Origin of the sequence: Pseudomonas sp. A-B-19, from assembly GCF_019947515.1 — a bacterium.
Lineage (GTDB): Bacteria > Pseudomonadota > Gammaproteobacteria > Pseudomonadales > Pseudomonadaceae > Aquipseudomonas.
Genome location: NZ_JAGYGN010000033.1, coordinates 1 through 56,955, shown reverse-complemented (window position 1 = coordinate 56,955; position 56,955 = coordinate 1). Strand labels below are relative to the sequence as shown.

52 protein-coding genes (1 of these 52 only partly in view) are annotated in these 56,955 nt (G+C 59.7%); 27 read left to right on the top strand and 25 right to left on the bottom strand.

Translation table 11 applies throughout. The annotated features are described in order from the left end of the window. A protein-coding gene (locus KGA81_RS26290) for a 6,7-dimethyl-8-ribityllumazine synthase (protein ID WP_223549917.1) crosses the window boundary here: on the top strand, positions 1-464 show its 3' portion. It extends 49 nt beyond the left edge of the window; 464 of the gene's 513 nt are visible here — the last part of the coding sequence; its start codon lies off the left edge, out of view; its stop codon occupies positions 462-464. A gap of 166 nt (positions 465-630) precedes the next feature. Here the strand turns inward: KGA81_RS26290 and astE are convergent, their stop codons facing one another. The 7 genes from astE to KGA81_RS26255 all read right to left on the bottom strand — a co-directional run bounded on the left by astE (position 631) and on the right by KGA81_RS26255 (position 8,571). Continuing rightward, positions 631-1,641, bottom strand: a complete 1,011-nt coding sequence (gene astE / locus KGA81_RS26285; RefSeq protein WP_223549915.1) for a succinylglutamate desuccinylase — start codon at positions 1,639-1,641, stop codon at positions 631-633. Between the two features lie 12 nt (positions 1,642-1,653). Then, positions 1,654-1,941 (bottom strand): topoisomerase II, encoded by a 288-nt coding sequence (locus KGA81_RS26280; RefSeq protein ID WP_108215213.1) that lies wholly within the window; start codon positions 1,939-1,941, stop codon positions 1,654-1,656. Between the two features lie 61 nt (positions 1,942-2,002). After that, the gene (astB, locus tag KGA81_RS26275) at positions 2,003-3,349 is read right to left on the bottom strand and encodes an N-succinylarginine dihydrolase (protein ID WP_223549913.1); all 1,347 of its coding nucleotides are present in this window, start codon (positions 3,347-3,349) and stop codon (positions 2,003-2,005) included. A gap of 164 nt (positions 3,350-3,513) precedes the next feature. Then, the gene (gene astD, locus KGA81_RS26270) at positions 3,514-4,983 is read right to left on the bottom strand and encodes a succinylglutamate-semialdehyde dehydrogenase (protein WP_223549930.1); all 1,470 of its coding nucleotides are present in this window, start codon (positions 4,981-4,983) and stop codon (positions 3,514-3,516) included. After that, complete coding sequence (astA, locus tag KGA81_RS26265; protein WP_204933322.1) at positions 4,980-6,005, bottom strand: arginine N-succinyltransferase; 1,026 nt, start codon at positions 6,003-6,005, stop codon at positions 4,980-4,982. The genes astD and astA overlap by 4 nt, the downstream gene beginning before the upstream one ends. A gap of 82 nt (positions 6,006-6,087) precedes the next feature. Then, positions 6,088-7,107 carry an arginine/ornithine succinyltransferase subunit alpha gene (gene aruF / locus KGA81_RS26260; RefSeq protein ID WP_223549911.1) on the bottom strand — a complete coding sequence of 340 codons (1,020 nt, stop codon included), beginning with the start codon at positions 7,105-7,107 and terminating at the stop codon, positions 6,088-6,090. 243 nt (positions 7,108-7,350) lie between these two features. Then, positions 7,351-8,571: an aspartate aminotransferase family protein gene (locus tag KGA81_RS26255; RefSeq protein WP_115947316.1), complete on the bottom strand. Its 1,221-nt coding sequence runs from the start codon at positions 8,569-8,571 to the stop codon at positions 7,351-7,353. A 306-nt stretch (positions 8,572-8,877) separates the two neighbouring features. Here KGA81_RS26255 and KGA81_RS26250 point away from each other — a divergent pair, with 306 nt between their 5' ends. Next, positions 8,878-13,911, top strand: a complete 5,034-nt coding sequence (locus tag KGA81_RS26250; protein WP_223549908.1) for a dermonecrotic toxin domain-containing protein — start codon at positions 8,878-8,880, stop codon at positions 13,909-13,911. 72 nt (positions 13,912-13,983) lie between these two features. Here KGA81_RS26250 and argR read toward each other — a convergent pair whose 3' ends face one another. The 6 genes from argR to acs form a co-directional block, all read right to left on the bottom strand. After that, a complete protein-coding gene (gene argR, locus KGA81_RS26245; protein WP_218427261.1) occupies positions 13,984-14,964 on the bottom strand; it encodes a transcriptional regulator ArgR in 981 nt (326 codons plus the stop codon). Between the two features lie 247 nt (positions 14,965-15,211). Next, complete coding sequence (locus KGA81_RS26240; protein ID WP_223549906.1) at positions 15,212-15,976, bottom strand: ABC transporter ATP-binding protein; 765 nt, start codon at positions 15,974-15,976, stop codon at positions 15,212-15,214. Positions 15,977-16,012: 36 nt separating this feature from the next. Continuing rightward, positions 16,013-16,711, bottom strand: a complete 699-nt coding sequence (locus KGA81_RS26235) for an ABC transporter permease (RefSeq protein WP_223549904.1) — start codon at positions 16,709-16,711, stop codon at positions 16,013-16,015. After that, complete coding sequence (locus KGA81_RS26230; protein ID WP_015096506.1) at positions 16,708-17,397, bottom strand: ABC transporter permease; 690 nt, start codon at positions 17,395-17,397, stop codon at positions 16,708-16,710. Before KGA81_RS26230 ends, KGA81_RS26235 begins: the two co-directional genes overlap by 4 nt. A gap of 91 nt (positions 17,398-17,488) precedes the next feature. Then, positions 17,489-18,268 (bottom strand): ABC transporter substrate-binding protein, encoded by a 780-nt coding sequence (locus KGA81_RS26225; protein WP_223549902.1) that lies wholly within the window; start codon positions 18,266-18,268, stop codon positions 17,489-17,491. A gap of 699 nt (positions 18,269-18,967) precedes the next feature. Beyond that, complete coding sequence (acs, locus tag KGA81_RS26220) at positions 18,968-20,923, bottom strand: acetate--CoA ligase (protein WP_223549900.1); 1,956 nt, start codon at positions 20,921-20,923, stop codon at positions 18,968-18,970. Positions 20,924-21,434: 511 nt separating this feature from the next. Between acs and KGA81_RS26215 the strand changes: the two genes are divergently transcribed. The 8 genes from KGA81_RS26215 (at position 21,435) to KGA81_RS26180 (ending at position 28,764) form a co-directional block, all read left to right on the top strand. Continuing rightward, the gene (locus KGA81_RS26215; RefSeq protein ID WP_223549898.1) at positions 21,435-21,698 is read left to right on the top strand and encodes a DUF2790 domain-containing protein; all 264 of its coding nucleotides are present in this window, start codon (positions 21,435-21,437) and stop codon (positions 21,696-21,698) included. A 189-nt stretch (positions 21,699-21,887) separates the two neighbouring features. After that, positions 21,888-22,163: a hypothetical protein gene (locus KGA81_RS26210; protein WP_108215200.1), complete on the top strand. Its 276-nt coding sequence runs from the start codon at positions 21,888-21,890 to the stop codon at positions 22,161-22,163. Positions 22,164-22,687: 524 nt separating this feature from the next. Beyond that, positions 22,688-23,935: a ribonucleotide-diphosphate reductase subunit beta gene (locus tag KGA81_RS26205; RefSeq protein WP_223549897.1), complete on the top strand. Its 1,248-nt coding sequence runs from the start codon at positions 22,688-22,690 to the stop codon at positions 23,933-23,935. Between the two features lie 360 nt (positions 23,936-24,295). After that, entirely contained in the window at positions 24,296-24,877 is a 582-nt protein-coding gene (locus KGA81_RS26200) for a Bro-N domain-containing protein (protein ID WP_263293468.1), read from the top strand. Positions 24,878-24,993: 116 nt separating this feature from the next. Next, on the top strand, positions 24,994-25,707 hold the full coding sequence (locus KGA81_RS26195) for an HNH endonuclease (protein ID WP_223549896.1): 714 nt from the start codon (positions 24,994-24,996) through the stop codon (positions 25,705-25,707). Positions 25,708-26,309: 602 nt separating this feature from the next. Beyond that, complete coding sequence (locus tag KGA81_RS26190) at positions 26,310-26,975, top strand: hypothetical protein (RefSeq protein ID WP_223549893.1); 666 nt, start codon at positions 26,310-26,312, stop codon at positions 26,973-26,975. Next, entirely contained in the window at positions 26,972-28,384 is a 1,413-nt protein-coding gene (locus KGA81_RS26185; RefSeq protein ID WP_223549891.1) for a PAAR domain-containing protein, read from the top strand. Before KGA81_RS26190 ends, KGA81_RS26185 begins: the two co-directional genes overlap by 4 nt. Next, positions 28,381-28,764: a hypothetical protein gene (locus KGA81_RS26180; RefSeq protein WP_223549889.1), complete on the top strand. Its 384-nt coding sequence runs from the start codon at positions 28,381-28,383 to the stop codon at positions 28,762-28,764. Before KGA81_RS26185 ends, KGA81_RS26180 begins: the two co-directional genes overlap by 4 nt. Positions 28,765-29,136: 372 nt before the next feature. Here KGA81_RS26180 and KGA81_RS26175 read toward each other — a convergent pair whose 3' ends face one another. The 3 genes from KGA81_RS26175 to KGA81_RS26165 all read right to left on the bottom strand — a co-directional run bounded on the left by KGA81_RS26175 (position 29,137) and on the right by KGA81_RS26165 (position 34,783). Further along, positions 29,137-29,382 (bottom strand): type II toxin-antitoxin system Phd/YefM family antitoxin, encoded by a 246-nt coding sequence (locus KGA81_RS26175; protein WP_223549887.1) that lies wholly within the window; start codon positions 29,380-29,382, stop codon positions 29,137-29,139. A gap of 62 nt (positions 29,383-29,444) precedes the next feature. Next, a complete protein-coding gene (locus KGA81_RS26170; protein WP_223549884.1) occupies positions 29,445-32,948 on the bottom strand; it encodes an alkaline phosphatase family protein in 3,504 nt (1,167 codons plus the stop codon). A 44-nt stretch (positions 32,949-32,992) separates the two neighbouring features. Beyond that, entirely contained in the window at positions 32,993-34,783 is a 1,791-nt protein-coding gene (locus KGA81_RS26165; protein ID WP_223549881.1) for a SulP family inorganic anion transporter, read from the bottom strand. A gap of 118 nt (positions 34,784-34,901) precedes the next feature. Here KGA81_RS26165 and KGA81_RS26160 point away from each other — a divergent pair, with 118 nt between their 5' ends. From KGA81_RS26160 to KGA81_RS26145, 4 genes are all read left to right on the top strand, one after another. Next, entirely contained in the window at positions 34,902-35,867 is a 966-nt protein-coding gene (locus KGA81_RS26160) for a hypothetical protein (RefSeq protein ID WP_223549879.1), read from the top strand. Between the two features lie 120 nt (positions 35,868-35,987). Further along, positions 35,988-36,305 carry a hypothetical protein gene (locus KGA81_RS26155; RefSeq protein ID WP_108215182.1) on the top strand — a complete coding sequence of 106 codons (318 nt, stop codon included), beginning with the start codon at positions 35,988-35,990 and terminating at the stop codon, positions 36,303-36,305. Between the two features lie 46 nt (positions 36,306-36,351). Then, on the top strand, positions 36,352-36,714 hold the full coding sequence (locus KGA81_RS26150) for a type II toxin-antitoxin system RelE/ParE family toxin (RefSeq protein WP_263293467.1): 363 nt from the start codon (positions 36,352-36,354) through the stop codon (positions 36,712-36,714). Beyond that, the gene (locus KGA81_RS26145; protein WP_223549877.1) at positions 36,707-37,027 is read left to right on the top strand and encodes a helix-turn-helix domain-containing protein; all 321 of its coding nucleotides are present in this window, start codon (positions 36,707-36,709) and stop codon (positions 37,025-37,027) included. The genes KGA81_RS26150 and KGA81_RS26145 overlap by 8 nt, the downstream gene beginning before the upstream one ends. Positions 37,028-37,050: 23 nt before the next feature. On the opposite strand, the gene KGA81_RS26140 is transcribed toward KGA81_RS26145, so the two are convergent. Continuing rightward, positions 37,051-38,106, bottom strand: a complete 1,056-nt coding sequence (locus KGA81_RS26140; protein ID WP_223549875.1) for an MBL fold metallo-hydrolase — start codon at positions 38,104-38,106, stop codon at positions 37,051-37,053. A 215-nt stretch (positions 38,107-38,321) separates the two neighbouring features. Here KGA81_RS26140 and KGA81_RS26135 point away from each other — a divergent pair, with 215 nt between their 5' ends. Continuing rightward, positions 38,322-38,933, top strand: a complete 612-nt coding sequence (locus tag KGA81_RS26135; protein WP_223549873.1) for a TetR/AcrR family transcriptional regulator — start codon at positions 38,322-38,324, stop codon at positions 38,931-38,933. Between the two features lie 124 nt (positions 38,934-39,057). Next, on the top strand, positions 39,058-39,588 hold the full coding sequence (locus tag KGA81_RS26130; protein WP_223549871.1) for a DUF1003 domain-containing protein: 531 nt from the start codon (positions 39,058-39,060) through the stop codon (positions 39,586-39,588). Positions 39,589-39,594: 6 nt separating this feature from the next. Here KGA81_RS26130 and KGA81_RS26125 read toward each other — a convergent pair whose 3' ends face one another. Next, positions 39,595-40,536: a LysR family transcriptional regulator gene (locus tag KGA81_RS26125; RefSeq protein WP_223549869.1), complete on the bottom strand. Its 942-nt coding sequence runs from the start codon at positions 40,534-40,536 to the stop codon at positions 39,595-39,597. Between the two features lie 15 nt (positions 40,537-40,551). On the opposite strand from KGA81_RS26125, the gene KGA81_RS26120 reads away from it, so the two are divergent. Next, positions 40,552-41,259 carry a CTP synthase gene (locus tag KGA81_RS26120; RefSeq protein ID WP_223549867.1) on the top strand — a complete coding sequence of 236 codons (708 nt, stop codon included), beginning with the start codon at positions 40,552-40,554 and terminating at the stop codon, positions 41,257-41,259. Continuing rightward, positions 41,256-41,579 (top strand): antibiotic biosynthesis monooxygenase family protein, encoded by a 324-nt coding sequence (locus tag KGA81_RS26115; protein WP_223549865.1) that lies wholly within the window; start codon positions 41,256-41,258, stop codon positions 41,577-41,579. Before KGA81_RS26120 ends, KGA81_RS26115 begins: the two co-directional genes overlap by 4 nt. Positions 41,580-41,721: 142 nt before the next feature. On the opposite strand, the gene KGA81_RS26110 is transcribed toward KGA81_RS26115, so the two are convergent. Then, positions 41,722-42,048, bottom strand: coding sequence for a DUF2025 family protein (locus tag KGA81_RS26110; RefSeq protein ID WP_223549863.1), 327 nt, complete (start codon positions 42,046-42,048; stop codon positions 41,722-41,724). A 210-nt stretch (positions 42,049-42,258) separates the two neighbouring features. Between KGA81_RS26110 and KGA81_RS26105 the strand changes: the two genes are divergently transcribed. Beyond that, complete coding sequence (locus KGA81_RS26105) at positions 42,259-43,389, top strand: glycerophosphodiester phosphodiesterase (protein WP_223549861.1); 1,131 nt, start codon at positions 42,259-42,261, stop codon at positions 43,387-43,389. Between the two features lie 246 nt (positions 43,390-43,635). After that, the gene (locus tag KGA81_RS26100; RefSeq protein WP_223549859.1) at positions 43,636-43,941 is read left to right on the top strand and encodes a PepSY domain-containing protein; all 306 of its coding nucleotides are present in this window, start codon (positions 43,636-43,638) and stop codon (positions 43,939-43,941) included. Between the two features lie 60 nt (positions 43,942-44,001). On the opposite strand, the gene KGA81_RS26095 is transcribed toward KGA81_RS26100, so the two are convergent. Next, the gene (locus KGA81_RS26095; RefSeq protein WP_223549857.1) at positions 44,002-45,627 is read right to left on the bottom strand and encodes a methyl-accepting chemotaxis protein; all 1,626 of its coding nucleotides are present in this window, start codon (positions 45,625-45,627) and stop codon (positions 44,002-44,004) included. A 271-nt stretch (positions 45,628-45,898) separates the two neighbouring features. Between KGA81_RS26095 and KGA81_RS26090 the strand changes: the two genes are divergently transcribed. From KGA81_RS26090 to KGA81_RS26075, 4 genes are all read left to right on the top strand, one after another. Beyond that, positions 45,899-46,921 (top strand): transporter, encoded by a 1,023-nt coding sequence (locus KGA81_RS26090; RefSeq protein ID WP_223549855.1) that lies wholly within the window; start codon positions 45,899-45,901, stop codon positions 46,919-46,921. Positions 46,922-47,169: 248 nt separating this feature from the next. After that, on the top strand, positions 47,170-48,783 hold the full coding sequence (locus KGA81_RS26085; RefSeq protein ID WP_223549853.1) for an inorganic phosphate transporter: 1,614 nt from the start codon (positions 47,170-47,172) through the stop codon (positions 48,781-48,783). Between the two features lie 186 nt (positions 48,784-48,969). Beyond that, on the top strand, positions 48,970-49,836 hold the full coding sequence (locus KGA81_RS26080; protein WP_223549851.1) for a hypothetical protein: 867 nt from the start codon (positions 48,970-48,972) through the stop codon (positions 49,834-49,836). Beyond that, the gene (locus KGA81_RS26075) at positions 49,833-50,555 is read left to right on the top strand and encodes a TylF/MycF/NovP-related O-methyltransferase (RefSeq protein WP_223549849.1); all 723 of its coding nucleotides are present in this window, start codon (positions 49,833-49,835) and stop codon (positions 50,553-50,555) included. Before KGA81_RS26080 ends, KGA81_RS26075 begins: the two co-directional genes overlap by 4 nt. A 146-nt stretch (positions 50,556-50,701) precedes the next feature. On the opposite strand, the gene KGA81_RS26070 is transcribed toward KGA81_RS26075, so the two are convergent. Further along, entirely contained in the window at positions 50,702-51,598 is an 897-nt protein-coding gene (locus tag KGA81_RS26070; RefSeq protein ID WP_223549847.1) for a LysR family transcriptional regulator, read from the bottom strand. A 123-nt stretch (positions 51,599-51,721) separates the two neighbouring features. Between KGA81_RS26070 and KGA81_RS26065 the strand changes: the two genes are divergently transcribed. Further along, the gene (locus KGA81_RS26065; protein WP_223549845.1) at positions 51,722-52,480 is read left to right on the top strand and encodes an SDR family NAD(P)-dependent oxidoreductase; all 759 of its coding nucleotides are present in this window, start codon (positions 51,722-51,724) and stop codon (positions 52,478-52,480) included. A 119-nt stretch (positions 52,481-52,599) separates the two neighbouring features. Here the strand turns inward: KGA81_RS26065 and KGA81_RS26060 are convergent, their stop codons facing one another. Further along, positions 52,600-53,040 carry a multidrug/biocide efflux PACE transporter gene (locus KGA81_RS26060; protein ID WP_223549842.1) on the bottom strand — a complete coding sequence of 147 codons (441 nt, stop codon included), beginning with the start codon at positions 53,038-53,040 and terminating at the stop codon, positions 52,600-52,602. 89 nt (positions 53,041-53,129) lie between these two features. Here KGA81_RS26060 and KGA81_RS26055 point away from each other — a divergent pair, with 89 nt between their 5' ends. Then, positions 53,130-53,984 carry a LysR family transcriptional regulator gene (locus KGA81_RS26055; RefSeq protein WP_223549840.1) on the top strand — a complete coding sequence of 285 codons (855 nt, stop codon included), beginning with the start codon at positions 53,130-53,132 and terminating at the stop codon, positions 53,982-53,984. A 107-nt stretch (positions 53,985-54,091) separates the two neighbouring features. Here KGA81_RS26055 and KGA81_RS26050 read toward each other — a convergent pair whose 3' ends face one another. The 3 genes from KGA81_RS26050 to KGA81_RS26040 all read right to left on the bottom strand — a co-directional run bounded on the left by KGA81_RS26050 (position 54,092) and on the right by KGA81_RS26040 (position 56,171). Then, positions 54,092-55,327 carry an RNA polymerase sigma factor gene (locus KGA81_RS26050; RefSeq protein ID WP_223549838.1) on the bottom strand — a complete coding sequence of 412 codons (1,236 nt, stop codon included), beginning with the start codon at positions 55,325-55,327 and terminating at the stop codon, positions 54,092-54,094. 1 nt (position 55,328) lies between these two features. After that, positions 55,329-55,673, bottom strand: coding sequence for a YciI family protein (locus tag KGA81_RS26045; protein WP_223549836.1), 345 nt, complete (start codon positions 55,671-55,673; stop codon positions 55,329-55,331). A 72-nt stretch (positions 55,674-55,745) separates the two neighbouring features. Beyond that, positions 55,746-56,171 (bottom strand): YybH family protein, encoded by a 426-nt coding sequence (locus KGA81_RS26040; RefSeq protein WP_223549834.1) that lies wholly within the window; start codon positions 56,169-56,171, stop codon positions 55,746-55,748. A 141-nt stretch (positions 56,172-56,312) separates the two neighbouring features. Here KGA81_RS26040 and KGA81_RS26035 point away from each other — a divergent pair, with 141 nt between their 5' ends. Continuing rightward, a complete protein-coding gene (locus KGA81_RS26035) occupies positions 56,313-56,798 on the top strand; it encodes a GNAT family N-acetyltransferase (RefSeq protein ID WP_223549832.1) in 486 nt (161 codons plus the stop codon). The last annotated feature ends 157 nt before the right edge of the window (positions 56,799-56,955 follow it).

The window sequence follows — 56,955 nt, the reverse complement described above, 5'->3', positions numbered from 1 at the left end:
GCGTTGCGTTCATCCAGGCCTGCTGGCACAAGGAAATTGTCGACCAGAGCCGCAAAGGCTTCGTCGCCGAAATGATTGCCCAGGGTTATCAGGAATCCGACATCGATTTCTTCGAAGTCGGCGGTGCCTTTGAAATGCCTCTGCACGCCAAGTTGCTGGCCAAGACCGGCCGTTATGCCGGCATCGTCGCGGCAGCCCTGGTGGTGGACGGCGGGATCTACCGTCACGAGTTCGTCGCCCAGTCAGTGGTCAGCGGCCTGATGCAGGTTCAGCTGGAAACCGAAGTGCCGGTGTTCTCGGTGTCCCTGACCCCGCACCACTTCCATGCCGGCGAAGAACTGCATCACAAGTTCTTTTTCGATCACTTCGTGCATAAAGGCCAGGAAGCGGCGAAGACCTGTGCGGATACGTTGATGAAGATCCGTAGCCTGCGTCGCACCGAGCCGCGCGCGGTAGCCGTGTAATCACCAAACTCGTGATTTGGGTGAAATCTTTGGTTTCACCCAAATCAACTGTGGGAGCGAGCTTGCTCGCGATGGCGGTAGTTCAGTCAACATAGATATCGACTGGTCGTCCGCCATCGCGAGCAAGCTCGCTCCCACAGGGTTCTATGTCATGCCTGAGATTGGTTCAGGCCAGGTTTTCGTCGGTGGTCGGCACGACCAGGATGCCGGCACGCAACCCGTTCTTCACCTTGGGGTTCGGGAAGATGATCCGGGCGCCCTCCTCCTCGATGACCCAGCGGGTGTTGGCGATGTCTTCCGCCAGCAGATAACCCACTTCCAGCTCCGAAAAGTTCTCGATGTCCGCCGGCAGGTTCAGGCGGAAGCTGTCGCTGTGCTTGATGATTTCCCGTGCCACGCTGTACAGCTGCAAACCGTCCAGTGCCTTTTCAGTCACTTCCGGCTCGGTACCTTCGATGATCTGCTTGAGGCGCGCCTCCAGCAGCGAGACATTGACCCCGGCGTTCTGCCCGAATGGCCGCGCCTTGCCGAGCTCCAGGGTGAAAGCCTCGGCACCGAGCTTGTCGTAGGTGTAGGCGCTGAACACGATGGACGGCTTGTTCTGCAGCAACACCGCTTCCATGCCGGCGGCGCGCAGGCGTGCCAGTTCCTGACGCGAATGCTGGCGGTCTTCTTTCCAGGGGTACAGGGCGAACTGCTCGATTTTCGAGCCACGAATGGCCGTGTGCAGGTCGTAATGCAGGCGCTGACGACCAGGCAGGCTGAAGAAACTCGCCGCCAACCGCTCCAGCTCACAAGCACGCAAGGCTTCGGAGCCACTGCTTTGTTCATGACGGCCATTGAACAGCCGATTGACATCCTGCTCGACGAAACGCTCGCCCTTGCGAATCGCCTCGGGGTTGCCGAACAGGAACAGAATACGTGCCCGCGGCTTCAAGTCGCCGCGGGCAATTTCGTGCAACAGGCGATCGAGCAACTCGATCGGCGCTGTTTCATTGCCGTGGATCCCCGCCGACAGCAGCAGGTCCAGGCCATTGTCTCGCGCCTCGGGTGGCCGGACTTCCAGCGCACCTTCGCTCAACCAGCGCATGCGCACGCCTTCGACAGTCAGTTGAGTCTTCTCCGCCGGTTCGCGGCCGGCGAGGGTCAGTTCAAGCAGTTTGCCGAGGGCGAGCATAGAGCGGTTTCCTTAGTGATCGTGGTTGCAGTCCGGGCCGTGAACATGTTCCTCGTCGGTGAGGTCGGCAGGTTCCATCTCCAGTTGCAGACTTACCAGATTAGTCGCCAATGGGCGCAGCAGCAGGTTGGCGTATTCGGCATCGCCTTCTTCGACGTCCACGCCGATCAGCAACTGGCCGCGGCCGTCCTGCTGGATCCACAGCTCTTTGCCTTGCCACATGACCGCGACGCGGGTGCAGGAAGTCTCCAGTTGCGTGCCGTCGGTGTCTTCAAGGATCAGCTGCAGGGTATCGCTCATGTCTTTACGCTCTCGTTTGAGATGAAGCAGCGCACTGCCATGGGGGACAGCGCGCCGTCGATCAATTGATCTGGAATGGATAAACCGCGCCCAGTTTAAGGATTTGCGTCAGTTCATCCAGTGCCGTCCGGCACTCAAGCAGCAATTGCGGGTCCGCCAGATCGTTTTCGGTCATGCGGTCGCGGTAGTGCTTCTCGACCCATTCGGTCAGTGTGCCGTACAACGGCGCCGTCATGATAACCCCTTGATTGACCGCCGCCAGCTCGGTTTCGTTGAGTGCGACGCGCAACCGCAGGCAAGCCGGACCACCGCCGTTCTGCATGCTCTGCTTGAGATCGAAGACTTTCACTTCGCGGATCAGGCCGCCAGAGCTGGTCAAACCCTGCAAGTATTGCCAGACACGCTCGTTGCCACGGCATTCTTCCGGCACGATCAACAGCATGGAGCCGTCAGGACGCGTCAGCAGTTGGCTATTGAACAGGTAGGAACGAACCGCGTCTTCCACACTGACCGCGGAACGCGGAACACAGACTGACTGAAATTTCCCACCGACTTTGGCGAGTTTGCTCTGCAATTCAGCGAGCATTTTCTCGGTCTCGAGGAACGCGTCCTCGTGATAGAACAGCACTTCGCCGTTACCGACTGCGATCACGTCGTTGTGGAACACGCCCTGGTCGATCACCGACGGGTTCTGCTGGGCGTAGACCACGCCGTCATCGCTCAAGCCGTGCAAACGGGCAACGGCCTGGGACGCTTCGAGGGTCTGGCGCGCCGGGTACTTCTGCGGTGCCGGGTAGCGGGTGTCGAAAGCGCTACGGCCGAACACGAAGAACTCGACACCGGCTTCGCCGTATTCACGGCAGAAACGCGTGTGGTTGGCCGCGCCTTCGTCACCGAATTGCGCTACGGCCGGCAAGGCGGCGTGGTGGGCGAAGTGTTTCTGGTCAGCGAACATCGCCCCCAGCACGCGGCTGGTGGTCGGGTGTTCGATGCTGCGGTGGTATTTGCAGTTGAGGTTGGCGGCGGTGAAATGCACGCGACCGTCAGCGGTGTCGGCACTCGGGCTGACCGTGGCGGCGTTGGCCACCCACATGCTCGAGGCCGAGCAACTGGCCACCAGCAGCGGCATCGCCTCTTTGGCGGCACGCTCGATCACCTGCGCGTCGGTGCCGCCAAAGCCCAGGCGACGCAGTGCGGCCACATCCGGGCGCTCTTGCGGTGCCAGTACGCCTTGCTGGAAACCCATTTCCATCAGCGCTTTCATTTTTGCCAGGCCTTGCAGCGCCGCTTCCTTGGGGTTGGAAGACTGCTGGCTGTTGCTCTGGGACGCGACGTTGCCGTAGGACAGACCGCCGTAGTTATGGGTCGGCCCCACTAGACCGTCAAAATTGACTTCATAGGATTTCATCGGCGAGGCTCCACGAGAATCTGTTGTTATAGGCTTCTAGTAACAATTGAGTAAGACCGAGTCGCGGCCTTCGCGGGCAAGCCCGCTCCTACAGGGTTTGTGTCGTACACCAAATGTGTATCCACCATCGAACCTGTGGGAGCGGGCTTGCCCGCGATTGGGCGTTACGCCATTTTCACGCCAGGCGTCAGGGCCGCAGGCATGGTCAGGCTCGGCGTTTCCAGCGAGGCCACCGGGTACGCGCAGTAATCCGCCGCGTAATAGGCGCTGGCGCGATGGTTGCCCGAGGCACCGACGCCGCCGAACGGCGCGCTGCTCGCGGCACCGGTCAGTTGCTTGTTCCAGTTGACGATACCGGCACGGCTTTCCAGCCAGAATTGCTGGTAACGCGCTTCGGAATCCGACAGCAGACCGGCGGCCAGACCGTAGGCGGTGTCGTTGGCTTCAGCGATCGCCGCTGCAAAATCAGCGTAGCGGATCACTTGCAGCAACGGGCCGAACAGCTCTTCGTCAGGACGATCGGCGACAGCGGTCACATCCAGAATGCCCGGGGTCAGCAAGGCCGATCGGGCCTGAGGCTGAGTCATTTCCAGCAGGGCCACTGCGCCGTTGGCCAGCAGATGTTCTTGCGCATCCATCAACGCTTTTGCAGCGCCAAGGGAAACCACCGAGCCCATGAACGGCGCCGGTTGCTGATCGAAGGCACCGACTGAAAGAGTCGAGCTGACCGCCACCAGGCGCGCCAGCAGCGAGTCGCCCCACGCGCCTTGTGGCACCAGCAAACGGCGGGCACAGGTGCAGCGCTGGCCGGCGGAGATGAACGCCGACTGAATAATGGTGTACACCGCGGCATCGAGATCGGCGACCTGATCGACCACCAGCGGGTTGTTACCGCCCATTTCCAGCGCCAGGATCTTGTCCGGACGACCGGCGAATTGCTGGTGCAGGTGATTGCCGGTGCGGCTGGAACCGGTGAAGAACAGGCCATCGATGCCCGGGTTCGCCGCCAGGGCGATGCCGGTTTCACGAGCGCCTTGCAGCAAATTCAATACGCCGGCCGGCAGACCGGCCTCGATCCAGCACTTGACCGTCAACTCGGCGACTTTCGGTGTCAGCTCGCTAGGTTTGAACAGCACGCTGTTACCGGCCAGCAGTGCCGGCACGATATGGCCGTTCGGCAGGTGCCCCGGGAAGTTGTAAGGACCGAACACCGCCACCACACCGTGGGGTTTGTGGCGCAGCACCGCGGTGGCGTCGCCCAGCGGGCCGCTCTTCTCGCCGGTACGTTCGCGGTAGCTCTGCACCGAGATGGCAATCTTGTTGACCATGCTGGTGACTTCGGTCGCCGCTTCCCACAGGGGTTTGCCGGTTTCTTCGCCGATGGTATGGGCCAGTTCGTCAGCATGATTCTTCAGCGCGGCGGCAAAGGCTTCCAGCACCGAAATACGTTCGTCCAGGGTACGCCGCGCCCAGCCCGGGAACGCCTGACGCGCCGCTTGCACAGCCGACTCGACCTGAGCGGCGGTGGCACCGCCGCCGGACCACAGCACCTGCTGGGTCACCGGGTTCAGCGACTCGAAGGCTTCGCCCTCACCTGCCAGCCATTCACCTGCGATGTAAAGCGACTTCATTATTTCGACTCCCGAGCTGCGGACAACGCCACGGCGCGCACTTGATCGCCAGCGTTGAGTTGAAGACGTTTGGCGGTCTGCGAATCGACCACCAGGGTGCCAGCGGCCAGACGTGCCGGCGCAGCGGTGATGCGGCAGTCTTCGCGCTTGCGGTTGTGAATGATGAATGGCGTGGCGTCGTCACCCGGCGTGCCGACGGCCAGCACCAGTGCCTGGCTGTCACGCACCGCGCGGATCTTGCCGGTCTCGCACTCGATGGCAGGACCTGCGTCGAAAATGTCGACGTAGCCCTGGTAGCTGAAACCTTCGCTCTTGAGCATGGCCAGCGCCGGCTCGGTGTCCGGGTGCACCTGACCGATGACGCTGCGCGCCTCCGGCGACAGGAAGCAGGTGTACAGCGGGAATTTCGGCATCAGTTCGGCGATGAACGCCTTGTTGCCCACGCCGGTCAGGTAGTCGGCCTGGCTGAACTCCATCTTGAAGAAGTGTCGGCCCAGGCTTTCCCAGAACGGCGAACGCCCGGCTTCGTCGGAAACACCGCGCATTTCGGCAATGATCTTGTTGCCGAACAGTTGCGGGAACTCGGCGATGAACAGCATCCGCGCCTTGGACAGCATGCGACCGTTGAGGCCGCTGCGGTAATCGGCGTGCAGGAACAGCGAGCACAGCTCGGAGTTGCCGGTCAGGTCGTTGGCCAGGAACAGCGTCGGGATTTCGCGATAGATGTTCAGCTCCTGGGACGCGCTGACCGTCAGACCGACCCGGAAGTTGTACCAGGGCTCACGCAGGCCGACGGCGCCGGCGATGGCGGAAATGCCCACCACGCGACCGTCATCATCTTCGAGCACGAACAGATAGTCCGCATCGCCCCGCCCGGCTTCGCCGCGAAAGGTCTTCTCGGCCCAGCCGACCCGATGGGCCAGCCGCTCTTCGTTGGCCGGCAAGGTGGTCAGGCCGGTGCCGGTGCTGCGGGCCAGGTCGATCAGAGCGGGTAAATCGCTGCTGCGTACGGGACGAACGATCATGCTATCTCCTCAAACGGGCCGCTTGCGCCACCCGTGAAACTTCGCTGCTTTCCAGGCAATGCCTTAGGGATTAAAGCAGGCGTTAAACCGCCACCAGGCGCACGCTGGCACCCTCGCCGACGCCCAGGGCTTCGGCCGCTTCCAGGTCCAGGGTCACCGGTTTACCCGGCGCGTAGTCAAGCTCGAGCATGACCGCGCGGTAGTCCTGCAACTGGGCATTGGCCACCAGATACTGGCGACCGACGCCTTTGACCGGCTCGCCGATCTTCACCGGCACCACACGGCTCTGGGCGATCGAACGGATCCCCGAGACACGGGCATGCAGCGTCGGGCCGCCGTCGAAGATATCGATGTAGTGATCGGTCTCGAAGCCTTCGCGCATCAGGATGTCGAAGGTGATCTGCGCCCGCGGATGTACCTGGCCCATGGCTTCTTGCGCGGAGTCCGGCAGCAGGGGCACGTAGATCGGGTAATGCGGCATCAGTTCGGCGAGGAACGTCCGGCTCTTGAGGCCGCACAGACGCTCGGCTTCAGCGTAGTTGAGGTCGAAAAAGTTGCGACCGATGGCGTCCCAGAATGGCGAGTCGCCGTTTTCATCGCTGTAACCGACGATCTCGGTCACCACCGAATCGGCAAAACGCTCCGGGTGGCTGGCGACGAACAGCAGACGGCCACGGGAATTGAGCTCCGCCCAGGGCGAACCCACCAGCTCCGGCTTCACGTAGAAACTGGTCAGCAAACTGTTGCCGGTCAGGTCGTGGCACTGCGAGAGCACGTGGATCTTGTTGTGAATCTTCAGCTCGCGGGAAGCGTGCACGAAGGTTTCGTTGCGAAAGCTGTAGAACGGCTCGGAGTAACCGGCCGACGCCACGATGGCCGAGCAACCGACCAGCTTGCCGGTAGTGGTGTCTTCGAGGACGAAGAAATAGCTTTCCTCACCGTTGAAGCTCACTTCGGCGGCGAACGAGGCTTCGCTTGCCGCGATCTTGTCGCTCAGGCGTTCAACGTCATCCGGCAAGGAAGTGACACCAATCGGGCTGTCCGCAGCCAGACGCTGTACCTCGCCCAGATCAGCCATTTGCGCGGGGCGCATCACCAGCATGGTGTCACTCCTTAATCAAGAAACAGGTCGACCCGAATGGCCGACAGGAAAAAAAATACCGGGATTGCAAGGCATCCTGCCCCTGTAGGAGCTGGCTTGCCAGCGAAGGCGGCCGGTTGATCGCCGCAAGGCTTTCGGGCCTCTTCGCTGGCAAGCCAGCTCCTACAATGGGTTAACACTTCAAGCGGGGCCGGCATAAAAAATTCGGTTCGACGCCTGAAAGGTCAGGCGTCGAAGGGTCTATCAGGCTTGCGTCAGTTTTGCTGCAGCACGCTCGAAGCGGTCCAGGCCGGCATCGATATCGGCGTCTTCCACCACCAGGCTCGGGGCGAAACGCACCACGTCCGGGCCGGCTTGCAGAACCATCAGGCCTTCTTGCTCAGCGGCGTTGAAAATGTCCTTGGCCTTGCCTTTCCAGGCATCGCTCAGCACACAACCGATCAACAGGCCCATGCCGCGGACCTTGGTGAACAGCCCGTATTTCTCGCCGATCTGCTCGAGGCGCGCCTTGAATTTGTCGTGCTTGGCGTTGACGCCGGCCAGCACTTCAGGGGTGTTGATCACGTCGATCACGGCTTCCGCGACAGCGCACGCCAGCGGGTTGCCGCCGTAAGTGGTGCCGTGGGTGCCGACGACCAGGTGCTTGGCCAGGTCTTCGGTGGTCAGCATCGCCGCGATCGGGAAACCACCGCCCAGGCTCTTGGCGCTGGTCAGGATGTCCGGGATCACGCCGTAATGCTGGTAGGCGAACAGATGGCCGGTACGGCCCATGCCGGTTTGCACTTCGTCGAAAATCAGCAGCGCGTTGTGCGCGGTGCAGAGCTCGCGAGCACCTTGCAGGTATTCCAGTTCAGCCGGGATCACACCGCTTTCGCCCTGGATCGGCTCCAGCACCACGGCGCAAGTCTTGTCGGAAATGGCGGCTTTGAGCGCAGCCAGATCGTTGTACGGCACGTGGGTGATGCCGGTGATTTTCGGGCCGAAACCGTCGGAGTACTTCGACTGGCCACCGACGTTCACGGTGAACAGGGTGCGGCCGTGGAAGCTGTTGAGCGCGGCGATGATTTCGTACTTCTCGCTACCGAAACGGTCGAAGCCGACGCGACGGGCCAGCTTGAAAGCGGCCTCGTTGGCTTCGGCGCCGGAGTTGCAGAAGAAGGCGCGGTCGGCAAACGTGGCGTCGACCAGCTTATGGGCCAGGCGCAGGGCCGGCTCATTGGTGAACACGTTGGACACGTGCCACAGTTTGTTCGCCTGCTCGGTCAAGGCACCGACCAGCGCCGGATGCGCGTGGCCCAATACGTTAACGGCGATCCCGCCGGCGAAGTCGATCAGCTCGCGACCGGACTGGTCCCAGACGCGGGAACCGGCGCCACGCACAGGAATGAATGCGGCAGGCGCATAGTTGGGAACCATTACCTGATCGAAATCGGCGCGTTTTACCGCAGCGTGCTCAACGGACATCGGAGTCTCCTGAAAAGGAACACTCGCCTGAAACTGGCGAGCGATGAGGGGATTGTAAGGACAGTTTTCAGCCCGGCCTTGCCGCCAAGCGACAACTTCTTATAGCGCCAACCCCGGATTTTCCCGGGTTTACGGCAATGCGACATATAGGGTCGCAAAGGCGCAGTTTAAACTGCCCGGCGGGGTTAGAGGCAGGGTTGTCGGGATTTGATTTCGAGTACTCGCTCACCCCCTAAATATGTACCGCATCCTGATCGTGACTTGCTGATTTCCTTGGCACTCTCTAAACGCTCAAGGACAAGCACAATGCAAACGCCTGAAGGACAACTACCAACAGTCACCACCAACCCGACGCATTCGGAACACCCCGCTACCCACTACCAATACCTCAAGAACGCAGCTCCCGAATGGCTTGGCAAGGCATCGCCTGCCAGGCGCCAGGCGCTCAAGAGCACTCAGCCACGGCTCCTTGACCGACTCAAGGCAGCGTCGAACGGGCAGCATGCAGAACTGAAGGCTCTCAACGCCGCACACTGGACTGCGCAAAATGATGTCGATCAGGCGCTGGCACGCCTGCAAGACGCGAGCAGATTTGCCGAGCCTTTGCTCGCAAATGCCCTGAAAGCCCGGTTCGGACTGGAACTGGACGTCAGAAAAACCTTCTTGCGCCTGTACATACCCGCGACGATCCCCTGGTTCCCGATCAAGTCCGGAGCCGCACGCACCTGGACGGTTTCGCTGCTGGACGCGGCTTTGCACAACTTCGAAGACAAGGAAACCGAAGACGGCGCCTACGAACCTGACTCGACCTTCATTACCGAACCCTCCCCGTCCGGGCAATTCGACACCCTGCCATCCATCAAACGCACTATCACCATCCCGGCGTTTACCAAGCTGTGCCGGGAGCTGGATATTGGCGGCCAGTACAAAACCTACCTCGAAGAGAACCTGGGCGTGTCCAACCCGGTCGTCGCGGCCGTACTGAGACCCAAGATCGACGAGAGCCAGAAAGCCGCGCTCAAAGCCGCGCTGCAATTTGCACGGATGAATGGAGATATCCAGGAGGACTATTTTCGCCTGATTCAGGGCCTGCTCGATGGCCTGCTGGGCATGAGACTGGATGGTGAAGCCTTGCGGTGTCACGACTTGACGATGATGTCCGCCAAACTGACCGGCATCGTTCTGTTTGCCCCGAACCTGGAACGCCCTCGCGTACCCGTACGGGTCGTGGCCTACATCCCCGATGACCCCGAGCACCCGATCAAGGAATACCGATCGAGCGGCGAATTCATGCAAAAAATGACTCGGCAATTGCGCGACGCCGAGTATCAGAATTTTTTCAGCCGGTTCGTTTCCCACGAAGACCGAGGATATTTCTTTGGCAACCTCGCTAATCGCCTCACGAGCGTGACATGGCATCAACACGAAAAGGGTGACCCGCGGCCTTCATGGCGCGAAACGCCGCTTGATCGACCCGATCTGCAATTCGCGGTGACGCCGATCGACCGCGACCTGTGGACCCATCTTTATCAGGAAAAACTGAACAAGATCCTCAACGACGCACGGGGCATTGCTGTCTCAACCGCAGCAGCCGACCAGAAAGCTCGCTGGGAACTGTGGGACTCCTTCGTAAACATCACGTCAACGATTCTTGAGATTGCGGCGTTCGTCGCCCTGCCATTCGTGCCATTTCTGGGGGAGATGATGCTGGCCTACATGGCCTGGCAACTGCTCGATGAAACGTTCGAAGGCATCATCGATTGGGCGCAAGACCTGACCAGCGAAGCGTTCGAGCACCTCATGGGAGTAGTCGAAGCACTGGTTCAGCTGGGAGCCTTTGCAGCCGGTGGCACCCTCTACGCCGGTGAGTTTCGTCGAGCGCTGCCCAGTGAGATCGTGAAATTCATCGATCAATTCAAACCTGTTCAGGCCTCCAACGGTAAAACCCTGTACTGGAAACCCGACCTGACAGCCTATGAGCAGAAAATCACACTACCAAAAGGCTCGAAGCCTAACCATCTGGGCATACATGAGCACCAAGGCAAGCGCATCGTACCGATCGAGGGTAAACACTACGCAGTGCAGAAAGCCCCCGTCACAGACGCCTATTACCTTCAACATCCCGACAGGCCCGATGCTTATAGATCCCCGCTGAATCACAATGGCTCAGGTGCCTGGAAAACCGAACTCGATCGCCCCCTGCACTGGGACAAAACCAGGTTAGTGCGCCGCCTCGGGCACAGGGTGGATGCATTCAGTGATCTTGAACTCGATCAGATACTGAGCGTCAGCGACGTTCATGAAAACGTTCTACGCAAGATGCATGTCCAAAACGAACCCGCACCGCCACTCCTGGCGGATACCCTCGAACGATTCCGAATCGAAAAGGACATTCAGAGCCTTATCGATCAGCTAAAGAGCGACGATCCCGAGGTGTATCGCAAAGCCGACCCTCAATCCCAACTGCAACTGCTGACGAGCTACGGTCTGTGGCCAAAAACCAAAGCACTGCGCTTTCTGAACGCCGAAGGGAAGACTGTCTGGGAGTTCTCCGAAAAAGCGCACCTGCCCGTCGTACAGATGCACGAGGCACAATTGAACAATGGCGACCTTCTTAAAACCGTACTGGAAACCCTTGATCAAGATGAGATCAAGACGATATTCGGTGAAGGCTTCGGCGATCCATCGATCAATATCGACACTCGCGCCAACGACCTGAGAAAGAAGCTCGCACAAACCGCCGAAGATAATCGCGCCTCGCTTTTCGAGTCGCGCTACAGAGGGGCGGAGCTTACCCAGGATCCCCACATCCAAAAGCTCATGGCGGCCGAGAAGGGGTTGCCCAGCAGCGTCGCCCGGCAATTGCTCAGTCAAGCCAGCGGCAATGAGCTTCGAGAGATCGACAATGGGCTTGTGCCAACGCGCCTGAAGGAGCTCGCACACCAGGCCAGCCAAGAGGTACGAGTCACACGGGCGTATGAAGGGCTTTATCTGGACTCCTCAGACACCATGGACACCGACAGACTGGCACTGCATTCACTCGAAAAATTGCCCGGCTGGTCAACGGATGTGCGAATGGAGGTTCATGACCGCACCTTTGGCGGCCCGATGCTCGACAGCATCGGTAATCCACAGGCTCCAATCCGCAGAGTGCTGACCCTGAACACCGATGGCCAATACCAACCCTATGACGACGAGGGCCTGCAGTTATACGGCGTTACCGATCTCTATACCGCCATTCTGCAAGCCTTGCCGGACACCCAACGAAACATGCTGGATATTCATATCGGCCAAAAAGGCAAACTGAGACAGGCAGTCCGCGATAAGCCCCTGGAGCGAAACGAGCTTCGAACAGCGCTTTCACTGCAGCCTATCCAGGAACCGGTCGTCGAAACCCTGCGCCTGTTGGGCAGCAACGGTTATCCCCGCGTTGATGGTGAAGCTCCACGCACACTGCAAGAGAGAGCACGAGAGGTCTATCCGAGGCTTTCAGCTGACGAGATCCAGGCCCTGATTCAAAGACTGCAGAGTCATCCCGAAGGCCCGCGCGCGGAACTTTCCCGCCTGCGCAACGAATACTCTCAGCTGGAGAATGATCTTCATATCTGGGCCAATAACCCCCCACGCGTTCACCCTGAAACCCATGCAGTTCTCAGCCCGCAGGAAAAGACCGCTGAGATACAAAACCGTAGATTGTTCCGGGAGGAAATACTGCGCTGCTGGCGCAAGGAAACCGACTTATTTGATGCACTACAAGGAGCAGAATACGGCTACACGCTTAAATTTTCCGAACCGATACTCGGTGAATTCCCCGCCCTGAGCGCTGACTTCAGCCATATCTCCATGCTGTCCCTCGAAGGCAGCAACGCGGCGCGCGCGACCGACCCTTTCCTTGAGCGCTTCCCGGGATTACGTCGCCTGGAAATGCGCAATTTCGTCCTGAGAAGCGTGCCCCAGGCGATCAGCTCAATGCCGGTACTTGATGAGCTGGTATTGAGTGATTGCGGCATTGCCCTCACCCCCGACAGTCAAGCAACACTTTCATCGCTGCACAGGCTTTCAATACTGGATCTGTACAACAATCCACTAGGCCAGGCACCCAATATAGAAGCAATGCCCGAGCTGACTTATATAGACCTTTCCAATACCGGAATTTCCAGCGTTCCCGCTGGCCTGACGAATCATCCGCGACTCAGGACAGCCATCTTCAACGATAATCAGATAAGCGAACTGCCCGCCTCTGTCTTTGATCTTCCGGCCAACATCGGCGATGGGTTCGACTTCGGAAAAAACCCACTGTCCTCGACCACCCGAGAACGGATAAAAACTTACTACGGTCAAACCGGACTGGACCTTGGGGTATTTGCCGAACAGGCCGATATCGATCGGACAAGAGCCCTGTATCCAAGCCTGGATAATGAAGAAGCGAGTGATTTCATCTATCGCCTGCCTGGAACGCTGGTTGAAGGCCGACTTGAACTGACGCGCAAGGAAGCCGAGCTCACCGACCTGGTCAGCGACCTCACCGTATGGGCTACCGACGTTCCCGACGTCCACCCCACCACAGGCGCCCCACTCAATGCCAACGAGATGTTCGCCGAGCACGTCAAAAGAGAGGAGTTCAAGCAAAACCTGGAACGGTGCTGGCGCCAGATACCGACACCAAGTGTCGTGGTGAGCGAGTATGGGTTCGAGTCAAATCTGGCAATCATGGGAGACCTGCCGGTACTGACGGCCGACTTCAGCCATGTGCCCGAACTGCACCTGACGAGCGCTGGGAACATCGCCCCAAGAGCCAGCCAGTTTCTGGAATACTTTCCGAACCTGGAAGGCCTTAGCGTGCAGGGCTATCAGCTGGACAACATCCCCCAGGCCGTATTCCGGATGGGGAGGTTGACCGCGTTAAGCCTGCCTGAGTGCCGTATCACCCTGACTCAGGAAACCCTGAACGCACTGGCAGGCATGGAGCGCCTTGACTACCTGAATCTCAGGGGCAATCCGTTAGGTCTCACGCCCGACCTTAGCAACATGACGGATATATCCTCATTGAACCTGAGTCATACAGGCATCACTGAGATTCCAAGGGGGTTGCTCACGATTGAAAGCTGGACGGACGTCGACCTGTCCCACAACGCCATTACCGAGATGCCCGCCGAGATTATGGAGGTCGATGTCGGTATCAGCGCCAGCTTCAACTTCAGCGACAATCCATTCACAGAAGAAAGTCTGCAACGCATCACCGCTCATTTCCGCGAAACGGGTAGCGATCTTGGTATTGACGAGATAGCCGACAGGCCGGCCCCGGAGATTGAACCGCCAGATACCGACCCTGAAGACTAAGCGCAAGGCATAGGGTTAGAGCCATGGGGAACCACAACTCTCCCATGGCTCCCCTCACCTGCCCCGTGAAACCTAACCGCGCTCTGAAGGCACCGACGACAATTCGAACGGGCTGCTGCTGCGTCGCTGGTTGCGATCTTCCCGCGGCGTGGCGCCGAAGAAGTTGCGATAGGCGCTGGAGAAATGCGGCCCCGAGGAGAAACCGCAGGACAGGCCGATCTGGATGATCGACTTGCTGGTTTGCATCAACATCTGCCGGGCCTTGTTCAGGCGCAGTTCCAGGTAGTACTGGCTCGGCACACGGTTGAGGTATTGTTTGAAGATGCGCTCCAGCTGCCGACGGGACACGCACACGTGCTGGGCGATTTCGTCGGTGGTCAGCGGTTCTTCGATGTTGGCTTCCATGAGCAACACGGCTTGCGTGAGCTTCGGATGGCTGGAACCGAGGCGGTTCTGCAATGGAATACGCTGGCGTTCGCCGCCCTCGCGGATGCGCTCGACCACCAGCTCTTCGGATACCGCACCGGCCAGTTCCGCACCGTGGTCACGGGCCAGCACTGCCAGCAACAAATCGAGCACCGACAGGCCGCCGCACGCGGTCAGGCGATCGCGATCCCAGTCGAACAGGTGACTGGTGGCGATGACTTTCGGGAAGCGCTCGGCGAAATCGTCCTGCCAGCGCCAATGCACGGCCGCGCGATAACCGTCGAGCAAGCCCAGTTGCGCCAACGGATAAACACCGGCCGACAGACCGCCGATCACACAGCCGGCACGCACCAGTTGTTTAAGCGCACTGCTGAGCGCCGGCGCCAGTGCGGTCGGTGGCTCGTCAGCGAGCAGGAACAGCTTCTGGAAGTTTTCGAGCTTGCCGGTCCACGCTTCACCCGGCAACTGCCATTCGCCTTCGGTCGGCGGTTCGGCCTGCAGGAATGACAGTTCGTAGACCACGTCCGGATGCACACGCTGGGCAACACGCAAGGCCTCCTCAGCCAGCGTAAGCGTCAGTGCTTTAGTGCTGGGCCAAATCAGGAAACCAATTCGATGGGCAGTCATGGGCGAGCGATCCGAAGCGAAGAACAGTGATGAAGGCATGGGCCAATGCTAGCCCGTAAACGAACGCAAATCTTAAAACCAGCCCCAATCCCTTGTAGGAGCTGGCTTGCCAGCGAATGCGGTGTGTCTGTGCCAGAGAAGCAATCTGGCCCTGCGCGTTCGCTGGCAAGCCAGCTCCTACAAGTGATCGGGGCCAGCCTCAAGGCTGCGAAGCATGCACTATCCCTGTGCACAACGGCAGTCCTGATTACTTCAAGCTGCCGGACAGGAATTGCTGCAGACGCTCCGATTGCGGGTTCACCAGTACTTCGCGCGGGTTGCCGCTTTCTTCGACCACACCTTTGTGCAGGAACACCAACTGGTTCGACACTTCACGGGCAAAGCCCATTTCGTGGGTCACCACGACCATGGTCCGGCCTTCCTGGGCTAGGGCCTGCATGACCTTCAACACGTCGCCAACCAGCTCCGGGTCCAGAGCCGAGGTCGGTTCGTCGAACAGCATCACTTCCGGTTCCATTGCCAGCGCACGGGCAATCGCCACGCGCTGCTGCTCGCCGCCAGACATGTGGCCAGGGTAAGCATCTTTACGATGAGCCACGCCCACCTTGTTCAGGTAGTGTTCGGCTTTCTCGCGTGCTTGTGCCTTGGATACGCCCAGCACATGCACCGGTGCTTCCATGATGTTTTCCAGCGCGGTCATGTGCGACCACAGGTTGAAATGCTGGAACACCATCGACAGGCGCGAACGCATGCGTTGCAGCTGTTTCGGATCGGCCGCCTTCAGCGCGCCCTCCTTGTTCGCCACCAGCTTCAACTCTTCGTTGTTGAGCAGGATCTTGCCCGCGTGCGGCTGCTCCAGCAGGTTGATGCAGCGAAGGAACGTACTTTTGCCGGAGCCACTGGAGCCGATGATGCTGATCACATCGCCGGCTGCCGCTTTCAGGGACACGCCCTTGAGCACTTCGTGACTGCCATAGCGTTTATGCAGGTCTTGGACTTCAAGTTTGTACATGCTGTCGGTTCTCACAAAAACAGTCAGTCAGTGGTATCAGTGCTTGCGCGGGGCCAGGTAGCCCAGCCAGCGGCGCTCGGCCATCTTGAACAGCTTCACCAGGATGAAGGTCAGGCACAGGTAGAACACGCCGGCGGTGATATACGCCTCGAACGGCAGGTAGAACTGCGCGTTGACCGTGCGCGCGGCACCGGTGATGTCGATCAGGGTCACGATGGATGCCAGACTGGTAGTCTGCAGCATCATGATCACTTCGTTGCTGTACTGCGGCAGCGCCCGGCGCAGGGCCGACGGCAGCAGAATGCGCTTGTACATCTTGAACCGCGACATGCCCATGGCCTTGGCCGCTTCGATCTCGCCGTTCGGCGTGGCGCGCAGGCTGCCGGCGATGATTTCGGCGGTGTAGGCGCTGGTGTTGATCGCGAACGCCAGGCACGCACAGAACGTTGCGCTGGACAGCCACGGCCAGAGGAAGCTTTCACGCACCGCTTCGAACTGCGCCAGACCGTAGTAGATCAAAAACAGCTGCACCAGCATCGGCGTGCCGCGGATCACGTAGGTGTAGAGCCAGGCCGACATGTTGACGGCAGCGTTCTTCGAGACGCGCATCAAGCCCAGCGGCAAGGCGCACAGCAGACCGAAGAACAGCGACAGCGCGAGCAGTTTGAGGGTGGTCACCAGGCCGCCGAAGTACAGCGGCAAGGCCTGCCAAATGACGTTGTAGTCGAAGATCATAGATCAGCCGCCCTTACGCCTACCGAGTAGCGCTTCTCAAGGTGACGCAATGCCAGCAACGACACACTGGTGATCACCAGGTACATCGCGGCCACTGCGAGGAAGAAGGTAAAAGGCTCGCGGGTGGCATCGGCCGCCTGCTTGGCCTTGAACATCATGTCTTGCAGCCCCACCACCGAAATCAGCGCGGTGGCCTTGGTCAATACCAGCCAGTTGTTGGTGAAACCGGGAATCGCCAGACGAATCATCTGCGGCACCAACACCCGGAAGAACACCTGGAAACTGCTCATGCCGTAAGCCATGCCGGCTTCGGCCTGACCCTTGGGTATCGCCATGAAGGCGCCACGGAAGGTTTCCGACAGGTACGCACCGAAAATGAAACCCAGGGTGCCGATACCGGCGGCCAACGGGTTCAGGTCGATGTACTCGTCAAAGCCGAGCAGCGGTGCGACGCGGTTGAGCAGGTCCTGGCCGCCGTAGAAAATCAGCAGGATCAGCACCAGGTCGGGAATACCACGGATCACCGTGGAATACAGGTCGCCCAGCCAGGCCAGCCAGCGTACCGGCGACAAGCGCAGTGCCACGCCGATCAGGCCCAGAACGATGGCCATGGCCATGGACGACAAGGCGAGCTGAAGCGTCAGCCAAGCGCCATCGAGGATGACAGCCCCGTAGCCTTTCAACATGATTCAGGTCCTCGAAAGTTGGGATGAAAAAATGGCGCAAACCTCAGAGATCCTGTTGCTTGCGCCATTTCGGACTTGTCGCAGGGACGTATTACTTGCCGTAGATATCGAAGGCGAAGTATTTGTCCTGGATTTGCTTGTACTTGCCGTTCTCGCGAATGGCCAGGATGGCTGCGTTGAGCTTGTCCAGCTCAGCCTTGTCGCCCTTGCGCACCGCAATGCCTACGCCGTCGCCGAAGTACTTGACGTCGGTGAATGCAGGGCCGACGAAGGCGAAACCTTTACCGGCGTCGGTTTTCAGGAAACCGTCATCCAGCAAGGTCGCGTCTGCCACGGTGCCGTCGAGGCGGCCGGCGGCCACGTCGAGGTAAATTTCGTTCTGCGAACCGTATGGCTTGATCTCGGCACCCAGCGGAGCCAGGACTTCGCGGGCGAAACGCTCGTGGATCGAACCACGCTGCACGCCGATGTTCTTGCCCTTGAGCTCGGTCAGGCCTTCGCTGACCTGAGTACCGGCCTTCATGACCAGACGAGCCGGGGTGTTGTAGTACTTGTTGGTGAAGTCCACGGACTTCTTGCGATCTTCAGTGATCGACATGGACGACAGGATCGCGTCGATCTTGCGCACTTTCAGTGCCGGGATCAGGCCGTCGAACTCTTGCTCGACCCACACGCACTTGGCCTTCATCTCTTCGCACAATGCGTTGCCGATGTCGTAGTCGAAACCAACGATGCTGCCGTCCGGCGCTTTCGACGCGAACGGAGGGTAAGCCGCTTCGATACCGATTTTCAGAGGTTTTTCATCGGCGAAGGTTGGCAGGGAAAGCACGGACGACAGTGCCAGGGCGCCAAGCAGCACGAGTTTCTTCATCTTGGGACTCCATCGGTAAAGGGCAAAAACGGCAGAGTGAGCGACAGCCCAATATGCGAGTGAGTGGAACCGGAAAGCAGTGCTGCGTCCTACATTGCGCGTGCGAAATTTCAACACGAGCAACGACGAGCGAGTGATCGGCATTCTAACGACAGGCCCGAGGCCGATATTTCTTCAATGCGACAACTAATTACAGAAGCACTGAGAAAGCCGTTTTAGCGCGTTGACAGCCCTGCAAAATCATGCAAGAGCAAAAGACATTGAACCGATCTATGTTGCAAATTGCGGGCCTATTATTGGCAAACCCTTGTAATCCGGCAAGCGCAGTGTAGAAGCTTATTTTTTTGAGGTGCATTTCAGGCCCGGATTTGAGCCTCGGCGTTTCCCAATGCCCCGTATTGGCGCGATGCGGTTACACATTCAGTAACCTGAAAGATCGGGGGTAACAGTAGGAAGATGCCGACAGAGGAACCCGATATTTATTGGTAGATGCTGCTGCAGCGCCTGACAGATCGCCTTCGCGGGCAAGCCTGCTCCTACAGGGATTTGTGGTGTACACGCGATCCAGGTCACACCACAAAGCCCCTGCAGGAGCTTGCCCGCGAAGAGGCCAGCCCAGCCAACACAAAAACCCCAGGCACAAAAAAGCCCCGCCAGGCTCAACACCTGACGGGGCTTTCAGCGACTCAGAACCACCGCTTACGCGACATTCATCGTCCGGTGCGTATCAATCAAATGCTGCACCACGCTCGGATCAGCCAGGGTGGAAATGTCACCCAACCCATCGTATTCAGCCGTAGCAATCTTGCGCAGAATCCGCCGCATGATCTTGCCCGAACGCGTCTTCGGCAGCCCCGGCGCCCACTGGATGACATCCGGCGAAGCAATCGGGCCGATCTCCTTGCGCACCCAGTTTTTCAGTTCCAGGCGCAGCTGCTCGTTCGGCTCTTCACCGTTTTTCAGGGTGACATACACATAAATGCCCTGCCCCTTGATGTCGTGCGGCACACCGACCACCGCGGCTTCGGCGACTTTCGGGTGCGCGACCATCGCGCTTTCGATCTCGGCGGTGCCCATGCGGTGGCCGGACACGTTGAGTACGTCGTCCACACGACCGGTGATCCAGTAGTAACCATCGGCATCGCGACGGGCGCCGTCACCGGTGAAGTACATGCCACTGAAGGTCTTGAAGTAGGTATCGACGAAACGGTCATGGTCGCCAAACAGCGTACGCGCCTGGCCTGGCCACGAGTCGAGAATCACCAGGTTGCCCTCGGCCTCGCCTTCGATGATGTTGCCCAGGTTGTCCACCAGCGCCGGCACCACGCCGAAGAACGGACGCGCCGCAGAACCCGGCTTGAGCGCGTGAGCACCCGGCAGCGGGCTCATCATGTTGCCGCCGGTTTCGGTCTGCCACCAGGTGTCGACGATCGGGCAACGGGACTTGCCGACATTCTTGTAGTACCAGTCCCAGGCTTCCGGGTTGATCGGCTCACCCACCGAACCCAACAGGCGCAGGCTGCTGCCGTCAGCACCTTCAACGGCGGCGGTGCCCGAAGCCATCATCGCGCGGATCGCGGTCGGTGCGGTGTAGAGGATGTTGACCTTGTGCTTGTCGACGATCTTCGACACCCGGGTAATGTCCGGGTAGTTCGGCACGCCTTCGAACAACAGCGTGGTCGCGCCGTTGGCCAGCGGGCCGTAGACGATATAACTGTGGCCGGTGACCCAGCCGACGTCGGCGGTGCACCAGTAGACTTCACCCGGACGGTAGTCGAACACGCGCTCGTGGGTCATGGCCGCGTACAACAGGTAACCGCCGGTGGTGTGCTGCACGCCCTTCGGCTTGCCGGTGGAGCCGGAGGTATAAAGGATGAACAGCGCTTCTTCAGCGCCCATCTCTTTCGGCGCGCACACGGTGCCGGCCACCTTCATCAGGTCCTCGAACCAGATGTCACGATGCTGGTTCCACTTGATCTCGCCACCGGTGCGCTGGCACACGATGACTTTCTGGATGCTGCTGGTTTCCGGGTTGGTCAGCGCGTCGTCGACGTTGGCCTTGAGCGGGATCCTCTTGCCGGCACGAATGCCTTCGTCGGCGGTGATCACCACTTTGGATTTGCAGTCGATGATGCGACCGGCCAGGGCTTCCGGCGAGAAGCCGCCGAACACCACCGAGTGAATCGCGCCGATCCGGGCACAGGCCAGCATGGCGACCACGGCTTCGGGGATCATCGGCATATAGATAGTCACCACGTCGCCGCGATGCACGTCCTGGCCACGCAGGGCGTTGGCGAACTTGCAGACTTGCTCGTGCAGTTCGCGGTAAGTGATGTGGCGGCTTTCGGCAGGGTCATCGCCCTCCCAGATGATCGCGACCTGATCGCCGCGCTCGGCCAGATGCCGGTCCAGGCAGTTGTAGGAAACGTTCAGGGTGCCGTCGGCGAACCACTTGATATCGACATGGTGATCGTCGAAAGAAGTCTGCTTCACCGTGGTGAAAGGCTTGATCCAGTCGAGGCGCTTGGCTTGCTCGCGCCAGAAGCCATCGGGGTTGACGACCGACTGCTGGTACATCGCCTTGTAGGTCGCCTCGTCGGTCAGCGTGTTAGCCAGAACCTCGGGACGAACGGGATACAGGGAAGCCGCACTCATCTTTCTTACCTCGGTGGAATAGTTGTTTTTGTATGACCACGTTTTAGCCGGGCCGGGCCTATAGAACCATTCGACGATGGTAGTAACAAGCCCCTACAAAATGCGCTGAAATAGCCATCCACCCTGCCACACCGGGGATAAACCGTCGTACTCCATACGAGGTAGATACCCTCCTGAACTTCACACAAAACCCTGTAGGAGCTGGCTTGCCAGCGAAGACGGCATACCTGACACACCACGTCACCGAGATCGCCAGCAAGCCGGCTCCTACACAGGCGTTTACACACGAACTCCGGGGATTGTTACAGAATCTGTCAAAGGTGTTTATCAAAACCACGGCTATATGATCGAAAGACCCACGCCTAAAATCAGCCACGCCAACAAGGCAACCTGATTAACCAAGTTACAGCCCCCACGAAGGCAGTTAATCAAACACCCAGGTACTGAAGCTCCACACGCAATCCCAAAAGGATTGCGTGCCCCCACTCGACCTTTAAAAGGTAAATATCAAATGAAAGCTTTATTGGTTCTGGCCCTCAGCAGCGTGTGCGTAACCGCCATGGCCGGCGAGGTCCCGGCTGATGTCGCCCAGCAACAACCGCCCGTTGAGGAATACACTTACTCGATGAATCTGGACATCGCCAAAGTGATCTCCATGAGCGAAGCCCCGAACGTGTGCGAAGTGGTACCCATGAAAATGGAATACGAAGATTCCCACGGTCAACGGCATATCCTGCGTTACAGCGCGATGGGCAACGGCTGCTCTAACGGCTGATCCCTGCTTCACCCCTCCCCCAATAAGGTTCGACCCACCCGCCACGATCAGGCAGATGAAGCGCCGAACCTTAATGATCGATTATGTCGATTATTTTAAGCATTTATTTGCGCTTTTTAATCGAAATAGTCCGCGTAGAATCAACTGCAACCCAAGACAAACAACGCCTGCGAAACTGGAGCAACGACCATGAAAACCCAACTGATCCTCGCCCTGACCCTCTCCGTCCTGGCTGCCAACACCTTCGCCGCCGATGGTTACGACCGCACCGGCTCGGCTGCCTACACCACTGAAGCCGCTGTCGCTGCCGACGGTTACGACCACACCGGTTCAGCGTCCTTCGCCGCCGATGGCGCAGACCACATTGGCGCCGGCAAACTGGCTTCCGACGGCGCTGACCACACGGGTGCCGCCCGCCTCGCCGCCGATGGTGCCGACCACATCGGTGCCGCTCGCCTGAGCTGATCCGCCAGCGTGACCTCACAGCCCGACTTCGGTCGGGCTTAGTTGTGTCTGGAGCCTGAGAAAACCCCACCGAAACACAAGATGTAGTGAAAAAAGCCTTTTTTGGTTATTTCTTGAGCAAAAATAATCCAGGGCAAAAATTCAGGAAAAAAAATCTTCCCCCGCCAACATCCTTCAAAGCCCTGTAAACCCTCGCTCCGACCGAAATACGGCCGCCGTCGACCGATCCGCAAGCCATTTCACCGCCCCACAGCACGCAAAACTTCCCTATAATGCGGCCTTAAACGGGACTGCAATATTCCCTTACAGGGACGAAAAGCCAGTCTGAAGCCCCGCACAAGCGATCAACGCTTGCTGCGCCCATCAGTGGCTCTCGGAACCCGTACAAAATTCTGTTTGATGCCTGCGTATAGCTGCTGCAAAAAACGATTCCTTTAGATCCAACGCGGCCAGTAAGGCCGTGTGAAAAACCAACTATCCATTTTCACACGGGCAACTGGCCCTCACGCAGGAGACGACACGTCATGCTGAGCTGGGACGAATTCGACAAAGAAGACACGGAAGTAGCAGTCAAGAGCGCCAACGCCGGTCACGCCACCGAAGCCAACATGGACCGTCTCGACAGCGCCGGCGGTGCCGCCGCCCTGGAAGCCCGCGCCGTGACCGCCAATGACTCCGCCGCCGTGGCCCGCGCCAAGGCAGCCCTGGATTCCCTCGACGTCGCCGAAGGCCTCGCCGAACTCGAAGGCGCCTCCGCCCGTGTCGCCGTTGACGAAAAGCGCATGATCAACTGCCGCGCCGACCTCAACCAGCTCGTGCCATTCAAATATGACTGGGCCTGGCAGAAGTACCTGGACGGCTGCGCAAACCACTGGATGCCGCAGGAAGTCAACATGACCGCCGACATCGCCCTCTGGAAAAACCCGGAAGGCCTGACCGACGACGAGCGCCGCATCGTCATGCGCAACCTCGGCTTCTTCTCCACCGCCGACTCCCTGGTTGCCAACAACCTGGTCCTGGCCGTGTACCGCCTGATCACCAACCCGGAATGCCGCCAGTACATCCTGCGCCAGGCCTTCGAAGAGGCGATCCACACCCACGCCTACCAGTACTGCATCGAATCGCTGGCCATGGATGAAGGCGAAATCTTCAACATGTACCACGAGATCCCGTCGGTCGCGAAAAAAGCCACCTGGGGCCTGAAATACACCCGCTCGATCTCCGATCCGAAGTTCGAAACCGGCACCGTCGAAACCGACAAAGAACTGCTGCGCAACCTGATCGCCTACTACTGCGTCCTGGAAGGCATCTTCTTCTACTGCGGCTTCACCCAGATCCTCTCCATGGGCCGCCGCAACAAAATGACCGGCGTCGCCGAGCAGTTCCAATACATCCTGCGCGACGAATCCATGCACCTGAACTTCGGCATCGACGTGATCAACCAGATCAAAATCGAGAACCCGCACTTGTGGGATGCCGAGATGAAGGAAGAAGCTTCGCAGATGATTCTGCAGGGCACTCAGCTGGAGATCGAATACGCTCGCGACACTATGCCTCGCGGCGTGTTGGGCATGAACGCGGCGATGATGGAGGACTACCTCAAGTTCATCGCTAACCGTCGCCTGTCGCAGATTGGGTTGAAGGAAGAGTATCCGGGGACTACGAACCCGTTCCCTTGGATGAGCGAGATCATGGACTTGAAGAAAGAGAAGAATTTCTTTGAGACTCGGGTTATTGAGTATCAGACTGGTGGGGCTTTGAGCTGGGATTGATTCAAGAGCTTGCCGTGATTTGACGACTTGAGTCGACGAATCGAAAACCTAAAAGCCCCGATCTGATCGGGGCTTTTTTGTAGCCTAGGAAAATTCTTACTCCAACTCTCAGCAAATGCAAAATCCCCTACAGCAATTCCGGCTCCTTCCTCATTGATGACCGTTCATAGCAAATATAAAATCAATTGCAGGTGCCTAAGAAACGCCCAACGTAGAAGCTAACTTCCTCACACAGAACGCATGCTGATATCAGCCATATATGCGCAAACTCTGTGTGTAAGAGGTAAAGCTGTTGGGACTTCTTAGATCCTCTACGTCGGGTTCCGGCCCTCTTCAACTTCCTACGTAGGGGTAATGGAAATGCAATTCGACACGCACCGCCGCTCAGCGGCACCTCAAAGATCAGTCATATCTGATCCGTACATTTCTACAACTTTCACTCGCCATAACCTCCCTCTACACGCCCTCCTCCTTGAAAACCAACCATGGTTCAGCGCCCGCGATATCGGACGCTTGATGGGTTTCCATCTAAGTGAACGCATGGTCAACAAGCTAGACAAAGACCAACACCGATCATTGTGGATTGAGTATTACCGGCTGCCGGAAAAGCAGTTAATGCTCAGTGAGTCCGGTGTTTATGCACTATTGGTGTATCACTACGCGCCTGGAAATCGGTTGCTGCGCGAGTGGATAACCCATCAAGTGGTTCCGGCCTTACGTGATGCGCAGCAATCGGGTAATTCGGATCGACCGATGCTGAGTTTGTTGGATTGGCCGGAAATGTCGCTGAGCCTGCTGCATTGGCAGGATGAAGGTTGGATTCGGCTGCGGGACATGCCTTACCTGTTGCTCAATCACACGCAACAGCGGACGCCGGTGGTTAAGCCTTGGTGGCGGAAAGTTGTGCAGGTGTTTCAGTCGTCGAAGCATTCGATGGGTTAGGTGACCTGCTTGTAGGACCACTTGCGAGATCCTTCTCTTCTTTGTGTAGGAATTTTCGTAGACAGCCGTAGTGGCCACTCAGTATCGTCCGAGGGTGTTTAACCCTCGGCGATTGTATGGATACGGAAAAGAACAACGGCGATTGGAGTGAGGTAGAGATTCAGGCTGCTGTCGATGCCTATCTCAGCATGCTTTCTCGCGAGCAGAACGGACAGGCGATCAATAAGGCTCATGAAAATCGCGTCCTGCGTGAGGGTGCTTTGGCTGGCCGGACCAAAGGTTCGGTTGAGTTTCGGATGCAGAACATTTCTACCGTATTGGTTGAACTCGGGCGTGATCGCATTGAGGGCTACAAACCCGCCAAGAATGTCGGCGCCAAAGTTGCGAAGATCATTCGTGAAGCACTCAATGCACCTGGCCCTTTGACTCCCGAAGACTTCGCCCCGACAGCCGACGAGGCGAAGCTGGAGCAGCGAGCTGCAAAGCTTGAGCGACAACCGATTAAAGTCGAGCCGAAGGGGATTGAGAAACCAGAGCAGACTCAGTCCAGCGGAAAGTCGTATGTTCGCGATCCGGAAGTGAGAGCGTGGGTTCGCCAGCAGGCTAAAGGTAAATGCGAAGGCTGTGGCAAGCCTGCTCCGTTTGAAAAGTCGGGCAGTCCGTTTCTTGAGGTTCACCACGTTAAGCATTTGGCACAGGAAGGTTCAGACCGTCCGAGCAATGCTGTAGCGCTATGCCCAAACTGTCATCGACGTTGTCACCATTCGAGTGACCGGGATGAATTCACAGCTTTGCTTTATACAAAGGTGAAACGGTTGAAACCCGAATAACGGAGCGGAACAAAACCTGTGGCGAGGGGGCTTGCCCCCGTTCGGCTGCGCAGCAGTCGTCCATCCGCACAACTCGGTTTATCTGATGCACCTGAGTTGCAGTATTTAGGGCCGCTTCGCAGCCCAACGGGGCGGTTCGGCGTTCCGACAAGCCCCCTCGCCACAAGGTTGGTGGCTGGCTTGGTTGCTAATCGCGTTCAGGCTCGCACACAGGGGATCGGGAGTGATGCGTGGGTACTGATTGTTCACCCTTACAGAAATCCGCTGCCTGAATTACAGGCAGCGGATTTTTTGTTCTGAGTGCAAATCGTCAATCCGCACAATTCGGATTGCCTGATGCTTCCGAGTTGCAGCATTTAGGGGCGCTGCGCAGCCCAACGGGGCGGTTCGGCGTTCCAACAAGCCCCCTCGCCACAGGGTTGGTGGTTGGCTTGGTTGCTGCGTTAGTCCTGCGAATCGCGAGGCTCGTTCCCACAGGGGATTCGCAGAATTCGGTTTGTCTGATACTCCGGACTACGCTCGCACGTGAAATAACCACACACAGCGGGCTTCCACTGCGCAAAAAACACTTCTTGTAACTACCATTGTAGGAAATGGGTTGTTTGTTATTGCGAAAATTCCTATTCGTTCATTTTGGCTATGCCATTGGATTGCGTTCAGCAGGCGATCCACCGTCTTATTCGTCGTCGCCCAATATTCTCTCTGCTCAACGCTTCTGCCGAGATGAGAAGGAAAGGCAACTCAAACCGATGACGATAAGGAAGTTGCAAATGAATGCACCATTGCACCCCTCGTATACCAACGAAGTCTCCGCTGAATTTCTTCGCAGTCTTGACGCCCCCCATTTCACTGAAGAACGACCTGCGCAATTTTGCGACGAAGCTCTGGCAGTTGTTCGCCAGGGGCAGGCATACATGAAAGCTCATCCCGCTCGCGCCGTTTATCGCTTAGCAACCGAAGGTAGCCAAACCCGCGACGGCGGGGTAGTCCAGCAAGCGACATCGCCGCTGGAGTTTACGCTGGAGAGTGGCCGGAGCGTACGTGCGGCACAGAAAGGCGATTGCGTCCTGTACGCCGATGGGCGTACGGCGCAGATCGTCACGGGCGCGGGACAAGAAAATAGCAATGTGGCGCTGGTCGGCAGCCGTCTCTGCAATGGCGACGAGGTCATCAACACCTTACAAGGCGGTTGTTTGTTGGTGGGGCGTGAAGGTGTGCGTATGGCCGAGGACTTTCTGCCTTCCATCAAGGAGGAGGAACATCAATGAACGACGGACATTTCATTGGCCTGCATGACAAGACCACCTGTGGCGGCAAGGTCCTGGATGGTGACACCCGGATCATGATGTACGGCATTGCCCATGCCCGCGAGGGTGATCGAGTCACCTGTGGCAAGGACGGCAAGACCTACAAGATCGTCGGTGGCATTTCGCACATGATCAGTCATGGCAAAGCCATGGCGGGCACGCTGGACAGCCACAGCGATTGTCCCTGCAAGGCCCGACTGATCCCTTCTGTGGTCACGGCGACCTATCGCAACGCTAACTCCGCACCGCGAACGGACAGGAGCGTTGTGCAACCCGTTTCCAGTGCGGCAACCAGTCAACCGGCCACGCCACGTCAGCCTGGTTTCGCCCCTTCGAACCCACCGGCGCCTGTGATATTCGCCCGTGCGGAACCTCAAGAACCGGGCTTCTATGTGGTGCCCAAAAGCATGACCCGCGAGGCCCTGGAGGCCACGCTGTTCGCCACGCCCGATGCCGCCGTGATGCGCAAGTTTCGGGCACTCAACCCAGTATCAGACAACATCAAAGCCGGCTCGTTGATCGTACTGAGCGACCCGAACAACACCTCCTGCACCTATCAGGAAGCGCAGCTGATGCAGGCCGCGCAGCAGGTCAGGGCCGCCCTCGATCCCCTGACGCCGGAGGAGGCCGAGTTCATGTTCCGCCACGCGGCGGAAATCGCCAGTTTTACCGGCGAGACTTCGACCTGGCTCGGCGTCAGCGCGGTGGTGATGGAAAAACACCTGACTCGACTGCGTGACACCCTGCAAGCCATGGAGCGCCTGCATCAGGACAGCTATCGCCAGCACGGCCACCTCAAATCACCGCAGTTCTTCGCCGAACGCCAGCGCCTGCTCGCGCAACTGGACGCCCACTTGCTGAACTCCACTCGCCTGCGTGGCCAGACCACCTTGGGCGACCATCCCAAGTTGAAAACGGCGCTGGGTATTTCCAGCCGTAGCCTGGTGCATCACTGGGACAAGGCCGGAGCGCCGGGGCAGATACCGGGGTATGCCACTCATGTGAATGCGACCAGTCGGGCGGCGAAGTACATGAGCACCGGTGGTTACATCGGCATTGGGATTGGCGGGGTTTCTTCATTGCTGGCTATTCAGGAGGTTTGTGTTGGTGACTCTGGAGCGGCTTGCGAGAAGGTCAGGTTCACCGAAGGGGGGAAATTTGCTGGGTCTACTGTTGGTGGAATTATCGGTGGTGAGATAGGCAAATATACAAGTGGCCCTGTCTGCTTGGCGCTTGGATTCTCTACAGGCGTGGGAGGAGTTATCTGTGTGGCAACAGTAATTGGTGTTGGCGCATGGGTGGGTACGACCAGAGGTGCTCAACAGGGAGAGGTCATCGGCGAGACACTGTATGAGGCTGCTCAGCCTTGATCAGCAATTGGCCTGTCTGGGCGGTTCTCGTTTTCAATGGCGGGCCACTGCTATTGGGAGTTGCGGGTATCGCGTACTCCCTTTATTTGGGCCGTCATCTGGACGCCATGATGGAAGCCCTGAAAAACAGTCGTTATATCTACATCTGGGGGCCGGGCCTGCGGAATCAGGGATGGTTTGGGTGCCTCATGCTGGTAGCAAAAATCGCCGGGATGGTGATGATGCCCAAAGCATCAATCCGGATTGGTGAGCTGGACCCCGTGGATATTAAAAACTTCCCTCCGCACCTTAAGCGTCTTCTGAAAATCAAAGCAGTGATGTTGGTTGGTAGCGGTGTTTGGCTGCTGGTTGCATCTCTGCTAGTGAAATTCAGATTATAGGATGGACGAATACTCCAAGCTAAAGACGGCCCTTGGCATTTCCAGTCGCAGCCTGGTGCACCATTGGGACAAGGCCGGAGCGCCGGGGCAGATACCGGGGTATGCCAATCACGTGAATGCGACCAGTCGGGCGGCACCGGAAGGTGCCGTTTTTTCACCGACTGCAAAGCAGTCGTCAATCCGCACAATTCGGTTTATCTGTAGCACCCGAGTTGCAGTATTTGGGGCCGCTTCGCGGCCCAACGGGGGCAAGCCCCCTCGCCACAAGGTTGGTGGCTGGCTTGGTTGCTGCGTTGGTCTTGCGAATCGCGAGCAGGCTCGCTCCTACAGGGGATCTGCGTCGGTTTGGGAAACATCAATTCAGCAAGCGCCTCATAGACGGTCCTCAAATCCATCGATTAGATCCTCGAGTGTCTTGTCGAAATCCGCAGACATCCGGATTGCCCCCTTCAACCGCCCAGGCGTTCGAGCCCGAGGTGTATCAACATGGGGCAGCAGATCCAGGTAAGGCTTACCGTTTTTGGTGATCACCACGTTGTCACCATTCCAGGCACGCTCGGCAAGTTGGGAAAGCTGTGATTTGGCTTCGCGCATGTTTACTTTTACCCGCTCAGTCATTTGGCACCTCCATGGAGTTAGCCAAACTAGCCGAAGCCTTAGCTTTTCGATAGGCCAACCCCTCACCTCCCCAACCCACTAATCCGCCACGGACACACCGCCGCCCTCACCCCACTCGGCCCAACAACCTCCGGCGTCTGCCCCAACGACCTGGCGCTCAGCACACTCCCCACCCGTTCAATCAGCTGATCAAACCCCAACGTCGCATCCTCCTGATGCAATTTGCGCAGTTGTTCGACCAGGGCGTAGGTGAAGGCGCCGTAGTGGTTGGAGCCCGCCACATATTCGCTGGCTTTTTCGTTCTCCCGCGCGGCGTAGAGCATCAGGGGCATGTAGGGGCCGTGGTGGCCGTAGAGTTTGCCTTGGCGCAGCAGTTGGGCTTTTTTCTCGGGGCGCAGGCCGGTGGCGGCGCCTTGGGTGGTGCGGGTGCGGGTGAGGCCGCGGGTTGTGTGGTCTTGTTCGCTGAAGTCGCGGTGGTCGCTGTCGACGGCGTAGACGCGGCGGTCCCAGTCGCCGGCGTAGGGGTCCCAGCGCAGCATGCGGTGGCGGATGTCGCTGGGTGGGGTGATGCCGCGCACGCGGCCGTTGCCGCGGGTCATGCCGCCGGCGTAGCAGCAGTCGAACATGACGGTGAGTTTGGCGCCGTGGCCGTCCGGGTCGAAGGGCAAGTGGCTGTAGAACTGGCGGAACAGTTTGTCGGTGAAGTGGGTGCTTTCGTCGTCCCAGTCGAAGTCGTGGAGCACCAGGGTTTCGTCCATGCAGTCGGCTTCACCGCTGCTGCTGTAGACCGGCAGTTGGGTGCCGTGGCCGGAGTAGAACAGCACGCGCTCGTCGCCGGCGCGGGCGCCTTCCACCAGCCATTCGAGGCGTTCGACGAAGTTGGCCCGGGTCGCTCGGGCGTCGTGCAGCAATCGGATGTCGCCGGCGTCGTAGCCGCTTTCCTGGAGCATGCGGCTGATCAGGTAGGTGTCGTTGATGCAGCCGTCGAGGCGTGCGCTCGGGTCGGGGTAATCGTTGATGCCGACCACCAGGGCGCGGCGTTTGCGTTGGCCGCTGCGGGACAGGAACGCCGGCACTTCCAGTGCCCGTGCCGCCACCACGTCGCGGGCCAGTTGTGGCCACAGGCCGGTCTGGCTGGTGGGTGACGACAAGTAGGCCTGGGCGGCGTGATTGAGGTCGAGCAGGTCATCGCGCAATGGCACGCTGAATTCAGTTTGCAGGTCGACCCGCGCGGAATCCGGCGAGGTGATTGGCCGGGTCAGCAAGCCGTCGTCAGGGTTGTGCAGGTGGAACCAGCGGCGGATGCCTCGACCGTTTTCGCTCAGGCGCAGGACCCGCCCGCCCCACACTTCGCGCATCACCAGTGGCAGTGCGATCGGTGAGCCGAAGCTGACGAACACTCGGCCATCGATGCGTTTGAGCGCCGAACCTTTTTTCGCCACCGACCGGCGCAGGGCATCGTAGCCGATCAGGCTGCCCAGGCCTTGGGCGAAGATGATCTGCGGATTGAATGCCTCGACCTTCGCCAGCAGATGTTGCGTCAACTCTGTGCGCAGTTCGGCGTCTTCGATCCATTGCACGAGGGCGCCCACCGTGGTGCGCAGCATCTGATTGACCGGCAGGCCCCAACTGCCGAAATTCTCGTCGGCCTTGCCCTTGGCGTCGGCCCTCAGCATCGCCAGGCCTCGGGTGATCTGGGCGAAGTCCGGCCCCTCTTTGAGCTGGTCATCGAAAGTCAGAAAGTCGATGTCCTGGTCGTCGATGAGACGACCGTTCTGCGCCAGTTGAGTGCGGATCAAGGTACGCCATTGTTCCTGCCAATTCCCATCGATACCGCCCTGCCCCTGGCTGGCTGGCGCGAACCCCACACCGGGCAGGCACAGGACGCGCAGCCGTGTTGGCGCGACTTCCGCTCCCGGCTCTGCCAAGGCTTTGCTGGCAGGCGCCGCCACCGGAGGAGCCGTTTGCCCTTGAGCGGTGACCATCAAATCCTGCAGGCGCCGCAGTTTCGCCTCCAGGCTGTCCGCACTGGGCGCGGCCGGGGTGAGCGCAGCCTGACCGGGATCGGCCAAGGCACGGCTGCGGTTGCCGAGAAAACCGCTGACCCATTGGGCACTGCTCTTCCAGATCTGCTCTGGGTCGAGGCCGTCGAGGTAACCGGTGGCGCTGTCCACCACTTGTCGACTCTGGGTCGCCAGTTCCGACTCGATCAACGGCAACCCGGCGCGACTTGGCACCACGGTGGTCGCCAATTTTGGCGCAGCCGATACGCCCGGTGCAGTGCGCCAGATGGGCGCATTACCGAAATGCTGCGCGGCGACCACCCGTGGGCCGAGGGCACTACGTGGCAACTTGAAGTGATCGCAAAGAAACGCCAGCAGGCTGGTGTGATCGTAATGCTGCGCCTGGACATCGCCCGTCCAGGGGATCAAACCCGGCTTGAGCCAGGGCGACGCCAGGATCGCTGGCACACGCACGCCGAGACGGGTGAAGGGGTTTTTCCAGGGGACATCGACCGTTGAACCGGTCGCCACGCAAGTCGGCGGCACCACGTGGTCATGGAAGCCGCCATGTTCGTCGTACAGCAGCACGAACAGGGTTTTGTTCCAGACAGCGGTGTTGGCCGACAAGGCGTTGAACACCTCACCGACAAACCGATCGCCGAAGCGCAGGTCTTCAGGTGGATGGTGCGACACGTTGGGCCCGAGCTTGCCGTTGAGCAGGCCATAACTCGGCTCGATCCAGGACAGTTCAGGGAGCCTGTTACCGGCGACGTCCGACTTGAAGTCGTCGATGTTCAGGTGCTGCAAACCACCCTTGACCAGCGCCGCCAGCGGCACGGCGCCGTCGGAATAAATGCGCGCGTCGTGGCCGTTGTTACGCAGCAGCGAAAAAATGCTCTCGCCGCCGAACTGGGCGATCAGGCTTTTGATCCCGGCTAGCACCGTGCCGGTGGAGGGCATCAGCAAGTGGCCATTGCAACTGCCGAGCATGGCAAAAAAACGGTTTGGCCAGGTCGGGCCTGGCACTGAGGAAAACCAGCGATCACAGACGGTGAAGTTACGCGCCAATCCATGAATCGCCGGCAACGTATCGTCGGCCGGCGTGGCGCCGAACGGGATGTAGTTCATCGCCCGTTGGGCCATGGATTGCGACCAGGTTTTGTAGACCTTCAGGTCGGTGCGGGCCTTGTCGTAGGCATCCTGGGCAAAACCGGCGAGCGTAGGGTTGGCCGGGCTGGTCTTGAAGGAGACGCCCAGTTGTTTCTCCACGTTGACGAACTCGTGGCCAAGGTCGAAACCCTCACTATTGCCCGGCGGCAGCGCCGGAGGTAGAGGGGGCGGCGGCGCCCACAGGCTGTAGTTCTCCGGGAACTCCGAGGCCTGGGTGATCACCGTCGAACTGCCATTGGCCAGCTTCAGCGCATTGGTGCTGGGCGCGTTCCGGTTGATACCGTCACACGCGGGGTTGATGCGGGTGTAATCCCCCAGCAGATGATCGAATGATCGGTTTTCCATCATCAGCACGACAACGTGCTCAATCCCGGCGGGCCAGTTGTTCGGCATGGTTCGCTCCTTGATATGAAGTCTCTGTTTCGATCTCGCGGGTTTCACGCCAATCCTTTCCCTTCATCTTCCCGCTCCCTGTAATCCACCTGATAGTTCGCCATATAGCTGTCCACAGCCGTCCCGAGTGTAGGAAAAAACGCCGTCTCCCCCAACCGCGCAAACAACCCGAATCGCTTGAGCTTGTCCTTGACCGGGTCTTTCATCTCGGCAATGCACAGCTCGATACCCGCCGCATGCAACGTGTCGTCCAGTTCGGCGAGCATGTCGGCGGAGGTCACGTCGACGCTGGTGACGGGGCCTGCGGCGACCACCAGCCTGCGCACCGGTGTGGGCGATGCCGCCACGGCGTCCAGCACCCGGTCGTTGAACAGCTCGGCGTTGGCGAAGAACAAGGGCGCATCCCAGCGAAACAGGACCAGGCCGGGGATCAGGCGCGCGTCGGGGTAGCGTTTGATGTCGTGGTAGCCCTTGACCCCGTCGGCGCGGCCCAACACCGCGGAGTACGGGCGCCAGCCATCCCAGAGGAACTCAATGACGGCAATCACGATGGCCAGGCCGATGCCCTGGATCGCGCCGAACACGGCCACGCCGACCGTACAGACAATCGATAGCCCGCATTCCCAGCGCTGGATGCGATAGATCCGGCGCAGATCGGTGATCTCGATCAGGCCAATGGCCGAGGCGATCACCACCGCCGCCAGGGCGCTGGACGGTAAGTGCTGCAACAGGTCCGGCGCCACCAGCAGCAACAAGGCAACCGTCAGTGCGCCGACGACGCCGGTCATCTGGGTTTTGGCTCCGGCGGCCTCGGCCACGGGCGTCCGTGACGAGCTGCTGCTGATCGGGAAACCCTGAAAGAATCCGGCCGCCAGATTGGCGATGCCCAGGCCCACCATTTCCTGATTCGGGTTGACGTAGGTGCGGGTCCGCGCCGCGTAGACACGGGAAAGCACGCTGGTGTCGGCGAACGAGACCAGCGCGACGGCGCAACCGCCGATCAACACCGGGACCATATCGGCGGTGGTGATCCAGGGGATGGCGAACCCGGGCAAGCCTTGGGGGAGCGAACCGAGGACCGACACACCGGCGCGTGTCGCAAGGTCGAGTACACCCACGGCGACTGTCGCGCCTGCCACGGCGATCAGGATGCCCGGCAACCGCGGCCACCTTTTGAGCAGCAGGATCACCGCCAGGGTGAGCCCGCCCACCATAAAGGTGGTCCAGTTGACCTTTCCCTCCAGCACCGCTGAGGCGATGGCCCATATGTTTCTCAATGGGCCGTCGGACTCAATCGAAAAACCGAACAGTTTGGGCAATTGGCTGATTAATACGGTCAGGGCGATGCCGTTCATGTAGCCGTAGCGGATCGGTTTGGACAGCAGCTCGGTGATAAACCCCAGGCGCGCCATACCAGCCAGGATACACACCGCTCCCGAGACGATCGCCATCATCCCCGCCAGGGCGACGGCACGCTGCGGGTCGCCGCCGGAGAGTGGAAGGATGACGGCAAGGATGACGGCCACCAGGGAAGAATCCGGCCCCATCACCAGAATGCGGCTGGGGCCGAACAAGGCATAAAACAGCAGCGGAACGATGGTCGCATAGAGGCCATAAATGCCCGGCACGCCCGAGGCCACCGCATAGGCGATACCGACGGGCACCAGCATTGTGGTCAGCACCAGACCGGCCACGATGTCGTAACGCAACCATGCCAATTGGTATTCACGCAGCATGCCCAGCCCCGGCAGCCAGCGGCGCCAACCGCTCTGTTCATCCCGGCGGGCTATCCGGCCCGGCTCCGAAACGGGCGGCGAAGCATCTGAATGGCTCATTAACCGCCCTCGTTGATGGACTGTGCAGGCTCGGCGATATCGAAGTGATCTGAGTGTAGCTATTGCTTCGAATGCGCCATCACTGGAAGCTGGTCACCTAAAGGACCTGGAAGCCGACATGAAATTCGACCTCGCCTACTGCCTCAGCCTCAACGACAAGTTGTCGATCTATGACGTTCGGGACCTGAATTTCGACGAGACGATGGATTTCGATTCCGCCAGGGAACACTTCCAGTGCCCCAACGATGCCTGTCGCCTGGCGTTCGATGCGGCCAATGAGTTGGGCACGTTCAACGCCAAGAATGTGAATTACGTGCGCACGCCGCACTTCAAGAACTTGCCAAGTACACGGCATGTCGAGGGTTGCCCTTATGTCAGCTTGAAGACGCCGGCGTCGGGTGCGGATGAGGTGGAAACGGATGACAGTCGCGAGGAACATTTCCCGTCGGAATTGTTACTGACCCGGCGTGAATATGTGCGTAAGCCGTCCAGCCCAATGGTGATTGCCGATGTGGTTCGGGATGAGCCATTGACACCCAAGGCGGTCAGCAACGTCGAGCAGCCGAGCAAGGAATCGGCCCCGGACAAGACCAGCGTCTTCGCCCATCCGGTGGAGTGTTTCGTTTCAAACTTCGACGACAAGGATTTGCTCAAGCGCGTGCCGCTGAAGATTGGCGAGCACACCGCGCCTTACGCGTCGTTTTTCAAGAAGATCGAATACCTGCAGGACAACAAGGGGCTGATTTACTGGGGCAAGGTCAAGGAGATCAAGGACTACACCCAGAGCTTTCGCATCGACTTCGAGAAGAAGGTCTGGTTCGAGAAGAAGCCGTACTCGGTCAATGTCTACCTGAGCAAAAAGCTCATCGACAGCTACCGCAAGCGCAAGGCGTTCCTGGAAGAGATCAAGCACGCCATCGAGAGCGGGCGGGAGTTGTATTGCTTCTTTTATGGCGTGACGCCCGAGCTCAAGCAGGTGCCGAGCAAGAAAAACCCCGAGCAGACGTTCGGGGTGTTCAGCGCCAATATCGAGAATCTGGATCACTTTATCCTGCGGGAAGCACCGGGGTTGGCGGGCAAATAAGCGCAGCACCGTTCGTCTGCCTGAAAAGAAAAATTAAAAAATGCGTTTGATCCGGGCTCAAAACAACTGTACAAAAACACAGTATATTTTGAACCAACACTCTCGAGCCCGGAGAACACCATGGCCTCTCAAGCGATGAAAATCACCCTGGAACGTATCGCCCTCTTCCAATTCACCCCGGCCCACTGCGCCCAGGCCCGAGCGATGCTGGGCTGGAGTGTGCAAGAGCTGTCGCGGGAGTCCAGCGTCTCGGTGGAGGCCATTCAACGCTTCGAGGCGCGACAGGAGGTGCGGGATGTCACGCGCCTGGCGCTGGCCTATCGGCTTGAAGCCGAAGGGTTGGTGTTCTTCCCGGGGTTTGCGCCGGGTCGGGGGATGAATGTGAAGGGGTCGACGCCGAATCCGGTTGGGCGGGCGGATTTTGCGATGGTGGAGTGAACCAATTCATCGATTGACGATTATTCCAATATAGGTATATTTTCACATGAGTACAAGGAAGCCACTCCTGTGGGTTAGCAGCAGCAAAAAAGATCTCAAGCAGATGCCCGCAGATGTACAGGACGTTTTTGGCCATGCGCTTGATCTGGCCCAAAGCAGCAAGAAGCATCCGGATGCAAAACCACTGAAAGGTTTTGGTGGTGCTGGAGTCCTTGAGTTGATTGAGGACTTCGATACGAACACCTATCGTGCCGTTTATACCGTTCGTTTTGGCAACGCTGTTTATGTTCTGCACTGTTTTCAGAAAAAGTCGACCACGGGAATCAAAACCGCGCAGTGCGACGTCGATTTGATCAGGAAGAGACTTCAAGCGGCGCAGGAACACGCAAAAGGATCAGGACATGATTGAAATCGAAGAAAGCAGTGGCAACGTCTACGAAGACCTCGGGACACCCAACGCCAATGAAATGCGAGTCAAATCCCAATTGGCCGCAAAAATAGGCGAAATCATCAAGGCTCGTCATTTGACTCAGGTTCAGGCATCCGAAATTTTAGGTCTGTCACAGCCCAAGCTATCTGAAATGCTGCGCGGAAAATTTCGTGGGATCAGTGAAGCCAAGATGATGGAATGCCTATTACTTCTCGGGCGTGATGTGCAAATCGTGATCAAGTCGGCCCCGCGCTCACGCAAAGAAGGCCGAATTGACGTGGTTTTTAGCTGAGGTCTACAACTCAGCTAATTTCTCTACGCGTTCTGCACCACCCGCTCACACTCCCCTTCCACCGCCAGCCACCACGCCCCACCACGCTGTGGATGCATCAAGTTGAACGCCTCGCCCATCTGCGGTGTGGTGATCGATACGTTGCGTTCCCAGGCCAGGGCCAGGATGCGGTCGAAGGGTTCGTACCAGGCGTGCATCGACAGGTCGAAGGTGCCGTTGTGGATGGGCAGTAGCCAGCGGCCCTTGAGGTCGAGGTGGGCTTGCAGGGTTTGTTCGGGTTGCATGTGCACATGCGGCCAGTCGACGTTGTAGGCACCGGTTTCCATCAGGGTCAGATCGAATGGGCCGTGCTGTTCGCCGATGCGTTTGAAGCCGTCGAAGTAACCGCTGTCGCCGCTGAAGAAGATGCGTGTGTCGCCGTCGATCATCACCCACGAGGCCCAGAGGGTGCTGTTGCTGTCGAACAGGCCACGGCCGGAAAAGTGCTGCGACGGGGTGGCGATGAACTGGATGCCATCGACTTCCGTGCCTTGCCACCAATCCAGTTGGCGGACTTTGCTGGCGTCGATGCCCCATTTGATCAGGGTGTCGCCTACACCCAGCGGGGTAAGGAAATATCTGGTCTTGTCCGCAAGCTTGAGCACGGCCGCATGATCCAGGTGGTCATAGTGGTCGTGGGACAGGATCACCGCTTCGATCGGTGGCAATTCTTCCAGGCTGATCGGTGGCTGGTGGAAACGCTTGGGGCCGGCCCATTGCACCGGTGAGGCGCGCTCGGCGAAGACCGGGTCGGTGATCCAGAACTTGTCGCGCAGCTTGAGCAGCACCGTGGAGTGGCCCAGGCGATAGACGCTGTGGTTGGGCGCGGCGATCAGTGCGGCTTGAGTCAGGGCTTGCACCGGAACGGGCGCGCTCGGGCGGGTGTTCTGCGGTTTGTGGAACAGCGCGTTCCACAGGATGCCCATGGTTTTGCCAAAGCTTAAACGCTGAACCGGCGTGAAGTTCTGGTACTGCCCTTGAGCCTGTCGGGACGCTTCAGGTGTGGAGGCGTTGTCCGCCGGGGAGTTTGAATTGGCCATGACTGAATGACTCCAGAAAAACCGCGCATCGCACGATTCTCCGCTTTGGGACGATAAATGGCCAAGGCACGCACGCATCAGCCGGACTTTCTATTTTTGCTGGGCAGGGTTAACAAAACATTACACTGCACAGTGTAGTTTCTAGGTTGCATCAAAGTCGATGACAAGTAAACTACCGAGTGTAATTCTTCCCTTCTTCCTGCCGAAGCGTACTTATGACAGCTCCACAGCGCCTCACTGACCGAAAACGCCAAGCGATCATTCAAGCCGCGATCGACGAATTCCGTGACAACGGTTTCGAGATCACCAGCATGGACAAGATTGCTGCCACTGCCGGTGTGTCGAAGCGCACGGTGTACAACCACTTTCCCAGCAAGGAAGAGTTGTTCGCCGAGATCCTCAATCAGTTATGGATCCGGGTGACGGCAGAACAGGAAACGGCCTACCGTTCCGATCTGCCGCTGCGCGATCAACTGCGCGTGTTGTTGATGGCCAAGCTGCAAATGTTGGGCGATGACAATTTTCTCGACCTGGCGCGGGTGGCGATCGCGACGACGATTCACTCCCCGGAGCGGGCGCAGGACATGGTGGCTCGAATGGGCGAACGCGAAGAGGGGCTGACGGTGTGGATTCGGACCGCTCAAGCGGATGGCCGATTGAAGGCCGTGGCTCCCGAATTCGCCGCTCAACAGATCCATGGCCTGCTCAAGACCTTTGCATTCTGGCCGCAGATTTCCATGGGGCAACCGGGCTTGTCAGCCGAAGAACAACACCGGGTGGCCGAGTCCGCGCTGGACATGTTTCTGGCCTGCTATCAGGCGCAATAAATGACAATGTCGACAGCAATGTCGAACATTTGATGGCTCTGCGTTGAACGGCGCATGTGTTTCAGAATGAAACCGGCGCTGAGGCTATAGTGAGCCTCAGTCCCAGCGCCATACAGAGAGCATCATGACCACCAACCACGAAACCGCCGCCCACGTCGATCACCTGCGTTTCCATCGTCCTCATGCCCACCTCGCGCCGACCTTTGGCAATGACAAGTTTGCCCTGCGCGCCGAAGCCTTTGCGCGGTTCTTCGGTACACCGACTTTTCTCGGCGCACAAACGCTGATCGTGGTGGCCTGGGTGTGCCTCAACGCTTCCGGGTTCACCCACTTCGATGTGTACCCGTTCATCTTGCTCAACCTGGCTTTCAGCCTGCAATCGGCCTATGCCGCACCATTGATTCTGTTGGCCCAGACGCGTCAGGCTGCCCGGGACAAAGCCCAATCCGATGCCGATGCGCAGCACCGCGAAGCACTGGCGACCGCCAACAGCGAGCGACAGGCGCAGGCCGCGAAAAACTCTGCGCAACTGCTGGAGCTGCTTGAACAGAACACTCGCCTCACGGAGATGACCAAGGCTCTCACCGAGCGCATCGATAACCTGACCACGCAAATGCATCAGCACCTGGTTCACAAGGATGAGCCAAGAACCTGAACGGTTTCACGGCAGTTTCAGCGCCCGCCCCAACTCATCGAACAAGGTGACCACCGAGCGCAAGGCGCGGCAGTCGGGACGGGTCAGCAGCCACAGTGCAGTGTCGTATCCGTGCAACGGCTCGCTCAGCGGCTGTAATTCGTCGCCGATCAAGAAGTCCGGCAACGCTGCGACCCCCAGCCCCGCCCTGACCAGCTCGGTCACCGACAGCATGCTGTTGCAGCGATAGCCCGGCGTTATGCCCGGCAAGGCCTGGCGACGCCAGGCAACGGTCGGGTGATCCGGCAGGAAGTCATCCGGGGCGATCCAGGTCAATGCGGCCAGGTCGGTGGTATTGACCGATCGCAGGTATCGCTGGCTGGCACACACGCAGTAGGAAACATCTGCCAATCGCCGTCCTACAAGATGCTCCGGTGGCGTGCGGGTCAGGCGCAGGGCGATATCGGCATCCCGCCGGCTGAGGTTGGCAAAATCATTGGACGTGCTGAGTTCGAGGGTCAGCGCCGGATAGTTCGGCATGAACTTCGCCAGCGCCGGCAACAGCAAACCTTGCAGGACCGAATCGGTACAGGTCAGGCGCACGATGCCACTGATCACTTCACCGCCCTGCTCCACACCGATGCGCGCCGCCTCCAGTGCCTGCTCGGCGCGCTCGGCCTGTTCCGCCAGGGACTGCGCCTGGGTGGTGGGCAGGTAACCGGCGCGGCTTTTTTCGAACAATTGCTGACCCAGTGCAGCCTCCAGCCGGCGCACCGCTCGAAACACCGTCGAGACATCCACCTTCAGCAGTTGCGCAGCCCGGGCCAGAGAACCGCCGCGCACCAGCGCGAGAATCAGGGTCAGGTCCGGGTAGTCCAGTCGATAGTGCGTCGCTGCATTGATCACTTGGGAAAACGCCAATATTGAGTGCGTGAACGCCAATCTATAGTGGGCATCAGCAATCAACAAGTGCAGAGGCCCCGCATGGAAAACCGCCCGATTCGCATCGCCTTGATCGGCGACTACGACCCACACGTCACCGCCCACCAGGCCATTCCCGTCGCCCTCGAAAAGGTCGCCGAACACACGGGCCTGAACCTGCAATGGCACTGGCTCGCCACCGATGAAATCCACGCCGGGACGGCGCTACACACATTCGACGGTTTCTGGTGCGTACCGGCCAGCCCTTACCGCAGCACGGATGGCGCATTAACAGCGATCCGTTTTGCCCGCGAACAACAGCGACCTTTCCTCGGCACCTGCGGTGGTTTTCAACACGCGGTGCTGGAATATGCGCGCAATGTGCTGGGCTGGTCGGATGCCGAACATGGCGAGACTTCACCCGATGCAACACGGGCGCTGCTGACACCGCTGACGTGCTCATTGGTGGAAGCCGTCGATACCATTCATTTACGTGAAGGCTCGCTGATCGCCCAGGCGTACGAAAGCGCCGAGATTCGTGAAGGCTATCGCTGTCGTTATGGGGTGAATCCACAGTTCGAAGGGGAGTTGCTCAAGCGCGAACTTCACGCTGTCGGCCACGATTCAGAACAAGGGCTGCGCGCAGTCGAACTCAGCGGCCATCCGTTCTTTGTCGCGACCTTGTTCCAGCCCGAGCGGGCGGCGCTCAAGGGCATCTTGCCGCCATTGGTTGGCGCTTTTGTCGCAGCCTGTGCTGGGCGCTCATCATGATCGCCGATACGCCAGCGGCACCTTATTACGCGGTGATCTTCACCTCACTGCGCACCGAGGGGGATTGGGGTTACGCCGAAGCGGCCGCACGGATGCTGGAACTGGTCCGAGAACAGCCAGGGTTTCTTGGTGTGGAGTCGGCGCGGGGCGAGGATGGGCTTGGGATTACGGTGTCGTACTGGGCCAGTGAAGCGGCGATTCTGGCGTGGAAGCATCATCCTGAGCACACTGCCATTCGCGAGCGCGGGCGCTCGACCTGGTATGCGCGGTGTCATACACGGGTGTGCCGGGTTGAGCGGGCTTATGGGTTTAACCAGTAAGTGATGTGGTGATTTTCAGGCCGCCATCGCGAGCAAGCTCGCTCCCACAGGGGGCGCGGGTGTACGCACGACATGGTCCCGACACAAAAACCTGTGGGAGCGAGCTTGCTCGCGATGGGGCCAGACCAGTCACCGCCAGAACTCAGCCCTTGACCAGACTGCGAACCGCCGAAATCTCCGGCACGTCCCGCCGGTTCATGTACACCCGCAACGGCTCGGTGATGTTGATCCGGTCATCGATGTTCTGGTCCAGCAGCAACTGAATCAATTTGCGCTTGAGCGTCATGGTTTGCCCGGGACCAGTGGCCCAGACAAATTCGCTGGTAGGGATAATGCCGTCATCCGCCACGTCCATGCCGAACGAGTCTTCGCTGAAACGCACGATGTAGTGGCCGGTCTTGCGGTTGAGGCCGACGAAACCTTTGAGTTGGTCGGCAGCCTGGCAGATGAGCTGGGAAGTGATGCGCATGGTAAACCCCGCAATGGTGATCGTTGGTTTGCACGCAGGGCCTGCGTTTCCCTCTGCCGGGGAAATTGCAGGGCCCCAGCGTACTGCAACCGGGCGCACAAAAGCGCTGACGAACATCAGCTTTGGGCAGGTTTTTGTCGGTCTCGCGATAGCGCCTGCAATGATCAGTTGTTAAAAAGGACGCACCCTCATTGCGAAAGGATCTCGACCATGCCCGCCACCTTTACCAAAAGCGCCCTGTTACTGAGCCTGCTGTTCAGCCTCGGCCTCGGCCATGCACAGGCCGCCAGCGAACCCGGTCCCAAGGCATTGGCGACCCGCTTGGGCATTCCGCATCCAGCGGTGATCGCCCACCGTGGTGCGTCGTTCGATGCGCCGGAATCCACCGCCGCTGCCTACAAGACGGCCCGCGACCTGGGCGCCGACTACCTGGAACTGGATCTGCAGCGCAGCAAGGATGGCGTGCTGTTTGCCCTGCACGACAACAATCTGCAACGCACCACCGACGTTGCCAGCAAATTCCCCGAGCGCAAGGACAGCCCAGCCAATGCGTTCACCATGGCCGAACTGAAAACCCTGGATGCGGGCAGTTGGTTCAATGCTGCGTACCCGGATCGCGCACGTCCCGCCTTCGCGGGCCTGGAGATTCTGACCCTCGATGAAATCATCGACATCGCCGAGGGCAACTCCCTGCACAAGCCCGGCCTGTACATCGAGACCAAGGAGCCCAAGCAGTTTCCCGGCATCGAACACGACCTCAAGGAAAAACTTCAGGACCGTGGCTGGCTGAGCCCGACCGGTTCGAAACTGGCAAAAAGCGAATTGGCCGTCGGCCAGGGCAAAGGCAAGGTGGTCCTGCAGACCTTCGAAAAGAGCAGCCTCGAACTGCTGCAAAAGGAAATGCCGAAGGTGCCCAAGATCCTGCTGTTGTGGGTCGGTGAAGGCAGTATCGAGCCCAAGTCCAAGGTGACATTTGCCGAGTCCGGCGCCAAGGACAAGGCCGCGTACTACGCCGCACAAGAGCCGAAGGACAAAGCCGAATTCCAGCGCTGGGTCGACTACGCCAAGGCCCAGGGCGCCATCGGCACCGGCCCGTCCGCCGCACTGACCCATGGTGGCGACCAGAGTTATGCGGACCTGGTGCAACCGTGGATGAACCAGTACACCCACGATCAGGGCCTGCTGGTGCACGTGTACACCATCGACGAAGCGGTGGACTACCAGAAAGTCATGGACGCCGGTGTCGACGGCATCTTCACCAATCGCGCCAGCGAGTTGTTGAAGTTTTATAAACGCCCGGCTGCGAGTGTGGCGCAGGTGCTACAGAACAACGGCTACTGATCCAGAGTCGCGCAAAACCCTGTAGGAGCGGGCTTGCCCGCGAAAGCGGAGTGTCAGTCAACAACATTGATGTTGAAGCTGATGGCCCCTTCGCGGGCAAGCCCGCTCCTACAGGTATTTGTGTTTGTATGTCCGGGCACGGTCCAGCAGGGATTGATGCAGCACATGTCGAGGGATTTAAGGGTGGATTAAGTTACACAGGCTAACCTGGTCTCACTTGAACGGATCACCCAAGGAAAGAAGCCCATGAAGCCCCTGACTGCCCTGTTTACCGCTGCAACCCTGACCCTCACTGTGGGCCTGGCCCAGGCCGATGTACGGGTCGATGAGGTCCCGCAACTGGTCAAGGACGGCAAGATCAAGTCGCTGGAAGATCTGAACAGGATCGCGCTGGATCTGCACCCGGGTGCAACGATTACCAAAACCGAACTGGACAACTACTTCAACGGTTACGAGTACGAAGTCGAACTGCGTGACGCCAAGAACGTCGAGTGGGATGTGGACATCGATGCCTCCAACGGCAAGGTCCTGAAAAACAAACAGGACACCTGATCCCGAAACGCACAAAAGCCGCACGGTTGAGAAATCGTGCGGCTTTTGTGCATTCTGGACTCAAGCGCTCAGGCGCGCCGTCACCTCGTTCAACTGCCCCGACAAACCATGCAGGTTGTTGCTGGCTGCTTCAGTGCGCTGCACGTTGTCCAGGTTGGTACTGGCGATGCTGGTGATTTCGGTGAGGTTGCGCGAGATATCTTCGGCCACCGAGGTCTGCTCTTCGGCGGCAGTAGCGATCTGACGGTTCATGTCGCGGATGGCTTCCACGGCCAGGGTGATGCGTTCGAGCATGGCGCCGGCCTCAGTCACTTGCTGCACGCTTTGTTCGCTGCGCGACTGACCGCTTTCAATCGCCTGGGCCGCTTCGATTGCACCGCTCTGCACGGTCTGGATGATCTGGTTGATCTCGATGATCGACGCCGCCGTGCGCTGGGCCAGGCTGCGCACTTCATCGGCCACCACTGCGAAACCGCGTCCGGCCTCACCGGCGCGGGCCGCTTCGATGGCCGCGTTGAGTGCCAGCAGGTTGGTCTGTTCGGCGATGCCGCGGATCACTTCCAGGACTTTGCCGATGCGCCCGCTGTCGGTTTCCAGCTGGCGGATGACCGTGGCGGTGTTGGCGATTTCGCCGCGCATCCGGGTGATGGTGTCGATGGTGCCCTGCATGACTTTTTCGCCCTGCTGGGCAGACTGGTCGGCATCGTCGGCGGCCCGCGCCGCTTCGGCGGCATGACGGGCCACTTCCTGTGCCGTAGCGGACATTTCGTTCATTGCCGTGGCCACCTGATCGGTGCGATTGAACTGCTCGTTGGTACCGCCGGCCATCACGGTGGCGATCGAGTTCAACTCACCGCTGGCGCTGTCCAGGTCCGACGCGCTGCGCTGCAAGCGGCTGAAGGTTTCGGCGAGGAAATCGCGCAGGGTGTTGGCGGCCATCGCCAGTTTGCCCAACTCGTCCTGGCGGCTGCTGGCCACGCGCTCGGCAAAACGGCCCTGGCTGAGTTGCGCCACGTATTCGATCAGTTTGCGGATCGGTTCGACCAGGTTGCGGTTGACCAGCCACAGGCTCAACAGGCCGATCAGCAAACCCGAAACCAGCATCACCATGATCCCCAGCAGCACCGTGCGATCGGCGGCGGCGCTGATCAGCGTCGATTGTTCGGCGCCCTGCTTGCGCAATTCGCTGACCAGTTCACTCATCTGATCGCTGGCCGCGCGGTCCACGCCCTTGACCGCCGCGTCGCCGGCCGTCGGGTCACCACCGGCGGCCACGTACGCATCCCGGCCCTTCTGATAGGCCGCGCCCAACTGGCGATGTTCTTCACGCAAGCGCTCGATGCGGCTCTTGAGTGACGGCTCGATGCCCTTCTGCCCGGCCAGCTCGCCGAGGATTTTTTGCACATCGCGCTGACGGTCTTCGAATTGCCCCCAGTACTTGCTCAGGTCCGCCGGTTGCTTGCCGCGCAACAGGACGTTTTTCCACTCCTGCACCTGCACCTTGAATTGCAGGTTGGCTTCATCGATCAATTGCGAGGTATGCAGCGGGCCTTCGATCAGATTGGCGTAGCTCTGCACGCCATTGGAAAGGAAGTTAAAGCACGCCAGGGCGATCAACAGCATCGCCAGCAAGCTGCCGCTCAGCAGGGCGAGAATTTGTGCTCTCAGGGACTTTTGCAAAAGCATCGGATGGTACTCATGACAGGAATGAAGCACGCCCCGGTAAGGCGTGAAAGGTGTCCGGACATCCCTGTCTGCGGTTTCGGCCCAGGCCTGCGGCGCGCTACTAACCCAAGCGTGATCGGCTAGCCAGAGCGGTTCTTGAGAAAATCCCGACCGCCGGTAGTGCAATCGTTTGCGTTATTTTCTCGTCACAAAAACGTCATCCCCGCTTGCGATGATGCCGCTCAAGTGAACCTGTAAAACATGTGACAGGCGCCTCCCCTTGCGAGCCCTCATGAACCACAGCATCGATCACAGTCATCGCGACACGGATCTGTTCGGCCTGCTCTACGGTTTCAGCTTTCGCCCAGGTGAACCCGGTCGGGAAATCAATTCCGCCGAGGCCTTGCAGTACCTGCAACAACCGCAGAGCGACGAGCAATTTCTCTGGCTGCACCTGAACCTCGCCCATGCCGCGTGCGAGCGCTGGATGAAAAGCCATCTGGAGTTGCCCGAGGAATTTTTCGAAGCACTGCACGAAGGCTCGCGCTCGACGCGCATCGAACATGTCGATTCGGCGTTGCTGGCGGTGGTCAACGACGTGGTGTTCAACCTCAGCAACATGGTCTCCTCGGACGTCTCGACGCTGTGGGTGTGCGCCCGCAGCCGGCTGATCGTCAGCGCCCGCCTGCAACCGCTGCACTCGGTGGACAAACTGCGCTCGTCGGTGAAGGCCCGGGAATGCTTTCGCTCCCCGCTGGAGTTGCTGGTGCATTTGCTGCGCGACCAGGGTGAAGTGCTGACCCAGATCGTGCGCAAGACCAGCCAGAGCGTGGATCAGATCGAAGATGAGTTGCTGTCCTCACGGCTGTCGACCAACCGCGCTGAACTGGGCGCCAACCGCCGGGTGCTGGTGCGTTTGCAACGGCTGCTGGCGCTGGAGCCGGGCTCTTTGCTGCGCTTGCTCAACCGGCCACCGCAATGGCTGCAAAAGGAAGACGTGAAGGAGCTGCGCAAATCCACCGAGGAGTTTGCGCTGATCATCAACGACCTCACGGCGCTGGGTGAGCGGATCAAGCTGTTGCAGGAAGAGATCGCCGCCAACATCAACGAACAGACCAACCGCACGCTGTTCACCCTGACGGTGGTAACGGTGCTGGCGCTGCCGATCAACATCATCGCCGGCTTCTTCGGCATGAACGTCGGCGGCATTCCACTGGCCGGTGATCCGGAAGGTTTCTGGATCCTGGTGGCGCTGGTTGCGACCTTTACCGTGTTTGCCGGGCGCTGGGCGTTTCGCAAGCAGCGGGATTATTGAGTATCCCTGTGATCCCTGTGATCCCTGTGATCCCTGTGGGAGCGAGCTTGCTCGCGATGACGTCGGCAAATCCAACATTATTGTCGGCTGACACACCGCTATCGCGAGCAAGCTCGCTCCCACAGTTTTAAGCGTTCGACTTCAGATCCGCGGCCTGCAATAACCCCAAACCCTGACCCAGAGCAGTCTCCCTGTAACAATTAGCAACGATTATCACTGATACACCTCCCTCCTCAGGACTGTCCGTGATGGCTACGCCCTCCTTCACCGCCGCCCCGGCGCCCGCCAGTAGCGCTATACCGCAATTCGACAAGAAACCCGGCCTGATCACCATCGTGGTGTTTTTTGCCGTGCTGGCCACCGGCTTGTTGTTTACCGCCTATAGCCTGATGCACGACATGAACGAACTCGGCACGGTGGTGACCACCTGGACGCCGTTCCTGCTGCTCGGCGTGGCGTTGTTGATCGCCCTGGGCTTTGAGTTCGTCAACGGTTTCCACGACACCGCCAACGCGGTGGCCACGGTGATTTACACCCACTCGCTGCCGCCGAACGTGGCGGTGGTCTGGTCCGGATTTTTCAATTTCCTCGGGGTGCTGCTGTCCAGCGGCGCGGTGGCGTTCGGCATCATCGCCCTGCTGCCGGTGGAGCTGATCCTGCAAGTCGGCTCGTCGGCCGGCTTCGCGATGATCTTCGCCCTGCTGATCGCCGCCATCCTGTGGAACCTCGGCACCTGGTGGCTGGGGCTGCCGGCGTCGTCATCGCACACCCTGATCGGTTCGATCATCGGGGTCGGCGTGGCCAACGCCCTGATGCACGGCCACGACGGCACCAGCGGAGTGGACTGGGCCCAGGCCACCAAGATCGGTTACGCGTTGCTGCTCTCGCCGCTGGTCGGCTTCGGCTGCGCCGCGCTGCTGTTGCTGGCGTTGCGCGCGTTCGTCAAGAATCGTGCGCTGTACAAGGAGCCAAAGGGCGCGACCCCGCCGCCATGGTGGATTCGCGGCCTGTTGATCCTGACCTGCACCGGTGTGTCGTTTGCCCACGGTTCCAACGACGGCCAGAAAGGCATGGGCCTGATCATGCTGATTCTGGTGGGCACGCTGCCAATGGCGTACGCGTTGAACCGCACCATGCCGGCCGATCAAGCGTTGCAGTTCGCGGCCGTCGCCGAAGTCACCCAGCAAGCACTGGTCAAGGCGGCACCGCAACCGGCCCCCGCCGACCCACGCGCGGTGCTGTCCGAATACGTGCGCAGCAAGGAAGCGACCCCGCAACTGGTGCCGGCACTGGCGGCGCTGACCGGCAGCATCGGTGCCCAGGTCAAGGGTTATGGCTCGCTGTCGAAAGTCCCGGCCGAGGCCGTGGGCAACGTGCGTAACGACATGTATTTGAGCAGCGAAACCATTCGCCTGATGGACAAGAACAAAGTCGGCAATTTCGACGCCGACACCAGCGGCAAGCTGCAACTGTTCAAGCAACAGATCGACAACTCCACGCGGTTCATTCCTTTGTGGGTGAAAATCGCCGTGGCCATCGCCCTGGGTCTGGGCACCATGGTCGGCTGGAAGCGCATCGTGGTGACCGTCGGCGAGAAAATCGGCAAGACCCACCTGACCTACGCCCAGGGCGCCTCGGCAGAAACCGTGGCGATGCTGACCATCGGTGCCGCCGACATGTTCGGCCTGCCGGTGTCGACCACTCACGTACTGTCATCGGGCGTGGCCGGGACCATGGTTGCCAACGGTGGGGGCTTGCAGATGAAAACCATCCGCAACCTGCTGATGGCCTGGGTGCTGACGTTGCCGGCGGCGATCCTGCTGTCGGGCAGTTTGTACTGGCTGTTCACCCAACTGTTCTGATCCTCCCCGCCTCTACCCACATCCCGCCGCGAGTGATCGCTGCGGGATGTTTGCGTTCAACCTGGCGCAAAGCCGTGCATTTCATCGCCAAATCAAGGTATTGATCGTTTCGTTCGAGGATGGCGCTTCAGTTTGTCAGCCCGTTGCCGACTCTTATGAGAGCCGAAGTATTCCTGGGTGAGAACCGTGAACTTATTCATCAATCAGTTGCACAAACACGCTGATTTCAGAAGTGCGATCTACGCTGGCGACATCTTCCTCAACACCGAACTGAAAGCGGCAAAGGAACTCTGCGCCTTTGCCCAGCAAAGCATCACGGCCGCCTTCGATGGCGAGACCAATCACCAGGCGCTGCACACGCTGATGCCGGTGGAGGAATTCGTGGTGCTGGTGACTCGCCTCAAGGGCCAGTTCACCAACAGCCTGCGGGCCAAGGAGCTGATCCGCAGCTTCACCGACGAAATCGGTGCCGCTCCCGAGGAATTCATTTTCGACGTGCCGCGCATCCGCGTCGTGCCCAACTACGACTACCTGCACGCCGGCGTCAGCTACGCCTACAAGCCCCATCGCGATACCTGGTACGGCGGAGTCGACTGCCAGATCAATACCTGGATGCCGGTCTACACGATCCAGCCTGAGCAGACCATGATGATCAACCCGGCCTACTTCGACGTCCCGGTGAAAAACACCTCGGCGCAGTGGAGCCTGTCCGACTGGATCGACGTGCAACGTCAGCGCGCCAAGGACAACGTCAAGGAAGAGGCGCGCCAACACCCGGTGCCCACCGAAGCGATCAACAGCGCCTCTGAACTGCGCATCGCCGGCAACACCGCCGAGATGCTGGTGTTCTCCGGTTCGCACCTGCACGGCACCGTGCCCAACTACACGCAACACACCCGCTTCAGCGTGGACTTTCGCCTGATGCACCTCGACGACCTCAAGCAACAGCGCGGCGCGATTAACGTCGACAGCGCCTGCCCGGATGTCGGCGCCGGCTTCAAAGACTACTTCCACGTCCACGACTTTTCGAATTTCCGAGGAATCCCGCAATGACCAAACGTCGCATCACTCCCGCCGAAGCCCAGTACAACGAAACCCGCACCAGCGTCCTGAAGCGGGTCGATGCCGAGTACGTGGCCGACGCGCCGTTCGTCTTCGCCAACCGTATCGGCGTGACGGCTGCATTGTCGCGCATGGAACTGTTCAAGAAAGTCGCCGAAGTACCGGGCGCGATCATTGAGTGCGGCGTGTACAAGGGCAACTCGTTGATGCTCTACATGCACTTGTCGATGATTCTCGAGCCGTATGCGATCAACCGTTCGATCGTGGGCTTCGACACCTTCGAAGGTTTCCAGAGCATCGACAAGAAAGAAGACCCGGCCGACGTCAACGAGACCATGTTCGCCGACACCGACCAGTCGCTGATCCAGGACATGATCGACGCCAACGACCTGTTGCGCCCGGTCAACCGCATTCCGCGCTGCGAGCTGGTCAAGGGCGATATCGTCCAGACCGTACCGGAGTGGGTCAAGACCCGCCCGGACCTGGTCGTGGCCATGCTGATCCTCGACACCGACCTGTATGAGTCGACCAAAGTCGCGCTGCAAACCTTCCTGCCGTACATGCCCAAAGGCGCGATCGTGGTGCTCGACGAAGTCGCCTACCGCAACTTCCCGGGCGAAACCAAGGCCCTGCGTGAAGTGCTCGACCTGAACAAGATCGAACTCAAGCGCCTGCCATTCGACTCGTGCGTGGGTTACTTCCACGTCTGATCCGAAGACCTGGAAACTGATGCAAAAACCTGTGGGAGCGAGCTTGCTCGCGAAAGCGGTCTGACATTCAGCATTGATGTTGACTGTCACGCCGCCATCGCGAGCAAGCTCGCTCCTACAAGAGCCAGTCACCAACAGGGACAGATTCAGACCTGCGACCGAATCACCTCCCCCAGCCAATCCATGAACACCCTGACCCGTAACGGCAAATGCCGCTGCCGGGCATACAACAGCGACACCTCCATGGACGGCGCGCTGAACTGCGGCAACACCTCGACCAACTCACCGTTTTGCAGGTATTGCTGCATGCCCATTCTCGGCGCCTGAATCAGGCCGAAACCACCCAGGCATGCGGCCTCGTAGGCATCGGTGCTGTTGACCGTGACACTGCCGGCCATCGGCAGTCGCTGCACCTGGCCCTTGTCGACGTACACGAACCCTTCCGAACGCCCGCCCAGTACGCCGACGTAGTGCACCAGCCGATGCTGCGCCAGATCCTCCAGCCGCCCGGGCACGCCATGGCGCTGCAAATACGCAGGGCTGGCGCAATTGACCATGGTGAAGTCACACAGGTGTCGCGCCACCACCGATTGATCCGGCTGGGCGCCGATGCGCAGCACGCAATCGAAGCCTTCGGCGAGCAGATCGACCCGGCGGTCGGTACTGCTGATTTCCAGCTCCAGCAGCGGGTGCTGCGCCATGAACGCCGGCAGGCGCGGCATCACCACCCGACGGGCGAGAATGTTCGGCAGGTCGATGCGAATGCGCCCGATCAGCGACGCCTCGTCCTGGCGAAACAAACCCTCGATCTCGTCCATGTGTGACAGCAGGTCCTTGCTGCGCTCGTACAACACCAGGCCATCCTGGGTCGCCTGAACCTTGCGCGTGGTGCGTTGCAACAGACGGGTACCGAGCAATGCCTCCAGGGCCTGTACATGCTCGGACACCGTTGATCGAGGCAGGCCCAGGCTTTCTCCGGCCAGGGTGAAACTCGACATCTCGCTGACTCGGACAAAGGTGCGCAACAGTTCCAATTTGTTCATCAGCCCGCTCATTTATTGTTCGGATTATCCGACCAGTGATTCCGGTTTCACCCTGTTTATCACCCATGTACGGATAAATAAACTTCCTCACATCAACCGTCCACTGCCCCCTGAGGAAGTCCCATGAACCGTAAAATCGCATTGATCACCGGCGCCAGTCGCGGCCTGGGCAAAAACGCGGCCCTGCATCTGGTCACCCAAGGCATCGACATCATTGGCACCTACAATAGCCGCGCCGATGAGGCGCAGGCCCTGGTGGCCGAGATTGAAAGCCTCGGCGGTCGCGCCGTGATGCTGCAACTGGACGTTGCCCGCAGCGAGCATTTCAGCGCCTTTGGCAGCGAGGTGGCGAAGGTCTTGCAAAGCCACTTCGAGCGCGAGCGCTTCGACTTTCTGGTCAACAACGCCGGGATCGGCCTGCACGCCAACTTCGTCGACACCACCGTCGAGCAGTTCGACCTGCTGGTGAACATTCATTTCAAGGGGCCGTTTTTCCTGACGCAGACGCTGTTGCCATTGCTCAATGACGGCGGGCGCATCGTCAACATTTCCAGTGGCCTGGCCCGCTTCAGCCTGCCGGGGCACAGCGCCTACGCGGCGATGAAAGGCGCGATGGAAGTGCTGACCCGTTACCAGGCCAAGGAACTCGGCGCGCGCAACATCGCGGTGAACATCCTGGCACCGGGTGCGATAGAAACCGATTTCAGTGGCGGCGCCGTGCGCGACAACCCCGAGTTGAACACGCTGGTGGCGAACAACACCGCCCTGGGACGCGCCGGTTTGCCGGACGACATCGGCGCCGCGATTGCGCTGCTGCTGGCGCCGGGCAGCCAGTGGATCAATGGCCAGCGCATCGAGGCGTCGGGAGGGATGTTTTTGTAAACCGTAGGAGCTGGCTTGCCAGCGAAGGGGTCGGCACATCCAACAGTGATGTCGCTGGATCATCCGCCTTCGCTGGCAAGCCAGCTCCTACAGGCCTCATTGCTGACCATGCATTACGGTTATGAGTGAGTGATGCTCGCACGCACTACTAACCGCTCGCGCAGCACGTCATACACCCAGTGGTAAACGTAGGTGTACGGCAGGAAGAACAGCAGCACACCGATATCCAGCACAAACGCCTGCCACAGGCTGACATTCAGCCACCAGGCGATCAGCGGCACACCGAGGGCGACCAGGCCGCCTTCGAACAACAGCGCATGCACCATGCGGACCCAGGCGTTGTGCACGATGGCCCAGCGCCTCAGCAGGCGATCAAACATACCGTTGAACACCACGTTCCAGGCCAGGGCCAGGGCAGCCATGGCAGTGGTCACAGCGCCCATGTCCAACATCGGTTTGTCCATGATCCAGGCCAGCAACGGGGTACAGATCAGGATGGCCAGCAGTTCGAAGCCGATGGCTTGAAAAATACGTTCAGTAATGGACTTGTTGGCGATCATGGCCGAATTCCTTGAGTGACTGTGGTTGCCATGATCAGTCATCACACCGATACTTCATAACCAATAACCATCGATCAAGGCGATAGTTCATGGCCTCTCACGAAGTGTTGCTGGCGTTTGTCGAAGCGGCGACCCAAGGCTCGTTCTCCGCCGCGGCGCGCAAGCTGGGCCGCAGTCAGTCGACCATCAGCGCCGCGGTGGCCAGCCTGGAAATCGACCTGAACCTGACACTGTTCGACCGCAGCAGCCGCAAGCCCGGGCTGACCCCGGCCGGGCACGTCATGCTGCAACGGGCCGAAGACATCCTGGCCGCCACCAGTCGCCTGGCAATGACCGCCAGCCAACTGTCCCAAGGGGTGGAAGCGAAGCTGACGGTGGCGCTGTCCGATACCTATCAGTCGGACCGTTTCGAAGCCGCCCTCAGTGCCTTCGAGCAGCGTTACCCGGACCTTGAGCTCGAATGCCTGATCGCCGAATGCGATGACCTGGTGTCCCTGGTGCAAAGCGGCCGGGCGCAGATTGCCTTCGCCGAAATGCAGGACAGCTACCCGCCGGACCTGGTCAGCTCGACGGTGGACGAGCGCACGGAAATCGCCTTGTTCGTGTCCCCGACACACCCGTTGGCGACGCTGGCGCACGTCGACCGGGACGTACTGCAGCTACACCGCGAGCTGCGCCTGGCCACCATCATCAATCCCTATGAAAGCCGGGCGAAGGGCCGCGTCTGGTCGGCGCCGAGTTATCTGATGCTGCTGGAAATGGCCCAGGGCGGATTCGGCTGGGCACCGTTGCCCCGCTGGCTGGTCGAGCGGTTCGGGCCTGGCACCTTGCAGGAACTGGTGGTGCGCGGCTGGCCGAAAACGGTGTCGGTGGATGCGTTGTGGTCGCGGCTCAATCCGCCGGGGCCGGCGGGGAACTGGTTGCTGGGCAAGATGCTGGAATGAAGGTCCTTCGGCCCTTATCGCGGGCAAGCCACGCTCCCACAGATATCGAGTACGCCATCAATCTCTGTGGGAGCGAGCTTGCTCGCGATGAGGCCCGCAAGATCACATCACTCCAACGCCTTGAGCCGCTCTTCGATAAACCGCCGCTCCGGCTCTTGCCGGGTCAACTCTAGCGCCCGTTCCCACGCCGCCCGCGCCTCTTGCTGGCGACCCAGTTGCCAACAGAACTGTGCCCGCGCCGAATACGCCAGGTGGTAATCGAGCAGCTCTCCCCGCTCCAGAATGGCGTCCACCAGCGTCAACCCCGCCAACGGTCCATCGCGCTGCGAAATCGCCGCCGCCCGATTCAACTCGATCACCGGCGACGGCACCGCCCGCAGCAGCACGTCATACAGACCGACGATCTGTGGCCAATCGGTTTCCCCCGCCGTCGGGGCTTCGGCGTGCACCGCCGCGATGGCCGCTTGCAGGCAATAGGGGCCGAAGCGTCCCATGGTCAGCGCCCGCTCGACCAGCGTGCAACCTTCGCTGATCAACCCGGCGTCCCACAGCGAACGGTCCTGCTCGTCCAGCACGATCAGCTCGCCGCTCGCCGAGGTCCTGGCCGGGCGGCGCGACTCGTGCAGCAACATCAACGCCAGCAAGCCCATGACCTCCGGCTCCGGCAGCAATTCCACCAGCAACCGACCGAGACGGATCGCTTCGCGGGTCAAATCCTCGCGGATCAGTTCAGCGCCGATGGACGCTGAATAACCCTCGTTGAACACCAGATAAATCACCCGCAATACGCTGTCCAGACGCTCAGGCAACTCAGCCCGTGTCGGCACTTGATAAGGGATTTTCGCATCACGGATCTTCGCCTTGGCACGCACGATGCGCTGGGCGATGGTGGCCGGGGCCGAGAGAAAGGCCCGGGCGATTTCTTCCGTGGTCAGGTCGCAGACTTCCCGCAGCGTCAGCGGCACTTGCGCATCCGCCGCCAGGGCCGGGTGGCAGCAGGTGAAGATCAGCCGCAGGCGATCGTCTTCCACGTCTTCATCACTCCAGTCGGCCTGTTCCAGCGCCTCCAGTTGTGCGATCAGCAAGGGCTGCGACGCGGCAAAACGCGCGCGCCGACGCAAGGCATCGATGGCCTTGAAACGCCCGGTGGACACCAGCCAGGCCCGCGGATTGGCGGGCACGCCATCGCGCTGCCAGCGTTCGACCGCGACGAAAAACGCCTCGTGCAAGGCCTCTTCGGCGAGGTCGAAGTCCCCCAGCAAGCGAATCAGGGTCGCAAGAATGCGCCGCGAGTCTTCGCGATAGACCCGTTCGACCTGCGCCTGAACCGGCAGCCCCGGCATTTTAAGGATTCAACTGCCGAACGGGGCGCACTTCGACACTGCCCACCCGGGCCGCCGGAATGTTTCCGGCGACCTGGATGGCTTCGTTGAGGTCCCTGGCGTCGATCAGGTAGAAGCCGGCCAACTGCTCCTTGGTTTCGGCGAACGGGCCGTCGGTGATCGACATCTTGCCGTTGCGCATGCGTACCGTGGTGGCGGTCTGTACCGATTGCAGGGCCTCGGCGGCGACCATCCGGCCACTGCCCTGGATCGACTCGGCATAGGCCATGCACTCTTCGTCCTTCGGGCTTTCCGGTAGCGAATGCAGCAGGTGCTCGTCGCTGTAGACCAGGCATAAGTACTTCATCACGCTCTCCTTATCGAACGGATCAACTATGGCCGCAGATCGGCAATCTGGCGCGGCTTGCCGATGAAAATCTCAGGGCTTGAGGTCGAACAGCGTCGCGCCGGTCTGCATGTCGAAAGGCGCCGACCAGTGTTCATGGACGATCTGCCACAGCCCCGCTTCCTGTCGATAGCACTGCGAGACACGCATCCAGCAGGCCTGGGTTTCGCCCTTCTCGTTGGTGCCACCGCAATGGGCCAGCCAGTGGGCGAAAGCGATCTCCTGGGACGGTTCGATGGTGACTTCGTGGAACTCGAAAATATGCGGGCCGGGGCACATTTTCATGCATTCCTGCCAATGTGCGCGGTATGCCTCCTTACCCTTGAATTGCAGGGCCTTGACCGCGTCGAAGGAGACGATGTCGTCGGCGTACAGGGTCATGACCTTATCCACGTCCTTGGCCATGACGGCCTGGCGATAGTTCTCGATCAGGTTATGGATCTGGGTGTGTGAGTTCATGGTGATTCTCCGTGGATTTTATTGTGAAGACACCCTTAGTCGCCTGACGATCCAGCGAATCGACAAGTGAAATAAAAATAATCCAAACGGCCGGAATCGCTAGAATCCGAGGCTCTATTGATGTTGGAAAAGGATACCCCCGTGACAGCCCGACTCGTGCCTTACGAAAGTCTGAATACGCAGCAGCGTCAACAGGTCGAGGCCATCGAAGTGCATCCGCAGCAAATCAGGTTTTGCGGTGATATCCACGGTGCATTGCACACCTTGTTGTCCAGGCCCGGCCCGGGAGTCAAAGGATTTGCCCTGCTGGCCGAAGATATCCCCGTGGCCTTCCTGCTACTCAAGCGCCCTCCGGTATTGCCGGCCTGGGCCGATGAGCACAGCGCCACCCTGCATGCCCTGCAAGTCGATCAACGCGCCCAGGGCAAAGGCTACGGCAAGGCCTGCCTGCAAGCGCTGCCCGAGGCGGCGCGCCTGGCCTGGCCGGAAATCCGGGGGCTGGAGCTGTCGGTGGATGCCGACAACGAAGCTGCCATCGCCCTGTACGCCAGGTTTGGTTTTGTCGACAGCGGCGAGGCGTACAAGGGGCGGATCGGTTATGAGCGGCGGATGGGGTTGGTGTTCTAGGCACGGGACCAACAATCGACACAAAAACACTGATTGGGTGGAGGCAACGGGCTTGCGCCCGTTACCCCTCCCACACCACCGGACGTGCGGTTTTCCGCATCCGGCGGTTGAACAGCTCAGCAAGGGGCTGAGGCGAAGTCCTGCGGCGTCCACAGTC

Bases quoted from the DNA above. Each gene is read 5' to 3' on its own strand.
- aruF (WP_223549911.1), bottom strand. From the start codon at position 7,107: ATGCTGGTGATGCGCCCCGCGCAAATGGCTGATCTGGGCGAGGTACAG.
- KGA81_RS26160 (WP_223549879.1), top strand. From the start codon at position 34,902: ATGAAATTCGACCTCGCCTACTGCCTCAGCCTCAACGACAAGTTGTCG.
- KGA81_RS26120 (WP_223549867.1), top strand. From the start codon at position 40,552: ATGGAAAACCGCCCGATTCGCATCGCCTTGATCGGCGACTACGACCCA.
- KGA81_RS26135 (WP_223549873.1), top strand. From the start codon at position 38,322: ATGACAGCTCCACAGCGCCTCACTGACCGAAAACGCCAAGCGATCATT.
- astA (WP_204933322.1), bottom strand. From the start codon at position 6,005: ATGATCGTTCGTCCCGTACGCAGCAGCGATTTACCCGCTCTGATCGAC.
- astB (WP_223549913.1), bottom strand. From the start codon at position 3,349: ATGAAATCCTATGAAGTCAATTTTGACGGTCTAGTGGGGCCGACCCAT.
- KGA81_RS26175 (WP_223549887.1), bottom strand. From the start codon at position 29,382: ATGACTGAGCGGGTAAAAGTAAACATGCGCGAAGCCAAATCACAGCTT.
- KGA81_RS26115 (WP_223549865.1), top strand. From the start codon at position 41,256: ATGATCGCCGATACGCCAGCGGCACCTTATTACGCGGTGATCTTCACC.
- KGA81_RS26150 (WP_263293467.1), top strand. From the start codon at position 36,352: ATGAGTACAAGGAAGCCACTCCTGTGGGTTAGCAGCAGCAAAAAAGAT.
- acs (WP_223549900.1), bottom strand. From the start codon at position 20,923: ATGAGTGCGGCTTCCCTGTATCCCGTTCGTCCCGAGGTTCTGGCTAAC.
- KGA81_RS26280 (WP_108215213.1), bottom strand. From the start codon at position 1,941: ATGAGCGATACCCTGCAGCTGATCCTTGAAGACACCGACGGCACGCAA.
- KGA81_RS26235 (WP_223549904.1), bottom strand. From the start codon at position 16,711: ATGATCTTCGACTACAACGTCATTTGGCAGGCCTTGCCGCTGTACTTC.
- KGA81_RS26070 (WP_223549847.1), bottom strand. From the start codon at position 51,598: ATGAACAAATTGGAACTGTTGCGCACCTTTGTCCGAGTCAGCGAGATG.
- KGA81_RS26165 (WP_223549881.1), bottom strand. From the start codon at position 34,783: ATGAGCCATTCAGATGCTTCGCCGCCCGTTTCGGAGCCGGGCCGGATA.
- KGA81_RS26200 (WP_263293468.1), top strand. From the start codon at position 24,296: ATGCAATTCGACACGCACCGCCGCTCAGCGGCACCTCAAAGATCAGTC.
- KGA81_RS26090 (WP_223549855.1), top strand. From the start codon at position 45,899: ATGAACCACAGCATCGATCACAGTCATCGCGACACGGATCTGTTCGGC.
- KGA81_RS26230 (WP_015096506.1), bottom strand. From the start codon at position 17,397: ATGTTGAAAGGCTACGGGGCTGTCATCCTCGATGGCGCTTGGCTGACG.
- KGA81_RS26240 (WP_223549906.1), bottom strand. From the start codon at position 15,976: ATGTACAAACTTGAAGTCCAAGACCTGCATAAACGCTATGGCAGTCAC.
- KGA81_RS26105 (WP_223549861.1), top strand. From the start codon at position 42,259: ATGCCCGCCACCTTTACCAAAAGCGCCCTGTTACTGAGCCTGCTGTTC.
- KGA81_RS26045 (WP_223549836.1), bottom strand. From the start codon at position 55,673: ATGAAGTACTTATGCCTGGTCTACAGCGACGAGCACCTGCTGCATTCG.
- KGA81_RS26225 (WP_223549902.1), bottom strand. From the start codon at position 18,268: ATGAAGAAACTCGTGCTGCTTGGCGCCCTGGCACTGTCGTCCGTGCTT.
- KGA81_RS26210 (WP_108215200.1), top strand. From the start codon at position 21,888: ATGAAAACCCAACTGATCCTCGCCCTGACCCTCTCCGTCCTGGCTGCC.
- KGA81_RS26065 (WP_223549845.1), top strand. From the start codon at position 51,722: ATGAACCGTAAAATCGCATTGATCACCGGCGCCAGTCGCGGCCTGGGC.
- KGA81_RS26050 (WP_223549838.1), bottom strand. From the start codon at position 55,327: ATGCCGGGGCTGCCGGTTCAGGCGCAGGTCGAACGGGTCTATCGCGAA.
- KGA81_RS26110 (WP_223549863.1), bottom strand. From the start codon at position 42,048: ATGCGCATCACTTCCCAGCTCATCTGCCAGGCTGCCGACCAACTCAAA.
- KGA81_RS26145 (WP_223549877.1), top strand. From the start codon at position 36,707: ATGATTGAAATCGAAGAAAGCAGTGGCAACGTCTACGAAGACCTCGGG.
- KGA81_RS26055 (WP_223549840.1), top strand. From the start codon at position 53,130: ATGGCCTCTCACGAAGTGTTGCTGGCGTTTGTCGAAGCGGCGACCCAA.
- KGA81_RS26040 (WP_223549834.1), bottom strand. From the start codon at position 56,171: ATGAACTCACACACCCAGATCCATAACCTGATCGAGAACTATCGCCAG.
- KGA81_RS26215 (WP_223549898.1), top strand. From the start codon at position 21,435: ATGAAAGCTTTATTGGTTCTGGCCCTCAGCAGCGTGTGCGTAACCGCC.
- KGA81_RS26140 (WP_223549875.1), bottom strand. From the start codon at position 38,106: ATGGCCAATTCAAACTCCCCGGCGGACAACGCCTCCACACCTGAAGCG.
- KGA81_RS26095 (WP_223549857.1), bottom strand. From the start codon at position 45,627: ATGCTTTTGCAAAAGTCCCTGAGAGCACAAATTCTCGCCCTGCTGAGC.
- KGA81_RS26155 (WP_108215182.1), top strand. From the start codon at position 35,988: ATGGCCTCTCAAGCGATGAAAATCACCCTGGAACGTATCGCCCTCTTC.
- KGA81_RS26255 (WP_115947316.1), bottom strand. From the start codon at position 8,571: ATGTCCGTTGAGCACGCTGCGGTAAAACGCGCCGATTTCGATCAGGTA.
- KGA81_RS26060 (WP_223549842.1), bottom strand. From the start codon at position 53,040: ATGATCGCCAACAAGTCCATTACTGAACGTATTTTTCAAGCCATCGGC.
- KGA81_RS26195 (WP_223549896.1), top strand. From the start codon at position 24,994: ATGGATACGGAAAAGAACAACGGCGATTGGAGTGAGGTAGAGATTCAG.
- KGA81_RS26170 (WP_223549884.1), bottom strand. From the start codon at position 32,948: ATGCCGAACAACTGGCCCGCCGGGATTGAGCACGTTGTCGTGCTGATG.
- KGA81_RS26100 (WP_223549859.1), top strand. From the start codon at position 43,636: ATGAAGCCCCTGACTGCCCTGTTTACCGCTGCAACCCTGACCCTCACT.
- KGA81_RS26075 (WP_223549849.1), top strand. From the start codon at position 49,833: ATGACCAAACGTCGCATCACTCCCGCCGAAGCCCAGTACAACGAAACC.
- KGA81_RS26185 (WP_223549891.1), top strand. From the start codon at position 26,972: ATGAACGACGGACATTTCATTGGCCTGCATGACAAGACCACCTGTGGC.
- KGA81_RS26085 (WP_223549853.1), top strand. From the start codon at position 47,170: ATGGCTACGCCCTCCTTCACCGCCGCCCCGGCGCCCGCCAGTAGCGCT.
- KGA81_RS26250 (WP_223549908.1), top strand. From the start codon at position 8,878: ATGCAAACGCCTGAAGGACAACTACCAACAGTCACCACCAACCCGACG.
- KGA81_RS26205 (WP_223549897.1), top strand. From the start codon at position 22,688: ATGCTGAGCTGGGACGAATTCGACAAAGAAGACACGGAAGTAGCAGTC.
- KGA81_RS26130 (WP_223549871.1), top strand. From the start codon at position 39,058: ATGACCACCAACCACGAAACCGCCGCCCACGTCGATCACCTGCGTTTC.
- astE (WP_223549915.1), bottom strand. From the start codon at position 1,641: ATGCTCGCCCTCGGCAAACTGCTTGAACTGACCCTCGCCGGCCGCGAA.
- argR (WP_218427261.1), bottom strand. From the start codon at position 14,964: ATGACTGCCCATCGAATTGGTTTCCTGATTTGGCCCAGCACTAAAGCA.